Here is a 46,575-nt window from a genome sequence, read left to right on the forward strand (position 1 = left end):
GCTTGCTGACATTCCCAACTATATAAGCAAAACGTGTGTCGTACTGCTCTTTTAATGACCGTAGTCCTTCCTCTTGCCTATCGAACGCAAAAACATTTGCCCCATTGTCTAGAAAAGCAATCGCTTGTGCTTGACCAATACCAGAAGCGGCCCCTGTTATAAAGACCGTTTGTCCATCAAATTCTTCAAATTTCATATGTTTTCCTCCATATAGAAAAAGCCCATGAATGACTCATGAGCCTATGTCCTATGTACTAAATCGGTTCAATCAACAATGATCCAATCCTCCGCCAACAAATCACAAACCGTTGGGGTGAACATTGTGTAGCCCTCTCCTTCGACATCGATTAAAAAATAAGGGTTCAAGGATTTCCCAACATGCTCTCCAGCACCTACTAATATCACATACAATTCTGCGCCGCCCCAGCCACTGCGAATGACTTTCTCGCCAGCTTTTAAACGTGGTAAAATTTCTTCAAATGTCATTTGTCTTCCACCTTTCGCACCACTCCTCAAAATAGAGGGTGTTTACATACTTGCATTATACACCAATCGAAAAAAGTAACCACCCTGTGCTGTCAACCAAGAAGCAGAGTCGTTACTCCCTGTTACACCTTATCTTTTTCCACAGGTCAACCACTATTTATTAAAAATCGGATATACTCCGATTGCCCTCATTTATTCGTGCTAGTACACCGTTGTCAAGCTCCTCCCCCTCCAGCCGCTGCAGCGCCCTGGGCAGCCTTCGCGCAATCAATTGCCACAACGAGTGCTACGAGAAGTGGTTCCATTTCATCATCCGCAATTTGCAGCTGGTAGCTATCACCCCATGTGAACCACTTTTTGCTGACGGCGCCAATCAGTTTTCTATTTTGGTACACTTCGAAATTCATATCCCACCAATTCCCCCGTACTTCTATCCCAGCGGCATCAATTGTATAACGTGCTTTCAAAAAAGAAAACTCCTTTTTTATCATCATCGTTTCTTGTCCATGTACGTCTACAAAGAAAGTCGGTAGAAAACTAAATACTTTTTTCGTAATCATCGCAACTTCCTGCCTGGCCGCATCCGTAATAGAAAAAGTCTTCGGCATTTGCATGAAGCTTCCTTCCACAAAATACACTTCGTTCTCCAGCTCATCCTTCACCGAAAACTTGCCGCTCAGGCTCAATACCTTTTGCTTGATGTATAACTGTCTCATGCTAATCCCCCCTCGTATTGAAAGTCTATTTTCAGTCAATCTCTGTATCTTTTATACGTTACTGACGAAGAAACGTTTCAATTTTCGGAGAATTTTCTTTTTAAGCGCCGCACATGTAGAACATACCAACACTCAAGCATACTTCCGTGCCAACACCGCTCTCCCACCCTGACATGTCCCAAATAATACGGATATACGACAACTTTGTTGTGGTGGAAGTATAAAATGTCCGCAGCACTCATTTCGGCACTAAGAAATCCCTATTTTCCCGAACTCCATTCCGAATGTTATCAGTAGAAACATTGGTCCACCTTTGGAAACGCTTGAGAAAATTATTGATGCGTTAGACATTTCAACTTTGGAGTTTTTCCACTACCAGAGGCTGAATACTGTCACCGATATAACGAACAAAAAACTATTAATCGATATCCATCGAATGTTTTATTAGAACGCAATCTGGGAGAGATAAAATTTGTAGTGAACACGGCAAAAGAATTTTTGGATACAATCGATAATAAATAAGAAAAGTGCCCACCAAACGCCCCAGTTAGAGACTGGGACGTTTGGTGGGCACTCTTTTAGCAATTTACTGTTATTCTTGGCTTTCGTAGTGATAATCAAGTTAGCCACCACTGTTGCTGAGCTTTTAACTAGAACAAATTTAGCTTCCCATTGATATGCGGTTGTAATGAATACGCCATGATGTAAATCGTGGAGCATCGCCTTACTACATAACAAAAAAGATGGACTCCCCCACTTTTCGGCATTATGCCAAAACTAATCGGAAAGTCCATTTACATAAATACTATACGGTTTTGTATATGATTGAATCCACTTCTCAATATCTTCCATATCGGGCCTCGTTTCATAATTGGCTATTCGTAAGCAAAAATCATATAAGGTTCCACCAAATTGTTGAAATCCTGATCGATGTGCCATCACTATATCTTCTTTGTACAAATATACTATTTCATTCATCGCCATGATTATGTCCGAGAAAGACGTCACAACAGGTCATGGTTGTCTTTTAGAGACTCCTGAAGAAGTGCTTCACGGAGCATGTCTCTACTTATTTTCTGTTGGTACTTTTTTATTTTTTCTAACTCTTTTTTATTTTCAGCCATATAATTTTCTCCCTTCAACTGACCGTTATTCAAGCTTTAGACAAATTTTTATTATCCGAATTCATACGGCCACCCCGTTCCAGACTATATGCCTATAGTCTACAGGTAGAACAGAATCTATACTTAATTTGACAAACAGCACGTTATCCTCTTAGGAAACACTCTTCAAATTGGAGTACCTAATTTATCATTTCGTTTTTTTAAGCTGCACAGGACTAAAGGTAAACCCCGCTTTCATTCTATTGTGTATAATAAACAATAGCATTAGTAGTATTAAAGTTGGGGTGAGGACATATGAATCCAAATGAAAAACAGCAGGTTCATTTTATAGAAGATATCGATGACGATGAACTACAAGACCTTGTGTTAGAGGCGCAACGTGAAGCTCTTTCTAAAGAAGCACAAGAAAAAAGAAGTCAAAAAAAGAAGCGCCCGTTTCCAAAATGGTTGTTTTGGCTGATTTCGATCGTGATGGTCGTCAATACATTTGCGGTGATTTTTGAAGTTTATTCAATCCCAGCCATTGAATTTTTAAAAACTTCTGCGCGATTGTCGTCGCAAACTGATATTGCTTCTTATAAAAAATCCGTTGTCGTTATATTGACCAAAGATAGTAAAGGAACAGGATTTTCCATTTCGAGTGATGGAACCATTCTCACAAACTATCATGTCATCGAAGGGAACGATAAGGTAATGGTCACGTTTCCAGATGAAGGGCGTTTTACCGCCAAAGTAGTACATACCTATCCAGCGGTCGATCTTGCTGTATTAGAAATAAATGGTGAAGACTTGCCCTATTTGGAACTTGCTAAACAACCGGCCTATGAGGACAACGAACCCATTTATTTTATCGGTAATCCGTTAAGCTTTACAAGCATCGCGAATGAAGGGACAATTATTGAATCTATCAAGTTAAAGGATTGGGAAGAACCTGTCATGATGATAAAGGCGCCTGTCTATCGAGGAAATAGCGGTAGCCCCGTACTAGATCGTAAGGGGCAGGTAATCGGCGTTGTGTTCGCTACGTTAGAGCATGAAACCCATGGAAATGTCGGGTTATTTGTGCCTATTGATGCGTATTACCGCCAGCAATGAAAATGGAGGTAATAGGGATTTGGAAGGGGGTTAGTTCCTCAATTACCTTTAGGCTCAATCCCAATATAAATAATCTCCCAAACCCATTTCGCCCATGCTTGATTATCCATTTTTAATGAAGTTGGTTTATTAATTGTATTAAACAAAAGATTCACCAAAACATCGGTTGGAATTTCTTCTCTAATAACATTTGCTTGTTTTCCATTTTCAACAATATCTATGATCTTTTTGATGATATGCAAATGATCTTCAATAAATGTTTGCTTCATCTTTGTCACCACATCAGAATCACTTTGCAATAATGGAATAATCCTAAGAATACTATGAATATGTGTATATTTGATCATTAATTCAATCAGTTTGAGCAATTGTTCCTTCGCATCTTTATGTGCAACAATTGTCGATAGCTCATCTGTATAGTTCACCATTAATTCATTCATGTAATCGGCAATAAGATCATCTTTTGATGCGTAATATTCATATAATGTACTTCTACCAATTTCCAGTAATGTTGATAATGCTGAAAAGTTAAACCCTCCATAACCTTGTTCTAGGAGTAATTTTTCAGTTACTCTCATGAGTTCTGGCCGTTCTAATTTTTTCCGCTTCATTTTTTATCACCTAAAATAGAATTTACTCTTAATATAACACATTATCCCCACCTATAAAGAAATCGATAAGTTTTTATAAAAAAAAGAAGACTGATGGATAGACTCAGTCTTCTTTCTAATAGTGATCTCATTTCGATGATGTCACTTTTTGCGGCCAAAGAGCCCATTTATCCAATTTCACCATTAGCGCTGGTACTAAAATTGTTCGAACTAAGAATGTATCGATTAATACACCAACAGCGACTGTGAAACCGAACATAAATAGCTCAAGGATTGGTTGGGTCATGAGCACGGCAAACGTTGCGGCTAAAATAATACCTGCTGATGAAATGACACCACCTGTACGGGCCAATCCTAATTCAACTGCTTTCTTAATTGGGTGTTTTTTCGCTTCTTCCTTAATGCGAGAAATAAGCATTATATTATAGTCGACACCCAATGCGACTAGGAAAATAAACGAATACAGTGGAATCCGATAACTCATCGCATCGTAGTTAAATACATTTTTGAACATAAAGATACTAAATCCTAATGCGGCAAAGTAAGATAAAATAATTGTTGCCATCATATAGATTGGTGCAATGAGTGACTGCGATTGAAAACCAAGTAGAATGGTAATAAGTAACGTAATTGCAATGACAACAACTACTGTATCACGGTCATTGACGGCTCTTGTGTCAGCTTGTTTCGCCGTTTCGCCTGCAAAATACAAGCTCGTTTGTTCAAATCCCGCTTTTGAGAGTAGCTTTTCGTCATTGTCACGCAAAACGTTTAAGTGATCCATAGTTTCTACATCATAAGGATTACCAGTAAAAACGATACTTAACTTTGCTGTTTTCTCATCATCTGTTAACCAGAATCCTTTACCAAACGCTGCTATATCAGGGTTGGATAAGTCTGGTGTGACATTTTCCACGCCCTCTTTTGCAAGAATTTCTTTTCTGAGATTCGCCAGGTGTTCAACATTTAGTTTATCTTTCCCCTCAACAATTACCGTTGTCATCGCTAATTCACCGGGAGCAAAGTTCTTCTCAAGTACTTCGAATCCTTGTCTTGATTCCATATCTTCTGGAAAAGATTTAATCAGGTTAAAAGAATATTCATTCGTGGTGACATTTAATGACACAATAATTAAAAGGATGGCAACGACAGAGCCACTTATTATTGGTCGTTTTGTGACAGTTGCGGCAAGTTTGTCCCAAAAGCCAGGTTTCATCTTTTCAGCGGACCCTAATTTGGGGATATATGGCCAAAATGATTTACGACCAAAGAGCACAAATAGGGCAGGTAATAAGGTTAAGCCACCTAGTAAAATAAAAACGAGCGCAATCGAGAACACTGGTGCAAAGTTGCGATACGGCTCAAATACTGCTGCAAAGAGTACGAGCATTGCGGCAATCACTGTTGTGCCGCTAAAGAAAATTGGCTCGCTTACTTTCTCCATTGCAAGTGTCATCGCTTTATGTTTATCCTCATGTAACCGTAATTCCTCTCTAAATCGAGAAACGATGAATAAAGCATAATCGGTAATCACTGCTAAAAGAAGAATCGACATAATGGATACCGATTGACTTTCAATTCCCATCCCATTCTTGCCAAACATGCCAATTACCCGGTCAACAACTTGATAAATAAGACCCGCACCTAATAATGGAACAAGGGCAATAATTGGGGAGCGGTAAATGACAATTAAGATGACAAAGATTAAGCCGACTGTCCCTAATAATAAAACAAGGTCAGCACTCGCAAATATGGCGATCATATCCGAGACGATACCCGCTGGACCTGTGATTTTTAATTCGAGGTCTTTGTTCTCTTTTAACTCTTTATTAGCAATACTGTTGATGTCTTTAATTGTTGTGTTGATTACTTTTCGTTCAAGTCCATCTTTTAAGTTAACGGGTAATATGAATGTAGTTTTATTCTTAGATATAAAAGTAGATTTAAGTTCTTCACTAAATTCATAGACAGGAATAACTTCTTTCACACCAGTTAACGAAGCTGTCTCTAATTTTTCATTGATTCCATCAATCTGTTTTAAATCCTGGTCTGTTAATCCGTTTTCATTATGAAAGACTAGGATTGCAGGGACCCCAATCTCTCCTTTAAAGTGTATTTGTAATTTATTCTCGGCAACCATTGATTCGGCATCATCTGGAAGCCCGGTATTATTAATACTCGTAGCATAATCTTTTGCACCTGATGAAAGTCCGCTTACTGCAATAGCTAAGAGAATCCAAATAAGGACAGTCCATTTCGCACCTTTTTTACTACTTGCAGCTGCTGTTAGTTTATTGATGAATGTAAACAATTTCCCACCTCTTATTCCGACATATGTGTCGAGTTTGGCCAAAAAAAATAGCCTCATGAGCAATATTAACTGACTCCGACACATGTGTCAACGCGAGGAGTTACTAAATTTTGTCTAATTAGTGGTATTTACATTCCTTCTTATTCTAGCTACTAGCATAGATTTTCATTTATTGGAAAATAGGAAACTCTTGAAAACCAGAAGCATGTCACTTGGCATGCAAGACAATGATATTACCGCAATTAAATGGAAACAAAGAATTTGTGGTAAAATTACTTTATGAAAAAGGTCGTGATTAATTCATAATAAGTCCAGTTGCATTATGTAAGGAGGAAGAGAGAATGGAAATATTTTTGTATTTTGGAGCTGTTGTTCTTATTACGATGAGCATTAGTTTAGGTGCCAAATTAATTTATCGAGTGATGGGTCGAAAATACTTCTATTCAAAGAAATTGACTGCTCCGCCTTATGCAGACCTAGAAACGAAGCGACTTTTCCAACAATTTAATCGTGCTTGGTCTGGTAAATTTGAGAAAACAGTGAATGAGCGAATGAAGCAAGTGAAGCGCAACCTAACAAATAGTGAACTGCGAGAGCGATGGTATGAGCTCAAAAAGTTTCTTTTTTTAGCGGGTATCTCGAAAGGACTTCCGATGTTTTCTAGAGAGGTAGACGAGTTATGGCACTTCTTTTTAGAAGAAAAAGAGCTGTACAATGGATTTTGTATAGATTTCATTGGTGAACAAATTAAACATCACCCTCATGAAACGCCAAAACATCTTCCGAATGAACGTGCTTGGTTTGACTTGTTATATCTATCTTTTTTTAATGTTACCTCTCACACGTATCTGTGGGGTGAATTTATACAGAACAAGAAAGAACATGCAAAGTGGACAGCGCATATATTGAATGATTCTGAGGGGATCTGTAAGTCATTTGGAAGACATTCATCCAATGCAGCATCCGTTCTTACGTTGACTGCCTTTCTGAAATTTGCTAGGAAGCAATTGATGCAAACAGACGGAATTCAAGCGAATCGTGTTCAGCGATCAGACGGCTATTGGTATGGCACTGCATTGTTTTCGTTATATGGATGTAACATAGTCTATGAGGAAATTAAAAAAGAGTACAGCACTACTTATTCAGATGGATCTGGAAGCTTTGCAACTACCTCTTATCAAGATGAAGAATGGAAAGAAATCATCACCGATGTGAATGGATTTGAAGTGGGAACGGATGCCGGTACTTCTTCTGGTGGAGGGGATTCCGATTCAGGAAGTAGCTGTAGCTCATGTAGTGGCTGTTCCTCGTAGCGTTGCAAATGGAATAAATTTGAATAAAAAAACGCCTTCTACGATGATTAGTCGCGGAAGGCGTTTTTTCAATCACAAAGTGATTTCTTTCGGATGACACCAAGGCTCGAAGAAGTCATAAATACTTCAAATTGATTCAATCCTTTGGACCAAATGTTTTACAATCCGTTTCTTCACTACTGTTTGCCTGTTTGCCTTTCTGACTAACAACATAAATGGATTTCGCGTTGCATTTGTTTCCAGGATCCCAAAACTTACAGTTGTTCACTTCACAGAGAATTTCTTGAGCCATAGTATCACACCTCCTTTTTGTTAGGATGAACAAATTAAGAGGAATGATACTCATTTTCATGTACAACTATCTACTTAGAGCTACCGTCAGCTTATTTTCTTTTATCGCGCATTGGCTCTAAAATGATCGAATTAATCATCACATTTAATATCGACATTAAAATTGCGATTAATAATGCCGTTCCGAAACCTTCAATGACAAATCCGTCACCCATAAATTTATCCGTTAATAATAGCATTGCTGCGTTAATGACGAATATAAAGAAACCGAGCGTTACAATTGTCGCTGGCAATGTAAAGAAGATTAAAATCGGCCGAACGAGCATATTTACAATTGCTAAAATAATACTGGCAATAATCGCAGTTCCTATACTCGATACAACGAAACTAGGGATTAACCATGAAAGAATAAGAAAAATTGCAGCATTAACAAGAATACCTATAAACCATTTCATCAAACACACATCCTTTTTTAGTAGACTACTAAAATATATACCCTTCCGAACTAATTATAAACCTTAGTCTATTGATTCACTCTCATTACTGTTATTCCACGCATTCAACTATCCGGATAAAGTGTCTGCAAAAATGTTACCGATTGGGTGATTAATTCTCTTAATACATCCGTGTCAACATCATCTACTTTGTTAATATACACACACGCTTTCCCAGTGGTATGCTTCCCAAATCTCGCAAGTATTTCCTCGCGTTCAGTATCACCCGTTGCAAAATACAAACTGATTTTTGCTTTACGCGGTGAGAAGCCTACTAATGGTGCATCACCTTCATGGCCCGTTTGGTATACATAATGATACGTTCCAAAACCAATTATACTTGGCCCCCACATTTTTGCTTCGTAGCCCGTTGTCTCTTCAAAAATAGCTAATAATTTATAGGCATCTGCACGTTTCTTAGGGTTATCCACATCTTCAATAAATTCAATGACGTCGTTGTCTGTTTCCTTCGTTTTTTGTTCGTACATATCAATTTCCCTTCTTTCCTAGATAACAAATTTCCGATTAAACTTTCTATTAGTGTAAACCACCTTGACAAGTAAATAAAGTGTCTACAATTAGTAGGGGTCCAACCACCCGTCCATCAGCACAAACTTATTACGTGCTTCCTACCTAAAAATAAGATAAAATAACAACAGAGAGATAATAAAAGGAGACGATCATATGTTAAGTTCAAAGATCGCAGATGCACTCAATCGACAAATGAACAATGAATTCGACGCTGCACAGGCTTATTTAGCAATGGGCGCTTATTGCGAACACAACAACTACGGAGGTTTTGCAAACTTTTACCTTCAACAAGCTGAAGAAGAACGGTTTCACGGCATGAAAATTTACCAATACTTAAATAACCGTGGAGTCCATGCGAAATTTTCATCCATCACAGAACCCAAAACAGATTTCAAATCCGTTTTAGATACGTTCGAATCCGCATTACAACAAGAAAAATCAGTAACAAAAAACTTCTACTTGCTAACTGACTTGGCTTGGGAAGAAAAAGAACATGCGACGATTTCATTTTTAAAATGGTTCTTGGATGAACAAGTAGAAGAAGAAGCATCCATTGATACACACATCGAATATTTGAAACGCATCGGTGAAGATAAGAATGCACTGTTCCTTTATGAAAAAGAACTTGGTCAACGGGTTTTCACACCAGACAACGCTTAATAATGTGAATCCAAAGAAGCGCCCCTCAACCAGAAGATGGTTTGAGAGACGCCTTTTTTTAATTATGCTATCTTAACGTGCTGATTCTATTAGTGCGCTTACTAATTCAACTACTCGATCCCCAATTTCTGTAGTAGAAGAATTTCCTCCAAGATCAGGAGTGAGTACAGTTTTTTCTTCCAAAACTTTTTCAATGGCCACTAATAGCTGTTCTCCGATATCTTCATAGCCGAAAAAGTCAAACATCTGACTTGCCGACCAAAGTGCAGCAAGTGGGTTCGCAATCCCTTTTCCAGCAATGTCAGGAGCTGAACCATGGATTGGTTCAAACATCGATGGATAGACTCTTTCAGGGTTAATATTTGCTCCTGCCGCAAGACCCATTCCGCCCGCTAATGCTGCACCAATATCTGTTAAAATATCACCAAATAAGTTTGATGTTACAACCACTTCAAAGCGTGCAGGATCTTTAATCATATACATCGCTGCTGCATCGACAAGGTAGGAATAGGTTGAAACGTTCGGATATTCGTTCCCCACTTCTTCAAACACTTCATCCCAAAATACCATCGAATAATTTAGCGCGTTCGCTTTACTAATGCTCGTTAACGTTTTGCCGGATTCCGCTGCAATTTCATAAGCGTAGCGGATGATTCGTTCTGTTCCTTTACGAGAAAAGACACCCGTCTGTAAGACAACTTCTTCAGGTTTCCCTTTAAAAAGCCAATCTCCAGCCCCTGCATATTCGCCTTCACTATTTTCACGGATGAATAGCATATCAATCGTTTCCTTACTTCCGCCAATAATCGGACAAGGTGCTCCGTTTAGCAATGTAATAGGGCGGATGTTGACATATTGGTCAAATTCTTTCCTAATTCGCAGTAGCAAACCCCATAGCGAAATATGATCAGGAACGCCTGGGTAACCAACTGCACCAAGGTAAATTGCGTCAAAAGATTTTAGCTGTTCAATTCCATCGTCCGCCATCATTTTTCCATGTTCTACATAATACTCACAACCCCAAGGAAAATACGTAAATTCAAATTGCATTCTTCCATCCAGTTGCGCGATCTTTTTCATTACTTTAACGCCTTCTTCAATTACTTCTGGACCAATTCCGTCACCCGGAATAACCGCCACTTTAAACGTCTTCATAATGATCAACTCTTTCATTTTTTTGATAAACTATTTTATCTATATAAGTTGAACTTATGATTTATCCGTAATCTCCAGCGAAGGCGCCTTACTGGGGTAGCCGTAGCGATAAGACTAATAGTGATTTTCTATTAGGCTTATCGCGGGAGGCATCCCCAAGCGCCGAGCGTTGTTGGGAAGATTCTTTTGTTCAATTTATAAAGTTACCCTTCCAAGTTCACAACAACTGTCACGGTTTCAACAAGCTCCTGAATGGCATATGCCGGGCCTTCTTTGCCGTTACCACTGTCTTTCACACCGCCATATGGCATCTGATCTGCCCTGAAGCAGCATGTATCATTAATAATAACACCACCTACGTCAAGCAAATAGGGGATTTTATAAGATAAATTCAAATCTGATGTATAAACACCTGCTTGTAGTCCATATTTCGAATCATTAACAAGTTCGATTGCTTCTTCAATGGTTTCATATCCCGATACAGTAACTACGGGTGCAAATACTTCCTCATCCGATACTTTCATTCCTTTTTTCACGTTCATTAATACAGTAGGATAGAACACACTTCCTTCGCGTCTTCCTCCAGTTAAAATTTCAGCCCCAGCTTCTTTTGCTTCTATTACCCATTGCTCAATGCGTTTCGCTTCTTTTTCGTTAATCATCGGACCGACATTTGTCTCAGGATTTAGTGGGTCACCCACTTTCAACAGGGACACTTCATGTAAAAACTTCTCAAGAAACTGTTCTTTAACGGATTGTTGCACGTAAATACGTTGAACTGATATACAAATTTGACCAGCATGTGCAAAAGCCATTTTAGCCAGTTTTGCAGCAGCCTTTTCAACATCCCCATCGCTATGTACAATGGTAGCGGAGTTTGAACCGAGCTCTAAAGTTGCTTTTCTTAAACCAATTGTCTTTTGAATATGCCTACCAATCGCTGGCGAACCTGTAAACGTATAATGAGCAACCCGCTCATCTTGTAGGAGCTGTTCACCAACTACACCTCCACTACCAACTACACATTGTACATACCCTTTTGGTACGCCTGCTTTCTCAAGCAATTCGCATAGTTTAATGGCAATCGTCGCTGTTTCAGATGCAGGCTTAATAATTACTGGATTTCCTGCTGCAAGTGCCGGAGCAACTTTATGCACGACCAGATTCAATGGGAAATTGAAAGGTGTAATCGCCACTACAACTCCGACTGGTTTTTTCACTGTATAGAGGAAACGACCCTGAACATTATAATTCGGGATAATTTCTCCAACGAGTTTTTTTGTTTCATCTGCCGCGATTTGAAATGTTGACGCGGAACGGCTCACTTCAACTTTCGCATCTGTAATGGGTTTGCCGCCTTCTTCTGCGATAATACGGGCAAACTCATCGCTATTTTCACGCAACAGTTCGGATACGCGCATTAATACGTCGTAGCGGTAATCAGGTGCAAATGGTGTACGCTTATGTGCATACACTGCTGCTTCAACAGCTTGATTTACCAATTCCTCATTAGCAACACTAACTTCCGAAAATAATTCACCCGTATATTTATTATATATTTTATGTGTTTCATCCGTTTCAACCCATTGATCATTAATTAAAATCTTCTTTTTTATAACATTGCTCTGCATTTTTTATTCCCCCATCTTTAAATCGCTTTTTTTCTTCAATGCTTCTTTAACAGCTTTGACGATATGACTAGGGGAAATTTCATATTTCTCCAACATTTCATCATTCGGACCCGACTCTGAGTTACGATCCCTAACGCCTACACGAAGCATCGGAACAGGTCTTTCTTCGACAAGTACTTCCGCCACCGCACTACCAAGTCCGCCATAAATACTATGTTCTTCAGCTGTGACAATAACACCAGTTGCTTCAGCAGCTTGAATAATAGCTTCCTTATCCAACGGTTTGATGGTTGGCATATGAACAACTGCTACTGAAATTCCCTCTGATTCTAGTTGTTCAGCGGCTTCAAGCGAACGGACTGTTTGTGTCCCTGTGGAAATGATTGTGATATCTTTTCCTTTTTTTAGTGTCACCGCTTTTCCTAATTCAAAATTATAATCATCCGAAAAAATGTTTGGATACGGATCACGGGCTAGACGAATGTATACCGGCCCTTCATACTTATGGGCGAATTCCATCATCTTTTTAACTTCAACACTATCAGCTGGAGCAAGCACAACTACATTCGCTATCGTTCGGAAAATAGCAATATCCTCTAATGCCTGATGAGTCTTTCCTGTTAATCCCGTCAAAAGGCCGCTATATGCCCCAATCATTTTGACGTTTAACTTAGGTTGTGCAATCTGTACTTGAATCTGATCGATTGCCCGTTTAGAAAGAAATGCGGCAAAAGTAGTTACCCATGGCTGTAAACCCGTTGTCGCAAGCCCCGCCGCTACGCTCATCATATTTTGCTCCGCAATCCCCATCTGCAAAAATTTATCTGGATTATTTACAGCCACCATATCCACTTTTGTAGAGTTTGCTAAATCACCGTCAAGAGCATAAACAGCGGCATCTTCAACAGATAACTTTAGCAACGTTTCTCCAAATATATCTCTCATTGCAACTTTTTCTTTAGATAGTATCGTAGTCATTTCTTAAACCCCCATTTCAATTTCTTGTACTGCTTTAGTTAGCTCTTCATCTGTTGGAATACGTGAATGCCATAAATATGCATTTTCCATGAATGTGACGCCTTTTCCTTTTACCGTGTTTGCAATAATCATGGTCGGCTTTCCTTTTACTTTGCTCTCCTCAATGAAAGCTTCGGTAATTTCCTCATGGTTATGGCCATCAATGCTAATTACATGCCAACCGAAAGCTTCCCAACGTTTTTCAGGTTCCATGACTGGAATTTCCCGCTTCCCATCTTCACCATTCCAACCAAATTGCTGTAGTTTGTTATAGTCCAGTATGGCAACAAGATTGTCTAATTTATATTTAGAAGCTACATCCGCTGCTTCCCATACTTGGCCTTCCTGCATCTCTCCGTCACCAATCATACAAAATGTGCGGAAATCCTGCCCCTGCAATTTCCCACCAAGCGCAATCCCGACTGCTGCTGAAATTCCCTGTCCAAGTGAACCCGTAGACATATCAAGCCCTGGTAAACTATTCATATCGGGATGTGCCTGTAACCTAGAATTGAGTGTATCGAATGTTTTCAATTCTTCAACCGGACAATAGCCTCGTAGTGCGAGTACAGAGTACAACCCAACTGCTGAATGTCCCTTTGATAAAACAAATCGATCACGCTCATTTGAACGTGGATTCTCTGGATCAATCTTCATTTCATTGAAATACAAATTGACAATGAGGTCGGTGGCTGACATTGGCCCACCAATATGTCCGGCCCCCGCATGGTGAACTGTTTCAATAATAAGGCGTCTTGCTTCCGATGATTTTTTCTTTAAAAGAGTTAGTTTTTCTGTAGTTAGCGATTGACTCATTTTAAATTCCTCCAATACTTTAATTTCACTGCAATTATTTCAGGTAATAAAGAGTTAAGCGCTTAACTCACAAGTTAAAAGAACAGAGATGTTTGCACATAAATGCATCTTCATTCTTTTGAAAATTTAAATGTTGCCACGCTATTTAAGTAGCGATGGCAACCACGTTGAAAGTTGCGGGACGAACGTAATAATTATCACATCAAGAATAAAGATGAGTACCAACGGAATCACTGCTTTTGCTATTCGTACAATGGATAGCTTAGTCAGTTGGGAAACAACAAACAAATCGATCCCGACTGGTGGTGTTACCAATCCTACGGCTAAATTACAAACCATTATGACCCCAAAATGGACAGGATCAATTCCTAAACTAACCGCAGTCCCTAACAAGAGTGGAACAAAAATAAGAATCGCCGCTCCCCCATCGAGGAACATACCCGCTAGGAATAAGATGATATTCACAACAATAAGGAATGTATATTTATTTGTAATGACTTCGGATATTGCGTTATAAATCATATCCGGAACGCCCGTAATTCCAATATAGAAGCCGAATAATCCAGCTGTACCAATAACAATCATAATAATAGAGCTACTAATGGCGGAACCTTTCAATGCTTCAACTAACTCCGGAAAGCTAATCTCTCGGTAAATAACGAAGCCAACGACAAAGGAATACACTACGGCGACAACAGATGCTTCTGTCGGAGTAAAGATACCAGAATAGATACCACCAAGCACAATAATCGGCATTAATATAGCTAATATGGCTTTCTTAAATGCATCGAAAACCTCTGGAACACTTTTTCGTTCTTCTCCAACATAGCCACGACGCTTCGCAATAATCAAAGCACTCACCAAAAGAGAAAATGTAATGAGCAGTCCTGGGAGAATACCTGCTACAAAAAGGTCACCTATGGAAACTTCGGCTGCAACTCCGTATAAAATCATTGCAATACTTGGTGGAATGATGATTCCGAGAGCACCCGCAACTGCCTGATTGGCGGCGGCATACTCTACATGGTATCCTCTTGCAACCATGGCTGGAATAAGGATTGAACCGATTGCTGCCGTTGTGGCAGCTCCGGATCCTGAAATCGCAGCAAAAAACATGGACGTCACAATCGCAACCATAGCTAAGCCTCCGGTAAAGTGACCCACCAGTGAACTCGCAAAGGTAACCAACCTTTTTGATATCCCACCGGCTCCCATCAAATTCCCTGCAAGAATAAAGAAGGGAATAGCCATTAACGGGAATGAGTTTAGCGATACAAAAATCCTCTGCGGAATTATTTCCAACGGTAATGTTTCATGCATTAACACACCTAAAACTGTTGATAATCCAAGTGAAAAGGCAATCGGTACACCTAAAAATATCAGTACAAAGAGGGAAATAAAAAAGACTAGTAACATTTTTTCACTCCTTTTTTTCTATGACTTCTTCTTTGCCTATAAATTCTTCCAAAATACATGTAATTGCATTTATCAGAAGTAATAGTCCCCCTATAGGTAAAGAAAGATAAATAAAATACATGGAAATATGCGTTCCTGGAGCAACTTGATTACCAAATTTTTCTGCTACATTTAGACCATAAACAAACAAGATAATGTAGAAAACAATAGAGATTAAATGAGTTATGACCTTAACCCATTTCCTCACTTTCCCCTTCAATGAATCTTGCACAATATCAACGGCAATCAATTTCCCATCACGAAGTGCTAGAGAAGAGCCTATCAACACCATAAAAATCATTAAAAAACGAGATAATTCTTCTGACCAGGACAAGGACGAACCCGCCACATATCGGGAAAACACTTGCCAAAAAATGATAACGGTCATAAATGCCATAACAAGAGCTAGGACATAGCCAAAAATTTTATTCAGGATATCGTTTAATCGGATATAATTTCGTGCTATGTTTTTCATTGTTTCAACTCCCTAATTAAGGATTGGTAATCCCAAATGGTCCCCTTAATCTAATCAGTTTTCAATAGAAATGGGCTGTCTCGCCTGTCAAAAAATAAACTTTCGAGACAGTTCCTTTCATTTAATTAATTTTAGTATTTGAAGTTTCTCACTTTGTCAATCACTTCTTGTCCAATTTGTGGAGCCCATTTTTCGTAGACTGATTCAGTTTTAGCTTTAAAGGATTCTTTATCCGGTTCTGTCAAGATGATTCCTTGTTCTTTTAAGAATTTAGACGCCTCATTGATTTTATCTTCGTTTGCTTGTCTACCGATTGGCTCGGCATACTCGACAGCTTTTATAACCGCCTCTTGCTGTTCTGGAGTAAGTTTGTCAAGAGTTATTTTGCTTATCGCAATCGGTCCTGGAGAATATCGATCCCCTAACAAAGCAACATGGCTTTGCACTTCATAAATTTTAGATGTTTGAATCGTCGCCAATGAATTCGAATGCCCACCGATTACACCTTGTTGTAAACCTGTGAATACTTCTGTCCAAGCCATCGGCGTTGCGTCAGCACCATAAGCATTCCATGCGTCAATTTGCAATTCATTTTCCTGAACACGGATTTTCAAGCCTTTCACGTCGTCGACAGTGTTAATTGCATTATTTGATGAAGTTGACACAAATCCATTTTCAACCCAGCCTAGCACTTTGACATTTGCTTCTGTTTCAAATTTATTAGCTAGTTCATCCCCAATTTCTCCATCTAAAACTGCATGTGCATGTTCCCTACTATCAAATAAGAATGGTAAATCAAACATATTGAACTCTTTGACCCAATTGCCCATTGGTCCTGCGGATTGAACAGTCATGTCCAATGAACCCAATCCCATCAATTCAAATACTTCTCTTTCTCCACCTAAAGAATTATTATAGTGAATTTTAATGCTCATCTTATTATCTGTTAAACGCTCCAACTCTTCCTTGATTGCTTTTGCAGTAACGTCAAATTTTGCTCCCTCTGGCTCTGGAATACTTAAATCAAGAACTACTTGCTTATCTGATGAAGCGCTTCCAGTCGCCGGTTTCTTATCATCCGACGCATCTTTTCCTCCACAACCTACCAATGCTAGTGTAAGTACTGCCAATAAAGCAGTTAGTTTGAATAATTTCTTCATCTGAAATCCCCCTAATTTTTTATTGTTACCCGTATTTTTGAACGGCATCACTTGATACACTACCTTGAAATCTTAATTTGGAAAAACCATTACTTTCAAGCTACCGCTTTGATTATTGGCGGCTTGATTCATCGCCTCTTGAATCTCATCAATTGCGTATCTGTCCGTGATTACATGCCCCACTTGGTTGCCTAAAGACTCCAAGATGCTGATAGCGAGTGGATACGTGTTTGTGTAGCGATAGACGGAACATAAGTCGATTTCCTTTTGCAACATCAATGTCACATTCAGTGGAACTTCTTCTTTTGCGGGAAAACCGATTACAACGATAGTGCCGCCTCTTTTGGTCAATTCAATCGACGACTGCAACGCTTTAACGTTTCCAGAGGTCTCAAGTACCATGTCAACGCCTAACCCGAATGTCGATTTTTCAACTGCTTCAGCAAGATTGGCTGTTGCAATATGGATGGTTTTCGTCGCACCCAATTTTCTTGCAATCTCAAGTCTTAAAGGCTCCATGTCACTAACAATTATCTCTTTTGCACCGAATGCTTTTGCGGCTATAACTGTCATTAATCCAACAGGGCCCATTCCAGATATCACAACACTTGCACCAGGTTGTAATCCCCCTCGCCTGACAGCATGCAAACCGACTGACAGCGGTTCTGCTAGTGTGGCATTTTCGAACGATAAGGTATCAGCTATTGGAAAGAGAAAGTCTTCTCTATGTTTTAAGTATTGAACAAATGCGCCTTTGACTGGTGGCGTGGAGAGGAACTGTACATCCGGACAAAGATTGTATCTCCCCTCTTTACACCATCGACAAGCTTGGCAGGTCACACCAGGCTCAATCGCCACCCTATCCCCCACCTTAAATCGGGTTACTTGACTACCTGTAGCAACTACGACTCCTGCACATTCATGTCCTTGAATATGCGGATATTGCACCATTCTTTGCCCAATACGACCGTGCGTATAATAGTGGATATCTGAACCACAAATCCCGACTGCCATGACTTTGATTAATACATCTTTACCACTCACTTCTGGAACATCTTCTTGTCCCACACTCACTTCTGAAGGTCCCTGTAAGTAAGCAACTTTCATTTTACTCGGTAAGGAATTCTCCTCTTTCCCCCTATTTAAAACAATTACATTTTTCATAAGATAATCTCCTTCCAAATCGTACCTAAGTCCTGTTTATATAAACCCACTTTTCCCTATTCATGACTTAGCAGGACTTTCCCACATTCTTGTTGTTCACACATATCGAAGGCCGCCTTCCATTCAGTTAACGGAAGTTTGTGTGTAATAATAGGCTTGAGATCAACCTTTTGCTGCTCCAATATTTGAATGACTCTGTCCCACGTTTTCATTGAGTGTGCAAGAGAACCAAATAACTGAATTTGCTTGTATAAAATGAAATCATAATTCATCGTGATTTCTTTGCCGACAATTCCCACTTGGATATGTTTCCCCAGTTGTCTGAGAGCTTGCAAACAGCTATTGATTGATGGTCCGGCCCCTGCACATTCAACCGTTACATCGACGCCAAGGCCATTTGTTTCTTTCATTACTATCTCTTGCAAATCAACTTCTGAAACATTAACAACAACAGCTGCTCCTAGTTCTTTCGCTATTTCTAAACGAGTTGCATCCGCGGATGTACCAGCCACAATTACTTTACAGCCCTTTACAGCTAGTAGTGATAAACAGATCAAACCGATAGGACCTGGACCAGAGAGTAAAACGGTGTCACCCACATGAATGGTAGTCAATTCTTCAATTGCCTGAACAGCACAAGCGAGAGGTTCGGATAATGCTGCTTCTTCCAAACTCACGTTATCAGGAATAGTGTAGATCATATCTTCCCGAACAACCGAGTATTTCGTGAAACTGCCATCTATTCCATGACCCATTCCGCGACGTTCAGGGCAAAACATGTAATAGCCTGTTTTACAGTAGGTACATGTTCCGCAAGTAATGGCTGTTGAACCAAGAACAGTGACTCTGTCACCCAATTTCACCTTTTTTACATTGGCACCAACTTCAGCAACGATGCCAGAAAATTCATGCCCCATAATGACAGGTGGGTAACTTTTAAACGTATCATGATAAATGTGTAAATCCGTGCCACAAATACCCGTATATTTAACTTCTACTTTCACTTTATCCGGAGGACATATCGGTTCATCAACAGCTAATAGATCAACGTTACCAAATCCAAGTTTTGTTTTATAAAGCGCTTTCATTGACTGCACCTCCCATTTTTGTCTATAAGATATTAAAGCGCTTACCTAAAAGAAATTAAGGAAAAATTCACCGAATAAGGGATTTTAAATAAATAATGAGTAAAGCGCTTACTTAAATGTCCGTACTGATAAACCATAACAAGCAAAACATTAGCTATTGATTTTGGTCTGCCAATCACATATAGTTCAAAGATAATCACCTTTACATACGCTACGAATTCCACTAATCGTACCATGAAAATCGCAATGGATACAACTTTCCCTCAACACAATAACCTCGCCATAAAAATAAGGTTAAGCGCTTCAACTAATGTTGATAGTTTCGATGTTTTTATTCTATTAGAAAAGATTCGAAAAATCAACATATTTTTTAATTTTTATTTTCATCAAACAATTATAAACATACAAATTGAAAGTGAGGAAACTATGAATGAGAACAACAATCTATGATGTAGCGAAAGAAGCAAAAGTTTCAATTGCTACCGTTTCAAAGGTCATCAACAATAAAGGTCATATTAGCGAGAAAACGAAACGAAAAGTTCAGGAAGTCATAGTAGCGCTAAATTACCAGCCTAACATGATGGCATCAGCTTTAATGGGGAAACGCACGAAAACAATTGGTCTACTAATTCCGGATATCGCAAACCCATTTTTTTCGGAATTGGCACGAAGTATCGAGGATCGCGGACATGAGTTTGGTTACAATCTTGTCATGTGCAGCACCGATTATATACAAGAGAAAGAAAATAAATACATTACACTTTTAAAAAGAAAGAGTGTAGATGGTTTCATCATAGCCTCTGGTTTTGAAAACCTGGATAAAATCGAGGAATTAGTAAAGGAAGATATCCCCGTCGCAATTGTCGCTCGTGATTCTCCAATGTTTTATGTTAACACCGTAGCTCTTGATGATTTTATGGGCGGCTATTTAGCTGCATCTCACTTAATAGAACTTGGGCATAAAAACATCGGAGTTATTGCTCGTGACGTATGGAGTAACAGGGAAAGACTTCGAGGTTTTAAGCAGGCATTGGAAGAAAATAAGCTTGAATTTACGCCTGATTTCGAATTCATAAAAGAAATTAATCATATTGAAGCAGGCAAATACATGACACGTAAATATTTAGATGCACCCCATCCCCCGACCGCTATTTTTGCATGCAATGATTTATTGGCAGCAGGTGTCATTCAAGGAGGTAAAGAGGTTGGAATGAGTGTACCTGAAGATCTATCTGTTATTGGATTCGATAATACAATTCTTGCAACAATTATTGAGCCTCCTTTAACAACAATTTCCCAACCGATTCAAAATATGGGAAAGGAAGTAATGGATATAATGATTTCTATGATAACCGGTGAGGTCAAGGAAAAAAGGCGCCTAACCTTACTTCCATCACTTGTTGAAAGAAAATCCACTTCCAAATTAACTGTATAAAATTCCGAAAATAGTCACTGAAATACTACTATTTCAGTGACTATTTTCGCGTGCACTAATTCAATTTCCAAAAAGTAATTTCATCCAGAAAGAATTGTGTTGACTCGGGAATACTATACCTTATAATTATAATTGTTTTCATATGAAAGGCGTGATGTTAGGGTTGGAAAATAAGCTAAGGTTATATGGCTTTAACAACCTCACCAAAACACTTAGCTTCAACATCTATGATGTAAGCTATGCGAAAAGTGAGCGGGAGCAAAAAGATTATATTGCCTATATTGACGAGCAGTATAATTCTGAGCGATTAACCAATATCCTTTATGAAGTGACGGAAATTATCGGGGCGCATGTATTGAATGTCAGTAAGCAGGATTATGACCCCCAAGGTGCGAGTGTAACCATTCTCATCTCAGAGAAATCCATTCCACTCGGTCTAATTGACGAATCTTGTAATCAGGGTGTGGTTGATATTTTGAAAACACGTGACTCAGTCGTTGGCCATTTAGATAAAAGCCATGTCACTGTGCATACGTATCCAGAATATCATCCAGATAATTCTATCGCCACTTTTCGGGTTGATATCGAAGTTTCAACATGTGGTGAAATTTCTCCGTTGAATGCATTGGACTATTTAATAGGAAGTTTCGACTCAGATATTATTACAACGGATTATCGAGTACGTGGTTTTACACGCAATGAAAAGGGCAAGAAATTTTTTATGGATCACAAAATGACATCTATTCAGGATTATATCGCCCGCAATACGTTGCAGAAATATGATGCGATCGATGTGAATGTGTATCAGTCTAATATTTTTCATACAAAGCTACTGATTAAAGACATCGACCTACAAGATTATTTATTCAACAGGGATGTGTATGAAATACCTCCTAAAGAGAGGCTTCATATTACAAACAACTTACGTAGAGAAATGATTGAAATTTTCAGCGGTTATAATATATACGATGAGTCAGAGGTGATAGAATGACGCTTCTTTCGCAAAATCAAGCTCCAATTATGGAGGCGCTTACCCGCTATAAATCAATGCGGGTCGTTCCTTTCGATGTTCCGGGGCATAAACGTGGAAGAGGTAATCTCGAGTTAGCCGCGTTTTTAGGGGAGCAATGTCTCTCCATGGACGTTAACTCCATGAAACCTTTAGATAATTTATGCCATCCTGTTTCTGTAATAAGAGAGGCTGAGGAATTGGCCGCTCAAGCATTTGAAGCAAAGCACGCCTTTTTCATGGTCAACGGAACAACTTCTGCAGTACAAGCGATGATTATGACCGCATGCACTGCTGGCGATAAAATTATCATGCCCCGCAACGTACATCGTAGTGCCATCAATGCACTTATTATTAGTGGTGCTGTGCCAGTGTATGTGAATCCGGGTCTACACAGTGAACTAGGAATTCTTTTAGGGATGTCCCTAGGAGACGTGGAACAGGCCATTTTAGAGAATCCTGATGCAAAAGCCATTCTCATCAATAATCCTACCTATTACGGGATTTGTTCGAATCTGAAGGCGCTTACCGATCTTGCACATCAACATAATATGCTCGTGCTCGTCGATGAAGCACATGGTACCCACTTCTACTTTGGTGATGATCTTCCGGCTTCTGCTATGTCAGTCGGCGCTGATATGGCGTCTGTTAGCATGCATAAATCTGGCGGTTCATTGACACAAAGTTCTTTTCTCCTCATTAATAATGAGGTGAGTGAAGGTTATACGCGTCAAATTATCAATCTAACGCAAACAACAAGCGGTTCCTATCTATTATTATCTTCCTTGGATATTTCGAGAAAAAATTTAGCTCTTAACGGCAAAGAAATTTTTCGTAAAGTTGCTGATATGGCGCAATATACAAGAGATGAAATAAATAAGATTGGTGGCTATTACGCCTATTCAAAAGAACTGTTAAATGGCGATACAATCTTTGATTTCGATGTAACGAAACTGTCTGTAGATACCCGCGATGTCGGTCTTGCAGGAATTGAAATTTACGATATTCTTCGTGACGAGTATGATATCCAAATAGAATTTGGGGATATTGGCAACATCCTGGCCTATATATCTGTCGGTGATAGGCAGCTGGACCTAGAACGTCTAGTGGCAGCACTGGCCGAAATCAAACGGCGATACGCAAAAGATAAAAACAGCGTATTCGACCACGAGTACATCAACCCGCAAGTTGCATTAACCCCTCAAAAGGCATTTTATGCACCTAAAACCAACGTTCCTCTTTCGGAAAGTGCGGGTCATATTTCTAGTGAATTCGTTATGTGTTACCCACCAGGCATTCCAATTCTTGCGCCTGGAGAACGAATTACTGAAGAAATTTTGGATTACATCGCGTATTGCAAAGAAAAAGGATGCTTCTTAACAGGTACTGAGGATAGTGATATCCTGACTATTAATGTGGTAAAGGAGCATGAGCAATGAACCTATGGTATACAGAACAGCATTCACCCAGCGTCCGTTTTTCAATAAAAGTGGAAGAGCAACTTTATTCCGGAGCAAGTGAATTTCAAAAAATTGATATCCTGCAAACTACGGAGTTCGGTAAAATTCTTACACTCGACGGTCTAATCATGTTAACCGAAAAAGACGAATTTATTTACCACGACATGATTACACATGTCGCTATGGCTACCAATCCTAAGATAAAAAAAGTGTTGGTTATCGGTGCCGGTGATGGGGGTACAGTTCGCGAACTTACAAAATACGAAACAATTGAGCAAATCGATATGGTTGAAATCGACAAATTGGTCGTTGATGTTTGCAAAGAATATTTACCACAGACAGCCTCAAAGCTGACTGATCCTAGAGTGAATTTGTATTATGAAGATGGGCTTAAATTTGTCCGCAATAAAGAAAATGACTACGATTTGGTGATTGTCGACTCTACGGATCCCTTTGGCCCCGGTGAAGGACTGTTTACAAAAGAGTTTTATGGCAACTGCTACAAAGCGTTAAAGGAAGATGGCATTTTGGTTAATCAGCATGAAAGCCCTTTCTACGCCGAAGACGCCCTTAGCATGAAGAGAGCCCATCAACGTATTAAAGGATTCTTTCCGATTTGTAATGTCTACCAAGTGCATATCCCAACCTATCCATCAGGTCATTGGCTATTTGGGTTTGCGTCTAAAAAGTTTAATCCGATTCAAGATTTAGATGCGGCGGCATGGAACGAACTCGGTCTAAAAACAAAGTATTACAATACAGCTATCCATGTCGGATCGTTCGCCCTTCCAAACTACGTGAAGGAGCAATTGGAAGATGCTAAGTAAAAATATAGAAACGTTTATTGGTTGTGACAATGCGTACGAAGAATCCAAGATCGTTATTTTCGGGGCTCCCTTTGACTCCACAACTTCTTTTCGCCCTGGGACACGTTTTGCCAGCAAAGCCATGCGCGGTGAATCGTTTGGGATTGAAACGTACAGCCCTTATCAAGACAAAGATTTAGAGGATATCACCGTGTTTGACGGTGGCGATTTGGAACTAAGCTTTGGGAATACGTCAAGAGCATTGGGACAAATTGAGGAGTTCACAGCTCTTGTTCTCGAAGATGGCAAGATCCCTTGCATGATTGGCGGCGAGCATTTGGTGACGCTAGGCGCCGTCAGGGCTGTTGCTAAAAAGTATCCCGATGTACATGTAATCCAATTTGATGCACATGCAGATTTGCGTGAGGACTATCTTGACGAAACGCTTTCGCACGCTACTGTCATTCATAGAGTGTGGGATTTGCTTGGGGACGATCGGATTTTTCAATTCGGTATTCGCTCTGGAGACCGCAGTGAGTTCCAATGGGGGAAAGATCATATCTTCACAAATAAATTCAATTTCAATGGATTAGAAGATGTGGTTGAAAAGTTACAAGGTAAACCTGTTTATTTGACCATTGACTTGGACGTTCTCGACCCTTCTGTCTTCCCTGGAACAGGTACACCGGAAGCGGGCGGCGTCAGCTTCATGGAATTACTCCATGCGATGTTGAAGGTCAGCGGACTCAATATTGTCGGCTGCGACGTGAACGAGCTGTCACCAATCTATGATCAAAGCGGTGTCTCCACAGCTACTGCATGCAAAGTATTGCGCGAATTATTATTATCACTTAAAACGAATTAAAAAATATAACCAACGGGGTGTTCATTATGGGGAAAGCTTTAATTATCGGTGCTGGCGGAGTAGCTGGTGTAGTTGTTCATAAATGTTGTCAGGTTCCTGACGTGTTCGAAGAAATCTGTATCGCAAGTCGTACAGTTTCGAAATGTGACGCGTTGAAAGAAAAGCTAGACGGCGGTCGCACTAAAATTCAAACAGCTCAGGTAGATGCAGATAACGTGGAAGAATTGGTTGAACTTATCAACCGTTTCCAACCAGATATCGTCATCAACGTGGCATTACCTTATCAGGATTTGACGATTATGGATGCGTGTCTTGCTACAGGTGTTGACTATGTCGATACAGCAAACTACGAGCCTCTTGATGAAGCGAAATTTGAATACAGTTGGCAATGGGCATACCGTGAGAAATTTGAAAAAGCAGGCATCACTGCCCTACTTGGAAGTGGCTTTGACCCTGGCGTAACGGGTGTATTCTCTGCTCATGCACAAAAGCATCATTTCGATGAAATCCATACGATTGATATTGTAGATGCAAACGCTGGTGATCACGGCTATCCTTTCGCAACTAACTTCAACCCAGAAATCAATATTCGCGAAATAACGGCAAACGGTAGCTATTTTGAAAATGGCGAGTTCATTGAAACACCACCCTTGTCCATCAAACGCGTATATGATCTACCTGAAATCGGTCCAAAAGACGTTTACTTACTTCATCATGAAGAATTGGAATCTTTGGCCCTTAATATTAAAGGCATTAAAAAAATTCGCTTCTGGATGACGTTCTCGGAAAACTATTTGAACCACTTAAAAGTACTTGAAAACGTTGGCATGACTGCTATTGAGCCTATCATCTTTGAAGGAAAAGAAATCGTTCCATTGCAATTCTTAAAAGCTATTCTACCTGACCCTTCTTCTCTTGGGCCTAGAACAATAGGAAAAACAAATATCGGTTGTATCTTCCAGGGTATAAAAGATGGCAAAGAGAAAACCTATTACGTGTACAACGTTTGCGACCATCAAGAATGTTATGCAGAAGTTGGCTCACAAGCAATTTCATATACAACTGGCGTTCCTGCAATGATTGGCGCGATGCTTGTAATGACAGGTAAATGGAAAAATCCAGGTGTTCACAATATTGAAGAGTTTAATCCAGATCCATTTATGGATGCACTCAACAAATACGGACTACCGTGGCAAGAAAGCTTCGATCCTAAACTAATTGATTAAGGGGGAAATGACTTGGAATTGACTATCGATTTAAACGCACTCCCCTCCCCTTGCTACGTCGTAGATGAAAAGCTTCTCATTAAAAACTTGGAAAAGCTCAAATCCGTCGCAGATCGAACCGGTTGCAAGATTTTACTAGCCCAAAAAGGGTTTTCCATGTTCTCTGTCTATCCACTTATAGGGAACTATTTGAATGGTGTAACCTCCAGCTCTGTATTAGAAGCAAGACTCGGTTATGAAGAAATGGGCAGAGAAGTTCACACTTATGCCCCAGCCTTTTCAGACACTGATTTTGATGAAATCCTGTCCTATTCCGACCACATTGTATTTAATTCATTTCAACAATGGAATAAGTTTAAGGACAAAGTCAAAAACCATCCAAAGCACATCGAGTGTGGTCTGCGCATTAATCCCGAGTACTCTGAGATTGAAGTTGATATGTATAATCCCTGTTTCGCACACTCACGATTCGGGGTTACATTGGAGAACTTTGAAGCAGACCAACTTGATGGAATCGACGGGCTGCATTTCCATACGATGTGTGAGCAAAACTCGGACACGCTTGAGCGCACGATAAAAGTAGTCGATGACAAGTTTGGTGAATCCATTAAAAACATGAAGTGGATTAATTTCGGCGGGGGACATCATATTACGAGACCGGATTACGACCTAGAAACACTCGTCCGTTCGATTTTGTATATGAAAGATAAATATGGAATTGACGTGTATTTAGAACCCGGCGAAGCTGTCGCCCTAAATACAGGCTTCCTTGTTGCTACTGTTTTAGACATCCTTGATAACGGAATGCCGATTGCCATCTTAGATACATCAGCTGCCTGTCATATGCCCGATGTATTAGAGATGCCCTATCGCCCCGAAATCATTGGTGCGGGAATGCCCAATGAAAAGGCTCACACCTATCGTTTTGGTGGACCCACTTGCCTTGCTGGTGACGTCATTGGTGATTATTCTTTTGACCAGCCATTGAAGCCCGGCGACAAACTCGTATTTTGCGACATGGCCCATTATTCAATGGTGAAAAACAACACATTCAACGGCATTAACCTGCCCTCGATTGTGTTGAATACGGTTAATGATGAGATTAAAGTCATTAAACAATTTGGCTATGAAGATTTTAGAGGACGTTTGTCTTAATTGTGTGGATTGGTCGCTTGATCATGTGAATTGGTCGCTTCGCGGGCGTAATCAGTCGCTTGCGTTGCTAATTGGTCGCTTCGCGAGGGGAATCTGTCACTTGCGTTGCTAATTGGTCGCTTCGCGAGGGGAATCAGTCGCTTGAGTTGCTAATTGATCGCTTCGCGAGGGCAATCTGTCGCTTGCGTTGCTAATTGGTCGCTTCGCGAGGGGAATCAGTCACTTGTGGTGCTAATTGGTCGCTTCGCGAGGGGAATCTGTCGCTTGCGTTGCTAATTGGTCGCTTCGCGAGGGGAATCAGTCACTTGCGTTGCTAATTGGTCGCTTCGCGGGCGCAATCAGTCGCTTTTAAAAAAAGAGGCAACGTCAACCATATATTCTGGTTGACGTTGCCTCTTTAACTCTTACTTATACAGGTGATTATACAGAAATAACCCTAAGACAAATTACAAATCTTTCTCCAAGACAATCTTGTGTGTCCCTTTTTTCGACGTAAATGTTTCAATAATATCAAACCCATTCTTGATATTCAAGATTAACATTTCACGGCGATGATTCCTCGAAATCGTACGTATCCTACTATAGCCCAGCTCTTTTACCAACTTATGTTGCATTCGCAATAGTGTAGAGGCAATCCCTTGTCCGCGATAGTTTGAATGAACGCCGCCCAACCAGCTATAAAAATTCCCATCATCTACTTCATAACCGATTTTAAAACCCACTACCCGATCTGCATCGATTGCAACACAGAATAACATCCCTTGCTCACTCTTTAGTTTGTCAACAGAAAGCTCTGAGCCTTCAAATACATGCCTATGTAGCTCATGAATGCCTTCTAGTATCTCTTGTTTAGGGATTTCTTTGTAATTATGAAACTCCAATCTAATCCCTCCTTTAATAGAGACGTTGGCAACCACATGTTGTAGTTGGGCGTTGCCTCTATTCCTTTTACTACAATGTTTTTTTCAATAACTCTACTTCCGCCAAACTCAACTTTGTCAATTTGGCAATATTGCCATCCGATAAACCCTCGCCTAGCAACTCCATTGTTATTGTTATACTTCTACGTTCTTCCATCTTATCCCGAATCTCACCCTTGATTTCACCTTTCCTGCGCTCACTAGTCATCAATTCTGCAAGCGTAGGGGATAAATCCTGCCTGTCGCCTCCTCTTCTAAAATAGGTCGTATCGTATCAACCAATTATTTCGTCATTTCATCCCGCAACTGCAATAGATAGTCAATGAAGTAGAATAATGTATTTCATTTCAGTATAACATATAGCATTATAGGAACATAGGCTTCAATATGAATACGCACTAATCAAACCACGCCTCCATCAGCCACTGAAATTCACGAATTCTGTTTCGTATATATCCCAAGAAATAGTCCATTTAAAAGGAATAAACTCAATGAGATTTCTCCTTTTCACTTTATTTAAACAATGATTATAGGCAATCTTATACAACCAGGCACTTCTATTATCGATTTCCAGAAGCTTCTTACTCTGAAATGCTTTTAAGAATACTTCCTGTGCAGCGTCTTCAGCATCTTGGGTATTTCTAAGGATGTTATAACAGTACACATAAATTTTTTGATGGTATTCACTTAGTAAATCCTCAATCAATTTACTATTCGACTCTTGAACACCATATTCTGTTCCGCTGACATACACTTCCCTTGCACCTCCTTTTTTACCTTCTCACTATGTAAGACAAGCAACTACCTATAAATGTGACAATTTAAAAATTTCGTTTTTAAAAAATCAGTATAACTTAAGCGTTTTGACGAATAGTATCTTTGAGTTCATTAATTTAATGGAGACCAAGGCTTGGAGGAATTATAATTGAAGTATCTGGGGATGAAAGGGTGAGCGAATTGACAAACAAGCGACAGTTGTTGATGATTACGGCGCTGTCATTTTTATTGATTATTGGGGCATGTAGTGATAAAAACAAAGTGACTACAATGCCTTCAGAAACAACTACATCTAAAAAGTCACTAGGAAGCACATACGGGTTCACATCCTTAAATTTGACTATCGATACAAAAGAGATGACTGAAGCACTGATTGCAAACTACGATGAAAAACGAGCCAAAACAGAAGCAATGTACCAAAACAAAATTGAAGATCTCTACTTGCACGGCAACAAAGCAATGGAAAAACTCGATTCGATTTTTAACGATTTCCCCTTAGAACCTGACATGGATGAAGAAGACCTGATTAAGAAAGCCTCTGAGTCATTTGACATTGTCGATTATAAAAAATTGAAATTGGAAATCAAATTTAAAGGGCATGAAAAGAAAAAAATGTTGCTGACAAAATAGACGGTATCTCCTGACACTAAAACAATCGTATTAATTGAAACAAACATAATTGTTTCAATTAACACGATTGAATACCGTGATTCAGCGGCCTGTTACCAGTCCCGCCACTCTTCGGTTACGTCTTCATTAGTAGGATACCCTGCAAGATTAGCCGCCCTAATGATAAATTCGCATAAGTTCTCCCGCTCTCCTGTTTCGATTAACTCATAACCACACCGGCCGTTTATTGTGTTTAACTGTCCTACAACGGATTTCACACACGCCATAATTTCATCCTCGCCACCACAAACAGATAATCTGTCAATAAAGTTGTCTAAAATAAACCCACAACAATCTACATCCTCGTCCATATAAGGTTGATTGAAATCTTCCTCGTCATCGTCATCCTCTGGCGTAATGTAACTCCTCATTGAGTCCAAAATTTTTTCTTCTTTGCAAGCTTTAAATTCTTGAAGGTCACTCGGAAACGAAGATTCTTCTACATGTACATCTCTATTATTAAAATGGAGGCAAGACTTTAAAAGGACCAAAGCAACTTCATCTATTGGATTGAGATCTATTGTCCGCTCAAACGCTTTTACTGCTTCTTCATGCTGTCCAAGGTAATAATAGGCATATCCCATTCGAAAGTGCCAAAGTGAATCGTCCTTTCCTTGTTCTTGAATAGATAAAAGCTGTTGAATCGCTTCCTTATAATGGTCTTCGTTATTCAAAGCTCTTGCCAAATGAGAAACTAAATCGTAATCCCTATCCGATTTGGGTATCTCTGAAATTCGATCTATAATTTTCTCGTATTCACCATCTTCGTGCCAGAGAATAAGCTGTTTGAAAAGGTCTTTGTCCATTGTGGTTTCCTCTTTTTTTTATTGATTAAAACAGTAATTCTAAGCGAGCAAAAAATCCACAGTTCTTCAGGTTGTCCCTTTCTTCCTCTTCAAAAAACCAAACTTTGTTTCGGATATGATAATTGCAATGAGGATAAGAACTGCGCCGATTATCATTTTCATTGTCATGACCTCACTTAAAATCAACACCGAAAATGCCATTCCCCAAAAAGCTTCTGTCGAAAGGATAATAGCTGCCTTGGTTTCTGTAATAAATTTCTGTGCAACAGTTTGCAATAAATACGCGATTGTTGTTGAAAAAATCCCGAGATAAATGAGTGGGAGCAGCCCTTCCGATTGGAAAGTAAAAGTTGTTTCTCCTCTGAATAGGACTACGATACAGCTGATAATCGCAGCTATTGTCAGTTGAATAATCGTAAGAAGAATTGGGTCCTCGTCTTTAACAAATTTGGCTGTGTAAAAGATATGGAACGCAAACCCAACTGCACAGCTTAAGGTCAGCAAATCCCCGCTATTGATTTCAGACGACAATTTTAATGATAAAACTGCTACGCCAATCAAGGCCGTTACAGCTCCAATTAATTCAAACAGGTCGATTTTTCTCTTGTACATCAAAAATCCAATGAAAGGAACAATCACAACATTTACCGCAGTCAAGAACGCATTTTTTGAAGGTGTCGTATATTGCAGTCCAACTGTTTGAAGAACAAAGGCAATATAGAGGATGAATCCCAATATCGCCCCTTTAATAAGTGTACTTTTCTTTAGTTTCTTTAGTTTTTTATAAAATAAAATACCTAAAATAACTGCACCGATTACGAATCTTCCCGCCAAAATCTGATAAGGTGTGTAGTGTTCTAATGACATTGCACTCGCAACAAATCCACTTCCCCATATAATTGCCGTAATGATTAACCCTATTTCACCACTATATTTCCGCATTTGATTTCCGCCGTCCTTATTAATAGCATTCATCTAGTGTACCAAATCGGATAGTAGAATCACAGACTGTGATTTCAACTAAAATAATTATGTTATTTTTAACAAACTTGATTGTTTAAGCCTTCTCAACTGAATGCGTAACTGCCACTGCAGACCAGGGGAAATGAATAAAAGTAAAAACACCGATTTCAACAATTCTCTTTGTTGGAATCGATTTTGAGATTACCTCAATACTCTTCATAAAGGTATTCATCGAAGTTACCTTTACGATTTATCATTTTCCAATCGTTCTACAAGTCTTTCTAATAGTGTACCAAGCATTTCAACATTTGAATTCATTGCATTATTTTGTGATTCTTCTTTTTTTAATTCATCAATTTGACTTTGCAATTTTTCAAGTTCTTGTTGCTGTTGCGCATCGGAAATCCGCCCCTCTTCTATTGAGATTACGCTGCCAATCGTTTGTAAGGCATCGCCGAATGTGGATATGGCCGAACCCCAAAGCGAAATTTGTGCACCCCTATCTAGGGAATTATTCTTATTTGACGTTTCATGGTTTTCGAACTGGTTGTTTTTCCACAAAGCAATCGCTCCTCTACCCATTTTCCCCATGATTAATTACAGCTTATTGAATAGTATATGTTTGAATATATACTTGGGGAACTTTGAACCTCCCACGACTGAAGTCACGGGATTCTATCGTCTAAAAGACACTAAAACCCCGCATAGACCTACGGCCGGCTTCTTTATTGTCATTATCGGAACAGATATCCCGATGCAGCCACATCAGCTTAAACGTGTTCCCAAGCGAGCGACCATTGGAATTGGAAGAAATGGTAGCCCTATGGAAGCGGTTCGGGTGATATCTTCCTGGCATTTTCAACTGCCAATGAAATGGAGATTCCCGCCTTGTCGGATGAGAATTCAAACCAAAATATCCAATTCTCGCAGAGCATCCTGTGCATTCCTACTAGGATTCAAAGATTGGATTACCGCTTCCTCAATTGTAGATCCATCGTAGATTTTCTTTATCACTTCTATTGAAATTGGTATATCATAGTAGTCTTGTGCCCACTCCACATAATCTTCCGGTGTTTTCACTATCATACTTAGTAAAAATTCAGAGCCATCTTCCTCATCTTTGGGAATTTGCACGTCACCTTTCCTCCACGTTGTATCATTGATTTCACGCCAAATACAAAAAGTCACATCTTCTTTTTCAAACGCTTCATCATCGAGCAAAGCCAATAAAGAAGCCGGAGTTTGGTCATAAATACTGGGAAACACTTCATCTTCCTCCCTTGCATACGGGCTTAATCCAGATTCGTGATCGAAACCTTTCATAATCACTCCCTCTGAGGCAAACAAAATAAATAGATTATCCCCAGAACCATTATCAATAGTGGCTAATGAAACATTCGGTGCCCATTGCGAATCAAAATTGTAATAGCGAAGCCAGTCTTCTTCACAAAAAATTATGTCCAAAGCAGCCAAAGTGAGCATCCTTTTTTTCAATTCATCTGGTTCTACTAATGATTTCATGTCTATCCTCTTTTCCTACATATTCATATGTATTTATTTTGATAACGGTGCTGTCACTAAATCATTCATGTTAATCCGAACAAACATGATTGTTTAGTCTCTGATAATTCAATAACTGCCGTCTGTGGGGATGCCTACACTTTCTCCAATTCATCTAAAAAGACCGGCCGTTTACTTCAGCTTGCCAATTCGTATCGGTTATTGCGAATAAATCCACGACATGCCCATGCCTGAAATATTCACGTCCACGTTGCAAAATAATAGCTAAAATTTTATTTTCGAAATTCTTTAAGTTCATATAGGTCACCTGCTTTATTTTCATTGTACTTATTTTCTCATTTTGAAACCTATATGTGAAAGTTGTTAGGTACTAATTGTATACATTTCTCCGTGGTGTTTGCCTGCGAGTAGTTCCAACTTATCACAAAAAACACTCCGCAACCTCTTGCCAATTGTTGAGTCGAGTATAGCCGGTTACATCGCGATTATGTGGCGCTGTAAAAAGCATACCTTTTCCTTTGAATGTAGCTAGATTACTTGGTGTATCGTCAATTAAATAATCTGCATGAATAATGCTTTTATCCCCGCAAAAAACAAAATTATTTTCATTCAAAAAGCCAAAATTCTTTTTTAACCATTGATATTTCGGGGCTAAAGATACCGGAAATTCCATTGCAGCCGTTACAATATAAATGTCATAATGAACACTTAGCTTTTGTATAACTTCTTGACTATCTTTGATCACTTTTAACTCCAGAAAAAATGATTCATTCGCTAAATAATGATCCATCTTTTCTGCAAATCTGGCATCTAAATCGACTAACATTTTACCTTGCAAATCTTCAGTTGTGTAATTCTTGTTGAATTCCTTATTGAATAGTTCTAGACAGCTCGTACTGAAATGTGACAATACCTCATCCATATCAATTGCAATTCGCTTCAATTCAATGTCCCCTTTTCGGATATAATCTGTAACCGTCTGCCTTACTCTATACATCTGTTTATTCAGTATAATAGAAAGTACGTACGATTATATGCGGAATTACTTGATTACAGCCATAAAAATGTACCACTTCTGTCATCATTTTTACCAGTAATTATCACAATATTCACCACTTGTTGCCAGTTTTTTTACCAATGGGGAAATATTTTAAATAATGGAGGGTTAAAAAAAGCCTAATTCATCTTTCTTTTTAGCGAGGAATCAGGCTTTTGATCTTCTGCAATCGCACCGGTTTCAGGAAGATAGCTGATTATGAATGATTGTTTCCTTTCTTGCTATAAATTTCGTAAGCAAAGTATCCAAATAAATAGCCTATTCCAGCTCCTAAACTAACCGTAGATAGTAGAGAGATTTGGAAAAAAACGCTCAAAGTTACACCGATAGCACAACCAAAAAGCATTCCCATTGGTATTAAACTATCTAATAAATCTTGAGCGCCTTTTGATTTTTTCTTACCTAGATTTCCTTGGTTTTGGTTTTGGTTATATTTATGTTCAAGCCTTTTAATTACAAGTACTACAATTACTCCCGCTATTACAACAGGTGCAATCCCCATGACAAACCCCATGTTAAAACCCCCTTTCACTTTTTAATCAGATCATACCTGCTACTTAAAATTTTATTCCGATAATTGGCCCGAATATTGAAGACAGTTCTTATTGAAAATCAATCAAATTAGTACCACAAGTATAACATTTACGCATTTTATATAGTAAACTCAAATTCTTTTAAGAATGGATTTTTTGTTATTAAACTTTTTACCCTCTCTATTATGTTAGGCCCTTTGGGTGTACCGCCGCTTCTATTAAGCAAGATCCATCTGAGACAAGCCAATGCTTCAAAAGCTTCAAGATCTTTCTGCTGAACATGATTCTCCAATAGATAAGCGGAACGAAACACATATGCATACCGCTCTGAGACGTATATTTTTATCAGAATAAGTGACCACGCAAAATCATATCTGGGATCCCCCAATTGTCCGTTCGTCCAATCTATTACGGTATATCGATTATTTTTCTCCAAAATGTTTCTTAAATGGAAATCGCCATGAATAATACGTTCTTGCTTTATTTGAGTTATTTGAACAAGAGAAATCAGTGCATTATTTATGTCATAGTATTCTCCTACACCAGGAAAAAAATAGTCGATGAAATCGGACTTTAGAAGGTGTATATTTCCAATCTCTTTAACGTGAACTTTATGTATTTCCGACAAGATGTTCGCAATTACTGTCATTTTCTTTTCATCCACTTCAAGAACTGGCATTCCGTCAAATGTTGTTAACAACACCTTCTCTCCGTGTGGATTTATACCCCACCCCATTGGTTTAGAGACTGACAATCCTCTTTCAAATAGGACATTCAATAAACGATATTGGAGACTAACATCAGGTTTGGAATTCTTATTCCATACTTTCAATACAAAAATATCTTTATCTGAACATATTTTCATGACCTCAGCTTCAAATCCTTGATCCATTGGATGAGTGGTTAAGATGGCTTCTTGATTTAATAAATCATCCATAATTCCATCTTTTTCTACCCAATCCACGATACCTATAGGGTTTCCCATGAATGTTCTTCCTTCCGTATGGTTATTCATATTCTCTTCTTAATCGGATGTATAAATTGACCTTACATTTCCTTTACTTATCCTGAGCACGGACCATCGTCGGCATCATACTCAACATTCGGCAACCATTGGGTTAGTGACAGTCACTAAAACAACCATGTTAATTAATAAAAATGATTGTTTTAAATTCGCTGATTAAAAGAGTGGCCATCACTACAGACTAACTATGAGTTCTACTGCTCGTAATTAAAATACCGTAATTAAAATCCTTGCTAAGTTCAAGTAATGCTATTTTTCATAATCTATCTTTACAAATCGAAATCATACTTGAAGACAGATACTGTATACTAGAAGAAACTTGAAAAAACGGATGTGATTCAATGGAAACGATACGAATACCTGTCGGAGCCGAGGCGATTATCAGCACTTCAAGTAAAGGTGATCAGTCTAAATGGCGGATTGGCGATAAATGGATAAAAAAGAACGCACGCAGCTACGAAAACACAGCTGAAAGCGTAGCATCACTTATTTTACAAAGCACAACACGCTCCCCTTCTCAATATGTGACATACACACCCTGTATCATTGAAGAAGCAAATGGTGAACTATCAGAAGGTTGCTATTCACTTGATTTTCGTGGAACGCAGCAAGAAGTGACACTTGAACGACTGCATGAAGCAAACTTTACAACAACTGATTCCATAGTAAATAACACACGTCTTTCGACAGTAGAAAAGTTCAACGCCATCATAGAACAAATCCATGGATTTACAGGACTAGATATTACAGATGGGATTGCCCGAATGCTTGCGTTTGATGCGTTTATTTTGAATGAAGATCGTCATACAAATAATATTTTATTTCTATATAATCCACCTACAAAAACGTGGGAACTTGCACCGATTTTTGATAATGGCTTGAGTTTACTTTCTGATATAAAAGACTATCCCTTAGGTAAACCGATAAGTGTGCTAAAACGTTTAGTACGTGCGAAGCCTTTTAATTCATCATTTTCAAAGCAACTTGCACTTTATAAAGGAAAGCCGTTCATCAATAAAGATTTACTTTTACAAAATATTGATAACGCCAATTTTGAAATGGGACGTGCCAAGGATGTTCTGCTTTCACAGCTACGAGACCCGCAGTTTAATCACCTTATCATCGAAGGATGTGACATTGATGATTGATTACATGAAGTTCAATGTGATGTGGATGAATGACGTCATTGCAACTGTCGATTTAAAGCCAAAAAACGGCGGCACCCCTTATGTTATTAATTATATTGACGATTTTAATAAACAGTTTTCACCGAATATGGAGGGGCATATTACACTTGAAGAGCTAGAACGTTGGCTAAAATGGCGTACCTTTCCCCCTACACGTGTGAATGCTGATGAATTACTTACGGCGCTTGAATTGAATGCATACAACCGCTGGGGAATTGTTCGCAAAACACATGGGGTTATGGCAGATGATGAAATTTGGCTACGTTTTAAAGGGGAAGAGCATCTACGACACCAAGATGTTTGCTTACGTAAGGATTTATATTATCCTGAGTTGGAGGAGTTGTTTGATGAGTTATTTGGTGACAGTCACTAAAACAATCTATTTTATACATCTGTTTATTCAGTATAACAGAAGGTACGTACGGTTTATAGGTGGGATCTTGAAATTATTCCACCACACCTATATCATAATCACAGGAAATAAAAAGGCTCTATCCTTCTTTGGATTTTATTATCGTCTAGTGGCAATTGACTTCCTTGAAATGCAAATCTTTGAATTGTATAATAAACGTAGGTATTGAATAAACTAAAAAATACCCCCGATTTCTGAGGTCGGGTGGACAGTACAATAGTAGGTCCCTTCAAGGGGTCGGCCATTTGATAAGAGTAACCCATCTGAGCTATGCACTCAAGAATGGGTTGTTTTTGGTTAAACGACAGCATCAACATAGCAAACGTTGCAAAAGCGATTGCGAACATTAACGATTCGAAAACTGACATCAGCACCACCCCAGACCCGTACGATACTGATTACGACCATAAAAACATACCACTTCTGTCATGTTTTTTACCGGTGATTGCCACAATATTCACCATTTGTTGCCACCGTATTTACATCGTTAAGAACTCTGGAAGATAAAAAGTGCTAATTTTTCATTGTTTTATTAGGAAGTTAGCCTTTCGTTATTAAGCAATATGGCTTTTGTCTAAGAATTAAAGACTTGAAAATTCTTTATAGTTCATTTGAACTCCTCCTCTAAAATAGCGTAATAATATTCATCCCACCATTCATTACCTTTTGGAATACATTTTTTAAAAAAGCCTTCCCTTCTCATTCTAATCTTCTCCATAACTCGGTATGATGGAATATTCTCAGGCTGACAAGTGGCTATAATCCTATGTAAGTTCATTTCTTTAAAACCATATCCCAAGATGGCTCGTGCTGCTTCAGAAGCATACCCTTTTTTTTGATACTTAGGATTAAAAACCCACCCAATTTCATAAGTATGCTCACCAAAATACTTATGAAAAATGATATGCCCTATAATAATATTTCCATCTAATAATACTACAGGAAATTTTTCAGCATTATTACCTTTATTTTTTTTTACAAATTCTTTTGCATCTTTTTCAGTAAAAACCTCTTCAGGCATATACTCCATAACATTAATGTCTGACGTATACTCATATACAGCTTGCCAATCTTTAAGTTCAAACTCTCGTATCAATAGCCTTTTTGTTTTTATATCCATTACACAAACTCCCATCAAAAATACTTCCCTTTATCTATTCGATATTATGACAACAATAACCTCTGAAAATACTAATTCTACAATATGGCCCTATTACTGAACAGGCACAGATCCTTACTCTGAAAATGCGCCCATTAGTTGAAGTAAAAATTACTCAAACTTAAAGTCATATCCTATATAGTTAAATAAATTTCTAAATCCTATATTCTCTGCAACCGCAATTGAAGGCTTATTAGACTCCATACAATCCCAATACGGAACAAGATTATTTTCCAAACAATTTTCCACAAAAGTTATGGCTACTTTTTGTGCTAACTTTTTACCTTGATGCTCTTCCAAGGTTTCAATATCAATACAATGTACATTATCAACTACAAAACCTGAGAAACAGACACTTACAATTTTATTTTTACAAACTACACCGTAACCAACGCCTTCATTAAAGAACCTCTCGGGTGAAGACCAGCACTCTAATATTTTGGAATGTAAAAACTCAATATTTTCAATTGATTTATCACTGTTTTTAAAAAGTATTTCACTAATTTCGACAATATTATATCCTTCTTCAATAGCAAGTTCGAAGTTGCCTTTATAATCGTTTTTTTGTAACGTATAAACCCTCTGATTCCAACTTCCTAAATTGCGGTTTTCAAATACCTTTTTAATAGTCTCATCCCACTTATTATGATTACCAATACCCTCAAACCAAGTTAATCCTACCTTCCTTGCTTCTGGAATGATTACTGTATCAATAAAATGATTTAATTCGGTATTGAACACTTCGTTTCTTTCATCTCCAATAAATAAAAAACCGTCGTTATTACCTAACCAGATAAATCCCGAAGCAGGAGATTCAATATCATCTACAAAAATACGACCAGGATTTACTCCTTCGACTACTGCTTTAATTTCTAATTGACCTTGCTCATATAACAAATCACTACATCTGTAGAATTCAGACTTTTTTAATTCTGATATCATTATTTACCTCCTTATCTATCCAAAATTAATTAATTTAGGAATATTTTATTTTTTTAACAATCCTACTTTGTTAGTTTAAGTACATCCCTTCACAATCTCTTCACTATACAACCTAACCTGTTCTTCGACAATCTGGCCAGTTTGCGGAAGACTGCTTTTATTGAAAATCAATCAAATTTTCAGAACAATTATTACAGTTTGATTCCAAAAACTATGGGTTTATAGTTTTGATCTTCCAGAAGATATGAAGTGGTAAACAGTCTGTCATTCATTGGTACATTTTTTGTCGTCCAATGGTAAAAACTATATCAAGGATGATACATTTCATTAGCTGTAATCAGATGCGAATCATGCATCCATTGCCGCAGGACGCGGCGAACTTAGAATGCCTTTCCCTTGAATTCGGGAGTGTGCCAACCATCCTTGAGTCACCTATTCTATTGTCCTACCATTATACCATACAAACATTATTTTAATCCATTATTTAAAGTATTCTGTGTAATAAGATCCTACTGAATAAACGCCATGTTAGTTAACATCAAGTATTCAGCCTACCTTCATAACTGGATTAGCATTCCGTTCCTTCACCTTAATGATGTCACCAGGTTCGGAGTGTCTCACGGAAGAGGTCGTCCAATTCACCATCTATATTTATGACAGTGGGTTTGATTTCTTTGGCTCGTTTCTCCAGCTGTTCAAACTGGACTCCAATAAAATTATGCACACAATCTATTTTCGACTCAAGATCCAGTTCCTCTCCAGCCTTTTTCCTTGCTACTAGCATCTCTATCTCACCGAACATTTCCCCTTTAGGGACGAGTTCCTGTACTAATTGATCAAATGACATTGGCGGCATCGTGAGGTAACGGTCAATCCACTGCGCTGCCAAAATCGGTCGCAGCACATAGAAGTACTTTTTAATTTTCACTTGCTCTCCTTTAAGATATAACCGTTCGGTACTCTTCGCCATGCTTAAGTAATGATACATACAAGCTTTTGGTGAAAATGAGTCGTGAGCTAAATCTCGTAATCGTTGAGCAATCGGGTAACGTTCATCATAGATGATCGGTGATTGCAACCATTCTAATAGAGAGGGGTTCGATTTACGAAGGAGTTGTAACGCCTTGCGCAAATCCCATCCACTAACATCCAGTAGATCATTAATCGGTCGTTCAATAACATCTGGCCGATCAAAAATAGAGATATACCAATCCGTTGGGTGGATATAAAGAAACCGGACATCATAATCACTATCGGCAGAAGGAAAACCCCACGCCCTGCTTCCCGATTCACACGCATATAAAATCTTCACAGTCTCAAGTTGTTCTATTTCTTTCAATTCATTCGATATATTGTCGCGCATAGGACTCATCCTCCTTCTTTATTGCAGATGTCCCGATTCTTCAGTTCAGCATTTCACAGAACACAAACCTACTTATTAAATGAGTGACTGTCACTGTACAATAGCCTTACACGAATTGAATTAACTTTCTTCACCATGGATTCAATGATTTATCGTGCATTACTAGAACTCTCTTGAACAGAACCAAACACAATATCGAAATCCGTTATACCGCCAAGTGCTGAAAGAATCTTATTATACGTATCGCTGCCGAAATTCCCCTCACCACACTCCACTTTGGATACCGTTGCTTGTGTAATTAAATCACCGCGTTGTTTAATTAACTCAACAAGGCGCTCCTGTGTTAATCCTAAATCTATTCTCCGTTTCAGAATTTTATTGCCGAACTGAACTTCCAAACTTTCCATATGCTCTTTTATGCCAGGAACTTGGTCTAATAAGTCCATTAGTTCATCAAACTTTTTATTATGCTTTTCCAAATTTACTCACCTCTGATTATAAATTTTTGTGGATTTTTTAGAAACTCTATATAAAGCTGTTCGCTTTCTTGAATCGCAACCTTTAATTCCGGTGGATTGCTTATGCCCTTCTTCAATAATGACCTTGTGAAAACCAACTGTTGTTTTCCCTCGAAAAGCCCCAGGTCTACTTCGATTAACTCGAAACTCCATTAACGGTTTATCGCAAATAAGTGGTTTTAACAAATTGAAAGTACGAGGATTTCCGTCTTCTTCAAAGCCCACCATAATAAGTTTCTTATTAGATGGTACGCCATATTTCCTTTAAATTCAGGATATATACTAGGATTGCGCCGATATACTTAACAAGAACCTAAAAACTCTACTCGAAGTTCTTTCTCTATTATCATTTCATCGAAAAAAACTTCATACGCCTTGGCATTCTGTCGTGAACTAACGATTTCACTAATTTCTTCTTCAATGTAATGAACAGCAACACCATCATCCACCGCAATACCAGATTGTAAATTCTTAGATGCAATTAGCTTATGATAAGCGGGTCTTCGCTCTAATTCCCCGTCTTGAGACTCCCACGACTGAAGTCGCAAGCCCTAATCCTTGTGGATTAACGGGTGGGATTCTTGAATGACTAAACGTTCGCAGTCCATTTCTGTTTTGAACAGCCTTCAAAATAAGGGCATCTCATTGCCCCTCCTAAGACAGTGCATTTAGCATCTTAGGCTGATTGACTTTTACCATCAATCACAGTTGCGTAGCGAATATTCATCGCCCCAACGATATCTCGATGTTTCTCAAACCCGCATTGACACGTGTAGTTTCGATCTTTTACCTTGTTCTTTTTAGAGCATTTTGGACATGTCTGACTTGTATAAGCAGGATTTACATATTCGACCTTAATACCAGCTAATGTAGCTTTGTATTCGATGAATTGCGCTAAACGATAGAATGACCATGTGTGTAGATTTTTTTGGTTTTTACGGCTTGTACGTGCCGTCTGCCTGATATTCGTTAGTTGTTCTAATCGAATGACAGAGACTGTATTGGCGGTTGCAAAATCCACGATTTCACGACTTACTTTATGGTCTTGATTTTGCATCCATCTTTGTTCTTTATCATTAAGTTGGCGAATGGCATTCACTTTCTTTTGTTTCCCTAACTTTTTTCGGATACTACGAAATTTACGTTTCATATAGTTGTTTAGTCTCCCGTTCCCAAAGAAGCGTGCCTTGTCATCGTCTGTGATGACCAAGGCAGGTACTTTCAGACCTAAATCCACACCTAAAATCTTTGAACCTGTCTTTTCTATTGTTGGAATTGTGATAGCGATTTGTGCTACCCACTTATGGGATTTCTTTGTGATGCGAAGTGTCCCTAACTTGTGCTTTAATAAGTCAAAATTTCGATTTTCTTTATCAATCAACAAAGCTCGAATCTTTAAGCGAGTTGACTTTCCATTCACCATAAATGGTATTGAAATGTGCGTGAAGTCAAATGAATAGTTTTGATTGTTCCACACACAAACAGGTTTCTTGAGAATCGGGATAATTTTGTAGTTGCTTTTCTTCACTTTTTTAGAAAAAATACTTTTAGCATCATTAATCGCTTGATTTTTCACCGCACTTGGAATATCGGCCTCAATATCTTTTGTACTTTTCTTAGTGTTGGCCTTTGCTTCAACCATTTCAGATACAAGTGTATTAATGATTTTTATATACGCACGGCTACTTTGTTCCAATAGTTGGATTTGCTCTTTTGTGGGTAGCAATTTAATTTTCACTGTGATTATTTGCGACACATGTTTCACCCCCTCTTTTTTTGACTTTCAACATATCATTTATCATATCTATAGTGTATCAATCATTAAAATAAACTCAACACAAATGATTGAAATATTCAGATCTTTTGGATACTTAAAGTACCACAAAGCCTTGCGGTTTTTAGTGGCACTCCGTATCCAACCTCACTTTCATCCCACCCCTATAAGGAGATGGGCTTTCTCGTTCGGAAAAGGCTGTAATTTTCAGAATCTCCGCTAGCAGTAGGGATAAAACAAATTTGCGGATTAGTTTTCTTTGCTTGTTTTAGAATATATAAATCTAGCAATGGATTATCTGGTTCCATTGAAAAACCTCCACCACCAAGAGCGATGATCTGTCTCATCTTATACTTCCTTTCTGAATAAAGTTATTTGATTGGTAATAATCTATAAGATATAGATCCACCTTTATAGAAAATACAGTCACTTGATTGAATGATCACCATTGACAAACGGTTCACAGAACACAAACCTACTTCAACACATATTCCGCCAGTACGCTCTGCACTTTATATATTCAAGGATTTATTGAACTTTTTCTGAATCGGAGCAGAACTTCCAGAAAGCCGTATTTTCAGCTCTGCATCTAAATCAAAGGTTCCAGCGGTTTCTATTGAGAAATGCACAATGCTTTTGTAGGGAATGGAATGATAGTCTATTTTCTTTCCAGTAACCCCTTGTTTATCAATCAATAAAAGACGCTGGTCCGTGAATACAATAAGATCCCGAATCAATTTATACGCATACTCGACCTTTTCAGAAGCTGTAAGTAAGTCCTTCAGTTCCTTTTGCACACTAGCTACATCTGTTTCGGATGCATTTCCTAATATTCCGTTAAATATGCTCACTGTTTTTCCTTGTAGTTGCTTACATTAAGGATGATGACATACACTAAAACAATCACGTTAATTAGAACAAAGGTGATTGTTTTAATTTTCACGATTGAATGAGTGACTGTCACCGTACAATCGATAAACCCATACCATTTAGATCTTAGAGATTTAAAACGAGTGACAGGCACCATCTAATCTGACTTTCATTCTAAATTCCTATATAATTCAATTACAGGAGGGGATAACTTTGAAATTTGAAATGAAGGAACATGGATTTGAAACAGAAACAGAGTTTGGAAAGCTGACTATTTCAGGCAATGAGGAATATGGGTTTAGGCCCTATCAACTGTTAGTTTCGTCATTAGCTGTTTGTAGTGGTGGTGTGATGCGAAATATCCTCGAAAAAATGCGGATGCCCGCAGAAAATATCACTATCGAAGTGAAAGAAGTACATCGTAATGCGGAGTTTGCCAATAGAGTTGAGAAATTGCACTTGCATTTCATTATAGAAGGTCATGCTATTGATGAATCGAAAATAAATAAAGTTTTCGAATTGACGAAGAAGAATTGTTCCATGGCACAGTCCGTCATTCATTCAATTGAACTTGTAGAAACGTATGAAGTTAGAAAATAATTGGCGTCTGTTGATTAACCACTTTCTGCATAAGGTACTGGTATGCTAGGCGCACAATTTTTCATTTGGACTAGTACGTTTCCAGCACGCTTTCGGCTAAAAATTATCACGATACCTTTACCAAGGGCATCCTGTTGCGATTTTTTGCCTGTCGCGTACCTACAACGTTCAAGTGAAAATACAGTTATGTTTGAAAGTAAAGACCATTGGTGAAAGATTCAGCGGCCAAAATTGTATCTTTGGCCGCTTCTCCCCAAGTAAGAAGCCAACTATTCTTTCTTCCCCAAAAGCTTTAGCACTTCGAGTACCTTTGCTTTTGGAAAGCGACGGATGAAGGACCTCCACTATAATAAACGGTCTCAATTTTATCTTTCTCATCAATAGCAGTAATTTCTACCCATAGATTGACGCCACCAGCGGCACCACCGTATGTCATATAATAAGCATTAGCTGTATATTGCTCTGTTGGGGAATTCACAGGTCCTATGTAAAACTCACCTTCAAGATTATCAAATGTAAAAAAATAGTTCATATATACAAATAGCCTTGAAAACACAATGGCACTTGTCAAAGATGCAACCAGTTGTTTTTGCGGGAATTGCTTCTTTTTAATAAAATAAATACATAATGCGACACAAAAAATAAAAAGTAGTAGTATTGTAATCAAAAGAGTTAAGAGTACAAACAAATTTAAATAAAGATTCATATTTACTCCTTTAGTTGACGAATTGACTTGTCCAACTAGGAATCTGTCTATTACTAGTACGAATGTTGAGACTGAAAAGTTCCACTAACTCAAAAAGTCGAATTCCTTAACATACAGGAAATCGACTTTTCTTTTCTTATCCATTCTCATTCTAGTAACGCCCTCGTTTATTGAACAAGGTTTCGCCATTATAAAATAATGACTTCTTTAATTTTTTTTAGCGAACTTCTTTCAGACAAATCTCCAAAAGTATAATTCATCTGTTTCTTTATACATTTCCGCCCCTGACTTTTCTAATACCCTGTGCGATGGAATATTATCTTTATCAGTATCAGCAATAACGTACATAACATCGGACTGATTTAACAACCAGTTTTTCATATTATTAATCGTTTCTGTCATATAGCCGTTACCTTGATATTCGGGAAGAGTATAGTAACCAATGACTACTTCACCATTTTCATTTGGAAGACCTTTTAACATTATTCCTCCAACATTACAGTTTTTATCTTTCGACACGATTAACCAATTGGTATACCATTCATAGTTTTTCTCATCAACTAACAACTTTGAAAGTCTTATTTCCATAGCTTGTTTAAGTTCTGGACTAAGAAATCTATCTGATCCGTTTAAAGATAACCTTAGTTCCATTTTCTTCGGGTTTTCAATTAGTAACTTCAGATCTTCCGCACTCAGAGGAATTAGTCTCAATCTTTCTGTGTTTAATTCAAACATTATTGCACCCCTATCATAATTTGTATGTCATTTTAAATAGACAAAAAACAAAATTCAAAATAGGTACATGTTATTGGCAGCTACTCCCATTACATTTAATCCAAAATAAAGGAGGCATCACACTTTGCAATCCATTATTAAAGGTTACTTAAGTTTATCATTCCAGAAGTCACCTGTAAACCTTCCAATAATCGTAAAGTTGTTGTTCTTCTTCAGATAACCTGCTTCGTTAGTTCAATTCTTTTTCAACTAGTATCAGGTTACCTCAATAAGGAATCCCAACTATAATAGACGAATGCCAACTGCTGATCGTTCATCTCAAACGTTTCATCACTCGTACCTATCTGTTCAAATCCATTTCTCTCCAAGACCTTTTGAGACGCAATATTATTGGTCCTGAATTATTCACCGAATATTTATAACGGGCTGTTAGCCCCTATCCAATAAGCTTTCTGGGTCTTTGCTTGTGCATGAAATAAATGAAAAAAGA

Annotated in this window: 52 protein-coding genes and 3 pseudogenes (1 of these 55 cut by a window edge); 15 read left to right on the top strand and 40 right to left on the bottom strand. The window is 38.5% G+C overall.

Translation table 11 applies throughout. The features are described from left to right. The 4 genes from H4683_RS12875 to H4683_RS12890 form a co-directional block, all read right to left on the bottom strand. Positions 1-196: the 5' portion of a 3-oxoacyl-ACP reductase gene (locus H4683_RS12875; RefSeq protein ID WP_192599231.1), read on the bottom strand. The gene continues 560 nt to the left of window position 1, outside the view; only the first 196 of its 756 coding nucleotides appear in the window; the start codon lies at positions 194-196; its stop codon lies beyond the left edge, outside the window. A gap of 68 nt (positions 197-264) precedes the next feature. Continuing rightward, positions 265-486 (bottom strand): DUF2829 domain-containing protein, encoded by a 222-nt coding sequence (locus H4683_RS12880; protein WP_192599232.1) that lies wholly within the window; start codon positions 484-486, stop codon positions 265-267. Between the two features lie 215 nt (positions 487-701). Further along, a complete protein-coding gene (locus H4683_RS12885) occupies positions 702-1,202 on the bottom strand; it encodes an LURP-one-related/scramblase family protein (protein WP_192599233.1) in 501 nt (166 codons plus the stop codon). Positions 1,203-1,979: 777 nt separating this feature from the next. After that, positions 1,980-2,180 carry a hypothetical protein gene (locus tag H4683_RS12890; protein WP_192599234.1) on the bottom strand — a complete coding sequence of 67 codons (201 nt, stop codon included), beginning with the start codon at positions 2,178-2,180 and terminating at the stop codon, positions 1,980-1,982. Positions 2,181-2,620: 440 nt separating this feature from the next. On the opposite strand from H4683_RS12890, the gene H4683_RS12895 reads away from it, so the two are divergent. Further along, complete coding sequence (locus H4683_RS12895; RefSeq protein ID WP_192599235.1) at positions 2,621-3,421, top strand: S1C family serine protease; 801 nt, start codon at positions 2,621-2,623, stop codon at positions 3,419-3,421. A gap of 38 nt (positions 3,422-3,459) precedes the next feature. Here the strand turns inward: H4683_RS12895 and H4683_RS12900 are convergent, their stop codons facing one another. Together H4683_RS12900 and H4683_RS12905 are read right to left on the bottom strand one after the other, a co-directional pair. Next, entirely contained in the window at positions 3,460-4,032 is a 573-nt protein-coding gene (locus H4683_RS12900; RefSeq protein ID WP_192599236.1) for a TetR/AcrR family transcriptional regulator, read from the bottom strand. Positions 4,033-4,159: 127 nt separating this feature from the next. Then, entirely contained in the window at positions 4,160-6,385 is a 2,226-nt protein-coding gene (locus H4683_RS12905; RefSeq protein WP_225942076.1) for an MMPL family transporter, read from the bottom strand. 299 nt (positions 6,386-6,684) lie between these two features. Here H4683_RS12905 and H4683_RS12910 point away from each other — a divergent pair, with 299 nt between their 5' ends. Then, complete coding sequence (locus H4683_RS12910; RefSeq protein ID WP_192599237.1) at positions 6,685-7,656, top strand: hypothetical protein; 972 nt, start codon at positions 6,685-6,687, stop codon at positions 7,654-7,656. Positions 7,657-7,792: 136 nt separating this feature from the next. On the opposite strand, the gene H4683_RS12915 is transcribed toward H4683_RS12910, so the two are convergent. From H4683_RS12915 to H4683_RS12925, 3 genes are all read right to left on the bottom strand, one after another. Beyond that, positions 7,793-7,948: a DUF1540 domain-containing protein gene (locus tag H4683_RS12915; RefSeq protein ID WP_192599238.1), complete on the bottom strand. Its 156-nt coding sequence runs from the start codon at positions 7,946-7,948 to the stop codon at positions 7,793-7,795. A 91-nt stretch (positions 7,949-8,039) separates the two neighbouring features. Then, positions 8,040-8,405, bottom strand: coding sequence for a phage holin family protein (locus H4683_RS12920; protein ID WP_225942077.1), 366 nt, complete (start codon positions 8,403-8,405; stop codon positions 8,040-8,042). Positions 8,406-8,506: 101 nt separating this feature from the next. After that, positions 8,507-8,929: a DUF1801 domain-containing protein gene (locus tag H4683_RS12925; protein WP_192599240.1), complete on the bottom strand. Its 423-nt coding sequence runs from the start codon at positions 8,927-8,929 to the stop codon at positions 8,507-8,509. A gap of 196 nt (positions 8,930-9,125) precedes the next feature. Between H4683_RS12925 and H4683_RS12930 the strand changes: the two genes are divergently transcribed. Then, positions 9,126-9,632, top strand: coding sequence for a ferritin (locus H4683_RS12930; protein ID WP_192599241.1), 507 nt, complete (start codon positions 9,126-9,128; stop codon positions 9,630-9,632). Between the two features lie 72 nt (positions 9,633-9,704). Here the strand turns inward: H4683_RS12930 and H4683_RS12935 are convergent, their stop codons facing one another. The 9 genes from H4683_RS12935 to H4683_RS12975 all read right to left on the bottom strand — a co-directional run bounded on the left by H4683_RS12935 (position 9,705) and on the right by H4683_RS12975 (position 19,593). Then, positions 9,705-10,787 carry a tartrate dehydrogenase gene (locus H4683_RS12935; protein ID WP_225942078.1) on the bottom strand — a complete coding sequence of 361 codons (1,083 nt, stop codon included), beginning with the start codon at positions 10,785-10,787 and terminating at the stop codon, positions 9,705-9,707. Between the two features lie 203 nt (positions 10,788-10,990). Beyond that, positions 10,991-12,418 (bottom strand): aldehyde dehydrogenase family protein, encoded by a 1,428-nt coding sequence (locus H4683_RS12940; RefSeq protein WP_192599242.1) that lies wholly within the window; start codon positions 12,416-12,418, stop codon positions 10,991-10,993. Between the two features lie 3 nt (positions 12,419-12,421). Further along, positions 12,422-13,396, bottom strand: a complete 975-nt coding sequence (locus tag H4683_RS12945) for a transketolase family protein (protein ID WP_192599243.1) — start codon at positions 13,394-13,396, stop codon at positions 12,422-12,424. 3 nt (positions 13,397-13,399) lie between these two features. After that, positions 13,400-14,251 (bottom strand): transketolase, encoded by an 852-nt coding sequence (locus H4683_RS12950; protein ID WP_192599244.1) that lies wholly within the window; start codon positions 14,249-14,251, stop codon positions 13,400-13,402. Between the two features lie 141 nt (positions 14,252-14,392). Further along, on the bottom strand, positions 14,393-15,667 hold the full coding sequence (locus H4683_RS12955; RefSeq protein ID WP_192599245.1) for a TRAP transporter large permease: 1,275 nt from the start codon (positions 15,665-15,667) through the stop codon (positions 14,393-14,395). Between the two features lie 4 nt (positions 15,668-15,671). After that, complete coding sequence (locus H4683_RS12960) at positions 15,672-16,181, bottom strand: TRAP transporter small permease (protein ID WP_192599246.1); 510 nt, start codon at positions 16,179-16,181, stop codon at positions 15,672-15,674. Between the two features lie 131 nt (positions 16,182-16,312). Beyond that, positions 16,313-17,341, bottom strand: coding sequence for a TRAP transporter substrate-binding protein DctP (dctP, locus tag H4683_RS12965; RefSeq protein ID WP_192599247.1), 1,029 nt, complete (start codon positions 17,339-17,341; stop codon positions 16,313-16,315). 72 nt (positions 17,342-17,413) lie between these two features. Further along, positions 17,414-18,505: an NAD(P)-dependent alcohol dehydrogenase gene (locus H4683_RS12970; protein ID WP_192599248.1), complete on the bottom strand. Its 1,092-nt coding sequence runs from the start codon at positions 18,503-18,505 to the stop codon at positions 17,414-17,416. 56 nt (positions 18,506-18,561) lie between these two features. Further along, positions 18,562-19,593 (bottom strand): zinc-dependent alcohol dehydrogenase, encoded by a 1,032-nt coding sequence (locus tag H4683_RS12975; RefSeq protein WP_192599249.1) that lies wholly within the window; start codon positions 19,591-19,593, stop codon positions 18,562-18,564. 430 nt (positions 19,594-20,023) lie between these two features. Between H4683_RS12975 and H4683_RS12980 the strand changes: the two genes are divergently transcribed. The 7 genes from H4683_RS12980 to nspC all read left to right on the top strand — a co-directional run bounded on the left by H4683_RS12980 (position 20,024) and on the right by nspC (position 27,549). After that, the gene (locus tag H4683_RS12980) at positions 20,024-21,028 is read left to right on the top strand and encodes a LacI family DNA-binding transcriptional regulator (protein ID WP_192599250.1); all 1,005 of its coding nucleotides are present in this window, start codon (positions 20,024-20,026) and stop codon (positions 21,026-21,028) included. Between the two features lie 154 nt (positions 21,029-21,182). Further along, positions 21,183-22,019: an adenosylmethionine decarboxylase gene (speD, locus tag H4683_RS12985; RefSeq protein WP_225942079.1), complete on the top strand. Its 837-nt coding sequence runs from the start codon at positions 21,183-21,185 to the stop codon at positions 22,017-22,019. Next, positions 22,016-23,476 carry an aminotransferase class I/II-fold pyridoxal phosphate-dependent enzyme gene (locus H4683_RS12990; protein ID WP_192599251.1) on the top strand — a complete coding sequence of 487 codons (1,461 nt, stop codon included), beginning with the start codon at positions 22,016-22,018 and terminating at the stop codon, positions 23,474-23,476. Before speD ends, H4683_RS12990 begins: the two co-directional genes overlap by 4 nt. Further along, a complete protein-coding gene (gene speE / locus H4683_RS12995) occupies positions 23,473-24,324 on the top strand; it encodes a polyamine aminopropyltransferase (protein WP_192599252.1) in 852 nt (283 codons plus the stop codon). The genes H4683_RS12990 and speE overlap by 4 nt, the downstream gene beginning before the upstream one ends. After that, positions 24,314-25,168 carry an agmatinase gene (gene speB / locus H4683_RS13000; RefSeq protein WP_192599253.1) on the top strand — a complete coding sequence of 285 codons (855 nt, stop codon included), beginning with the start codon at positions 24,314-24,316 and terminating at the stop codon, positions 25,166-25,168. The genes speE and speB overlap by 11 nt, the downstream gene beginning before the upstream one ends. Positions 25,169-25,194: 26 nt before the next feature. Further along, positions 25,195-26,394, top strand: coding sequence for a saccharopine dehydrogenase family protein (locus H4683_RS13005; protein WP_192599254.1), 1,200 nt, complete (start codon positions 25,195-25,197; stop codon positions 26,392-26,394). Between the two features lie 18 nt (positions 26,395-26,412). Next, positions 26,413-27,549, top strand: a complete 1,137-nt coding sequence (gene nspC / locus H4683_RS13010) for a carboxynorspermidine decarboxylase (protein WP_192599282.1) — start codon at positions 26,413-26,415, stop codon at positions 27,547-27,549. A gap of 446 nt (positions 27,550-27,995) precedes the next feature. Here the strand turns inward: nspC and H4683_RS13015 are convergent, their stop codons facing one another. The 3 genes from H4683_RS13015 to H4683_RS13020 all read right to left on the bottom strand — a co-directional run bounded on the left by H4683_RS13015 (position 27,996) and on the right by H4683_RS13020 (position 29,223). Then, positions 27,996-28,430 (bottom strand): GNAT family N-acetyltransferase, encoded by a 435-nt coding sequence (locus H4683_RS13015; RefSeq protein WP_225942080.1) that lies wholly within the window; start codon positions 28,428-28,430, stop codon positions 27,996-27,998. A 70-nt stretch (positions 28,431-28,500) separates the two neighbouring features. Further along, positions 28,501-28,626 carry a hypothetical protein gene (locus H4683_RS21945; protein ID WP_275403082.1) on the bottom strand — a complete coding sequence of 42 codons (126 nt, stop codon included), beginning with the start codon at positions 28,624-28,626 and terminating at the stop codon, positions 28,501-28,503. Positions 28,627-28,887: 261 nt separating this feature from the next. Further along, a complete protein-coding gene (locus H4683_RS13020) occupies positions 28,888-29,223 on the bottom strand; it encodes a sigma factor (RefSeq protein WP_192599255.1) in 336 nt (111 codons plus the stop codon). A 194-nt stretch (positions 29,224-29,417) separates the two neighbouring features. Between H4683_RS13020 and H4683_RS13025 the strand changes: the two genes are divergently transcribed. Beyond that, a complete protein-coding gene (locus tag H4683_RS13025; protein WP_192599256.1) occupies positions 29,418-29,876 on the top strand; it encodes a YusW family protein in 459 nt (152 codons plus the stop codon). A 92-nt stretch (positions 29,877-29,968) separates the two neighbouring features. Here H4683_RS13025 and H4683_RS13030 read toward each other — a convergent pair whose 3' ends face one another. The 3 genes from H4683_RS13030 to H4683_RS13040 all read right to left on the bottom strand — a co-directional run bounded on the left by H4683_RS13030 (position 29,969) and on the right by H4683_RS13040 (position 32,245). Next, complete coding sequence (locus tag H4683_RS13030) at positions 29,969-30,721, bottom strand: tetratricopeptide repeat protein (protein WP_192599257.1); 753 nt, start codon at positions 30,719-30,721, stop codon at positions 29,969-29,971. Between the two features lie 66 nt (positions 30,722-30,787). Continuing rightward, positions 30,788-31,663, bottom strand: a complete 876-nt coding sequence (locus H4683_RS13035) for a DMT family transporter (RefSeq protein ID WP_192599258.1) — start codon at positions 31,661-31,663, stop codon at positions 30,788-30,790. 264 nt (positions 31,664-31,927) lie between these two features. Further along, positions 31,928-32,245 (bottom strand): hypothetical protein, encoded by a 318-nt coding sequence (locus H4683_RS13040; protein WP_192599259.1) that lies wholly within the window; start codon positions 32,243-32,245, stop codon positions 31,928-31,930. A 28-nt stretch (positions 32,246-32,273) separates the two neighbouring features. Between H4683_RS13040 and H4683_RS22185 the strand changes: the two genes are divergently transcribed. After that, on the top strand, positions 32,274-32,684 hold the full coding sequence (locus H4683_RS22185) for a P1 family peptidase (RefSeq protein ID WP_225942084.1): 411 nt from the start codon (positions 32,274-32,276) through the stop codon (positions 32,682-32,684). On the opposite strand, the gene H4683_RS13050 is transcribed toward H4683_RS22185, so the two are convergent. The 5 genes from H4683_RS13050 to H4683_RS13070 all read right to left on the bottom strand — a co-directional run bounded on the left by H4683_RS13050 (position 32,588) and on the right by H4683_RS13070 (position 35,780). Continuing rightward, on the bottom strand, positions 32,588-33,205 hold the full coding sequence (locus H4683_RS13050) for a hypothetical protein (RefSeq protein ID WP_192599260.1): 618 nt from the start codon (positions 33,203-33,205) through the stop codon (positions 32,588-32,590). The two genes, H4683_RS22185 and H4683_RS13050, sit on opposite strands and share 97 nt — an antisense overlap. A gap of 154 nt (positions 33,206-33,359) precedes the next feature. After that, the gene (locus H4683_RS13055) at positions 33,360-33,503 is read right to left on the bottom strand and encodes a hypothetical protein (protein WP_192599261.1); all 144 of its coding nucleotides are present in this window, start codon (positions 33,501-33,503) and stop codon (positions 33,360-33,362) included. Positions 33,504-33,626: 123 nt separating this feature from the next. Continuing rightward, the gene (locus H4683_RS13060; RefSeq protein WP_192599262.1) at positions 33,627-34,148 is read right to left on the bottom strand and encodes a 5' nucleotidase, NT5C type; all 522 of its coding nucleotides are present in this window, start codon (positions 34,146-34,148) and stop codon (positions 33,627-33,629) included. Between the two features lie 310 nt (positions 34,149-34,458). After that, on the bottom strand, positions 34,459-34,776 hold the full coding sequence (locus tag H4683_RS13065; protein WP_192599263.1) for a hypothetical protein: 318 nt from the start codon (positions 34,774-34,776) through the stop codon (positions 34,459-34,461). 137 nt (positions 34,777-34,913) lie between these two features. Beyond that, positions 34,914-35,780, bottom strand: a complete 867-nt coding sequence (locus H4683_RS13070; protein WP_192599264.1) for an aminoglycoside phosphotransferase family protein — start codon at positions 35,778-35,780, stop codon at positions 34,914-34,916. Positions 35,781-36,160: 380 nt separating this feature from the next. Here H4683_RS13070 and H4683_RS13075 point away from each other — a divergent pair, with 380 nt between their 5' ends. Together H4683_RS13075 and H4683_RS13080 are read left to right on the top strand one after the other, a co-directional pair. Next, positions 36,161-36,967, top strand: a complete 807-nt coding sequence (locus tag H4683_RS13075; protein ID WP_192599265.1) for a hypothetical protein — start codon at positions 36,161-36,163, stop codon at positions 36,965-36,967. Further along, a complete protein-coding gene (locus H4683_RS13080; RefSeq protein WP_192599266.1) occupies positions 36,960-37,379 on the top strand; it encodes a hypothetical protein in 420 nt (139 codons plus the stop codon). The genes H4683_RS13075 and H4683_RS13080 overlap by 8 nt, the downstream gene beginning before the upstream one ends. A gap of 646 nt (positions 37,380-38,025) precedes the next feature. Here the strand turns inward: H4683_RS13080 and H4683_RS13085 are convergent. From H4683_RS13085 to H4683_RS13120, 8 genes and pseudogenes are all read right to left on the bottom strand, one after another. Next, positions 38,026-38,538 (bottom strand): GNAT family N-acetyltransferase, encoded by a 513-nt coding sequence (locus tag H4683_RS13085; RefSeq protein ID WP_192599267.1) that lies wholly within the window; start codon positions 38,536-38,538, stop codon positions 38,026-38,028. Positions 38,539-38,688: 150 nt separating this feature from the next. Further along, positions 38,689-39,519 carry a GNAT family N-acetyltransferase gene (locus tag H4683_RS13090; protein ID WP_192599268.1) on the bottom strand — a complete coding sequence of 277 codons (831 nt, stop codon included), beginning with the start codon at positions 39,517-39,519 and terminating at the stop codon, positions 38,689-38,691. 598 nt (positions 39,520-40,117) lie between these two features. Then, the gene (locus tag H4683_RS13095; RefSeq protein WP_192599269.1) at positions 40,118-40,891 is read right to left on the bottom strand and encodes a nucleotidyltransferase domain-containing protein; all 774 of its coding nucleotides are present in this window, start codon (positions 40,889-40,891) and stop codon (positions 40,118-40,120) included. 140 nt (positions 40,892-41,031) lie between these two features. Next, the gene (locus tag H4683_RS13100) at positions 41,032-41,361 is read right to left on the bottom strand and encodes a helix-turn-helix domain-containing protein (protein WP_192599270.1); all 330 of its coding nucleotides are present in this window, start codon (positions 41,359-41,361) and stop codon (positions 41,032-41,034) included. A gap of 341 nt (positions 41,362-41,702) precedes the next feature. Further along, a complete protein-coding gene (locus tag H4683_RS13105) occupies positions 41,703-41,948 on the bottom strand; it encodes a type 1 glutamine amidotransferase family protein (protein WP_192599271.1) in 246 nt (81 codons plus the stop codon). A 128-nt stretch (positions 41,949-42,076) separates the two neighbouring features. After that, entirely contained in the window at positions 42,077-43,156 is a 1,080-nt protein-coding gene (locus H4683_RS13110; protein WP_192599272.1) for an RNA-guided endonuclease TnpB family protein, read from the bottom strand. Between the two features lie 218 nt (positions 43,157-43,374). After that, positions 43,375-43,521 (bottom strand): annotated as a pseudogene (locus H4683_RS13115) (Type 1 glutamine amidotransferase-like domain-containing protein); the annotation flags it as partial. 128 nt (positions 43,522-43,649) lie between these two features. After that, positions 43,650-44,025, bottom strand: a pseudogene (locus H4683_RS13120) (PH domain-containing protein). A gap of 232 nt (positions 44,026-44,257) precedes the next feature. On the opposite strand from H4683_RS13120, the gene H4683_RS13125 reads away from it, so the two are divergent. Then, positions 44,258-44,644: an OsmC family protein gene (locus H4683_RS13125; protein ID WP_192599273.1), complete on the top strand. Its 387-nt coding sequence runs from the start codon at positions 44,258-44,260 to the stop codon at positions 44,642-44,644. Positions 44,645-44,936: 292 nt separating this feature from the next. On the opposite strand, the gene H4683_RS13130 is transcribed toward H4683_RS13125, so the two are convergent. From H4683_RS13130 to H4683_RS21430, 3 genes and pseudogenes are all read right to left on the bottom strand, one after another. Beyond that, entirely contained in the window at positions 44,937-45,350 is a 414-nt protein-coding gene (locus H4683_RS13130; RefSeq protein ID WP_192599274.1) for a DUF5412 family protein, read from the bottom strand. Between the two features lie 231 nt (positions 45,351-45,581). Further along, positions 45,582-46,085: a GNAT family N-acetyltransferase gene (locus H4683_RS13135; protein WP_192599275.1), complete on the bottom strand. Its 504-nt coding sequence runs from the start codon at positions 46,083-46,085 to the stop codon at positions 45,582-45,584. A gap of 260 nt (positions 46,086-46,345) precedes the next feature. Next, positions 46,346-46,477 (bottom strand): annotated as a pseudogene (locus tag H4683_RS21430) (GNAT family N-acetyltransferase); the annotation flags it as partial. Positions 46,478-46,575 lie beyond the last annotated feature (98 nt).

It is taken from the genome of Sporosarcina limicola (assembly GCF_014873855.1).
In the GTDB taxonomy this organism is placed as follows: Bacteria; Bacillota; Bacilli; order Bacillales_A; family Planococcaceae; genus Sporosarcina; species Sporosarcina limicola.

Bases quoted from the DNA above. Each gene is read 5' to 3' on its own strand.
- H4683_RS12880 (WP_192599232.1), bottom strand. From the start codon at position 486: ATGACATTTGAAGAAATTTTACCACGTTTAAAAGCTGGCGAGAAAGTC.
- H4683_RS12885 (WP_192599233.1), bottom strand. From the start codon at position 1,202: ATGAGACAGTTATACATCAAGCAAAAGGTATTGAGCCTGAGCGGCAAG.
- H4683_RS12890 (WP_192599234.1), bottom strand. From the start codon at position 2,180: ATGAATGAAATAGTATATTTGTACAAAGAAGATATAGTGATGGCACAT.
- H4683_RS12895 (WP_192599235.1), top strand. From the start codon at position 2,621: ATGAATCCAAATGAAAAACAGCAGGTTCATTTTATAGAAGATATCGAT.
- H4683_RS12900 (WP_192599236.1), bottom strand. From the start codon at position 4,032: ATGAAGCGGAAAAAATTAGAACGGCCAGAACTCATGAGAGTAACTGAA.
- H4683_RS12910 (WP_192599237.1), top strand. From the start codon at position 6,685: ATGGAAATATTTTTGTATTTTGGAGCTGTTGTTCTTATTACGATGAGC.
- H4683_RS12915 (WP_192599238.1), bottom strand. From the start codon at position 7,948: ATGGCTCAAGAAATTCTCTGTGAAGTGAACAACTGTAAGTTTTGGGAT.
- H4683_RS12925 (WP_192599240.1), bottom strand. From the start codon at position 8,929: ATGTACGAACAAAAAACGAAGGAAACAGACAACGACGTCATTGAATTT.
- H4683_RS12930 (WP_192599241.1), top strand. From the start codon at position 9,126: ATGTTAAGTTCAAAGATCGCAGATGCACTCAATCGACAAATGAACAAT.
- H4683_RS12935 (WP_225942078.1), bottom strand. From the start codon at position 10,787: ATGAAGACGTTTAAAGTGGCGGTTATTCCGGGTGACGGAATTGGTCCA.
- H4683_RS12940 (WP_192599242.1), bottom strand. From the start codon at position 12,418: ATGCAGAGCAATGTTATAAAAAAGAAGATTTTAATTAATGATCAATGG.
- H4683_RS12945 (WP_192599243.1), bottom strand. From the start codon at position 13,396: ATGACTACGATACTATCTAAAGAAAAAGTTGCAATGAGAGATATATTT.
- H4683_RS12950 (WP_192599244.1), bottom strand. From the start codon at position 14,251: ATGAGTCAATCGCTAACTACAGAAAAACTAACTCTTTTAAAGAAAAAA.
- H4683_RS12955 (WP_192599245.1), bottom strand. From the start codon at position 15,667: ATGTTACTAGTCTTTTTTATTTCCCTCTTTGTACTGATATTTTTAGGT.
- H4683_RS12960 (WP_192599246.1), bottom strand. From the start codon at position 16,181: ATGAAAAACATAGCACGAAATTATATCCGATTAAACGATATCCTGAAT.
- dctP (WP_192599247.1), bottom strand. From the start codon at position 17,341: ATGAAGAAATTATTCAAACTAACTGCTTTATTGGCAGTACTTACACTA.
- H4683_RS12970 (WP_192599248.1), bottom strand. From the start codon at position 18,505: ATGAAAAATGTAATTGTTTTAAATAGGGGGAAAGAGGAGAATTCCTTA.
- H4683_RS12975 (WP_192599249.1), bottom strand. From the start codon at position 19,593: ATGAAAGCGCTTTATAAAACAAAACTTGGATTTGGTAACGTTGATCTA.
- H4683_RS12980 (WP_192599250.1), top strand. From the start codon at position 20,024: ATGAGAACAACAATCTATGATGTAGCGAAAGAAGCAAAAGTTTCAATT.
- speD (WP_225942079.1), top strand. From the start codon at position 21,183: ATGTTAGGGTTGGAAAATAAGCTAAGGTTATATGGCTTTAACAACCTC.
- H4683_RS12990 (WP_192599251.1), top strand. From the start codon at position 22,016: ATGACGCTTCTTTCGCAAAATCAAGCTCCAATTATGGAGGCGCTTACC.
- speE (WP_192599252.1), top strand. From the start codon at position 23,473: ATGAACCTATGGTATACAGAACAGCATTCACCCAGCGTCCGTTTTTCA.
- speB (WP_192599253.1), top strand. From the start codon at position 24,314: ATGCTAAGTAAAAATATAGAAACGTTTATTGGTTGTGACAATGCGTAC.
- H4683_RS13005 (WP_192599254.1), top strand. From the start codon at position 25,195: ATGGGGAAAGCTTTAATTATCGGTGCTGGCGGAGTAGCTGGTGTAGTT.
- H4683_RS21945 (WP_275403082.1), bottom strand. From the start codon at position 28,626: ATGGAAGAACGTAGAAGTATAACAATAACAATGGAGTTGCTAGGCGAG.
- H4683_RS13030 (WP_192599257.1), bottom strand. From the start codon at position 30,721: ATGGACAAAGACCTTTTCAAACAGCTTATTCTCTGGCACGAAGATGGT.
- H4683_RS13035 (WP_192599258.1), bottom strand. From the start codon at position 31,663: ATGCGGAAATATAGTGGTGAAATAGGGTTAATCATTACGGCAATTATA.
- H4683_RS22185 (WP_225942084.1), top strand. From the start codon at position 32,274: ATGATTAATTACAGCTTATTGAATAGTATATGTTTGAATATATACTTG.
- H4683_RS13050 (WP_192599260.1), bottom strand. From the start codon at position 33,205: ATGAAATCATTAGTAGAACCAGATGAATTGAAAAAAAGGATGCTCACT.
- H4683_RS13055 (WP_192599261.1), bottom strand. From the start codon at position 33,503: ATGAACTTAAAGAATTTCGAAAATAAAATTTTAGCTATTATTTTGCAA.
- H4683_RS13065 (WP_192599263.1), bottom strand. From the start codon at position 34,776: ATGGGGTTTGTCATGGGGATTGCACCTGTTGTAATAGCGGGAGTAATT.
- H4683_RS13070 (WP_192599264.1), bottom strand. From the start codon at position 35,780: ATGGGAAACCCTATAGGTATCGTGGATTGGGTAGAAAAAGATGGAATT.
- H4683_RS13075 (WP_192599265.1), top strand. From the start codon at position 36,161: ATGGAAACGATACGAATACCTGTCGGAGCCGAGGCGATTATCAGCACT.
- H4683_RS13080 (WP_192599266.1), top strand. From the start codon at position 36,960: ATGATTGATTACATGAAGTTCAATGTGATGTGGATGAATGACGTCATT.
- H4683_RS13085 (WP_192599267.1), bottom strand. From the start codon at position 38,538: ATGGATATAAAAACAAAAAGGCTATTGATACGAGAGTTTGAACTTAAA.
- H4683_RS13090 (WP_192599268.1), bottom strand. From the start codon at position 39,519: ATGATATCAGAATTAAAAAAGTCTGAATTCTACAGATGTAGTGATTTG.
- H4683_RS13095 (WP_192599269.1), bottom strand. From the start codon at position 40,891: ATGAGTCCTATGCGCGACAATATATCGAATGAATTGAAAGAAATAGAA.
- H4683_RS13130 (WP_192599274.1), bottom strand. From the start codon at position 45,350: ATGAATCTTTATTTAAATTTGTTTGTACTCTTAACTCTTTTGATTACA.
- H4683_RS13135 (WP_192599275.1), bottom strand. From the start codon at position 46,085: ATGTTTGAATTAAACACAGAAAGATTGAGACTAATTCCTCTGAGTGCG.